Source organism: Sphingopyxis sp. 2PD (assembly GCF_005503695.1).
Lineage (GTDB): Bacteria > Pseudomonadota > Alphaproteobacteria > Sphingomonadales > Sphingomonadaceae > Sphingopyxis.
Window position 1 is genome coordinate 1 of record NZ_SCMU01000021.1, and the last position, 52162, is coordinate 52162.

The 52162-nt window shown below is 66.3% G+C and carries 47 protein-coding genes; 23 read left to right on the plus strand and 24 right to left on the minus strand.

Annotation, left to right across the window (positions count from 1 at the left end):
- Window positions 1-222: 222 nt before the first annotated feature.
- The 4 genes from FFS18_RS13025 to FFS18_RS13040 form a co-directional block, all read right to left on the minus strand.
- The gene (locus FFS18_RS13025; protein ID WP_120218338.1) at window positions 223-1656 is read right to left on the minus strand and encodes an aldehyde dehydrogenase family protein; all 1434 of its coding nucleotides are present in this window, start codon (window positions 1654-1656) and stop codon (window positions 223-225) included.
- Window positions 1657-1751: 95 nt separating this feature from the next.
- A complete protein-coding gene (locus tag FFS18_RS13030) occupies window positions 1752-3062 on the minus strand; it encodes a M20/M25/M40 family metallo-hydrolase (protein WP_137871154.1) in 1311 nt (436 codons plus the stop codon).
- A 143-nt stretch (window positions 3063-3205) separates the two neighbouring features.
- A complete protein-coding gene (locus FFS18_RS13035; RefSeq protein WP_171005313.1) occupies window positions 3206-4672 on the minus strand; it encodes a PQQ-dependent sugar dehydrogenase in 1467 nt (488 codons plus the stop codon).
- Between the two features lie 106 nt (window positions 4673-4778).
- Window positions 4779-5267, minus strand: coding sequence for an SRPBCC family protein (locus tag FFS18_RS13040; protein WP_137871156.1), 489 nt, complete (start codon window positions 5265-5267; stop codon window positions 4779-4781).
- Between the two features lie 171 nt (window positions 5268-5438).
- On the opposite strand from FFS18_RS13040, the gene FFS18_RS13045 reads away from it, so the two are divergent.
- A complete protein-coding gene (locus tag FFS18_RS13045; protein WP_120217531.1) occupies window positions 5439-5645 on the plus strand; it encodes a helix-turn-helix transcriptional regulator in 207 nt (68 codons plus the stop codon).
- Window positions 5646-5649: 4 nt separating this feature from the next.
- Window positions 5650-6309, plus strand: a complete 660-nt coding sequence (locus FFS18_RS13050) for a hypothetical protein (RefSeq protein ID WP_137871157.1) — start codon at window positions 5650-5652, stop codon at window positions 6307-6309.
- Between the two features lie 70 nt (window positions 6310-6379).
- Here FFS18_RS13050 and glnA read toward each other — a convergent pair whose 3' ends face one another.
- The 10 genes from glnA to FFS18_RS13100 all read right to left on the minus strand — a co-directional run bounded on the left by glnA (window position 6380) and on the right by FFS18_RS13100 (window position 22304).
- Window positions 6380-7792, minus strand: coding sequence for a type I glutamate--ammonia ligase (gene glnA / locus FFS18_RS13055; protein WP_137871158.1), 1413 nt, complete (start codon window positions 7790-7792; stop codon window positions 6380-6382).
- A 71-nt stretch (window positions 7793-7863) separates the two neighbouring features.
- Window positions 7864-8202, minus strand: coding sequence for a P-II family nitrogen regulator (locus tag FFS18_RS13060; RefSeq protein ID WP_037518110.1), 339 nt, complete (start codon window positions 8200-8202; stop codon window positions 7864-7866).
- Window positions 8203-8428: 226 nt separating this feature from the next.
- Window positions 8429-10615 carry a PQQ-dependent dehydrogenase, methanol/ethanol family gene (locus FFS18_RS13065; protein WP_137871159.1) on the minus strand — a complete coding sequence of 729 codons (2187 nt, stop codon included), beginning with the start codon at window positions 10613-10615 and terminating at the stop codon, window positions 8429-8431.
- A 147-nt stretch (window positions 10616-10762) separates the two neighbouring features.
- Window positions 10763-11083, minus strand: coding sequence for a thioredoxin TrxA (gene trxA / locus FFS18_RS13070; RefSeq protein ID WP_120217527.1), 321 nt, complete (start codon window positions 11081-11083; stop codon window positions 10763-10765).
- 64 nt (window positions 11084-11147) lie between these two features.
- Entirely contained in the window at window positions 11148-14621 is a 3474-nt protein-coding gene (gene addA / locus FFS18_RS13075) for a double-strand break repair helicase AddA (RefSeq protein ID WP_137871160.1), read from the minus strand.
- On the minus strand, window positions 14618-17632 hold the full coding sequence (gene addB / locus FFS18_RS13080) for a double-strand break repair protein AddB (protein ID WP_137871161.1): 3015 nt from the start codon (window positions 17630-17632) through the stop codon (window positions 14618-14620). The genes addA and addB overlap by 4 nt, the downstream gene beginning before the upstream one ends.
- A 184-nt stretch (window positions 17633-17816) precedes the next feature.
- The gene (locus FFS18_RS13085; RefSeq protein ID WP_137871162.1) at window positions 17817-18536 is read right to left on the minus strand and encodes a nucleotidyltransferase family protein; all 720 of its coding nucleotides are present in this window, start codon (window positions 18534-18536) and stop codon (window positions 17817-17819) included.
- The gene (locus tag FFS18_RS13090) at window positions 18536-19516 is read right to left on the minus strand and encodes an aminoglycoside phosphotransferase family protein (RefSeq protein WP_502704176.1); all 981 of its coding nucleotides are present in this window, start codon (window positions 19514-19516) and stop codon (window positions 18536-18538) included. Before FFS18_RS13090 ends, FFS18_RS13085 begins: the two co-directional genes overlap by 1 nt.
- On the minus strand, window positions 19501-19950 hold the full coding sequence (gene tsaE, locus FFS18_RS13095) for a tRNA (adenosine(37)-N6)-threonylcarbamoyltransferase complex ATPase subunit type 1 TsaE (protein ID WP_137871164.1): 450 nt from the start codon (window positions 19948-19950) through the stop codon (window positions 19501-19503). The genes FFS18_RS13090 and tsaE overlap by 16 nt, the downstream gene beginning before the upstream one ends.
- The gene (locus FFS18_RS13100) at window positions 19947-22304 is read right to left on the minus strand and encodes a PAS domain-containing sensor histidine kinase (RefSeq protein ID WP_137871165.1); all 2358 of its coding nucleotides are present in this window, start codon (window positions 22302-22304) and stop codon (window positions 19947-19949) included. Before FFS18_RS13100 ends, tsaE begins: the two co-directional genes overlap by 4 nt.
- A 395-nt stretch (window positions 22305-22699) precedes the next feature.
- Here FFS18_RS13100 and FFS18_RS13105 point away from each other — a divergent pair, with 395 nt between their 5' ends.
- The 3 genes from FFS18_RS13105 (at window position 22700) to FFS18_RS13115 (ending at window position 28192) form a co-directional block, all read left to right on the plus strand.
- Window positions 22700-25738, plus strand: a complete 3039-nt coding sequence (locus FFS18_RS13105; protein ID WP_212743052.1) for a TonB-dependent receptor plug domain-containing protein — start codon at window positions 22700-22702, stop codon at window positions 25736-25738.
- 85 nt (window positions 25739-25823) lie between these two features.
- Window positions 25824-26612, plus strand: a complete 789-nt coding sequence (locus tag FFS18_RS13110) for a hypothetical protein (protein ID WP_120217520.1) — start codon at window positions 25824-25826, stop codon at window positions 26610-26612.
- Complete coding sequence (locus FFS18_RS13115; RefSeq protein ID WP_137871167.1) at window positions 26609-28192, plus strand: tetratricopeptide repeat-containing sulfotransferase family protein; 1584 nt, start codon at window positions 26609-26611, stop codon at window positions 28190-28192. Before FFS18_RS13110 ends, FFS18_RS13115 begins: the two co-directional genes overlap by 4 nt.
- Window positions 28193-28256: 64 nt before the next feature.
- On the opposite strand, the gene ahcY is transcribed toward FFS18_RS13115, so the two are convergent.
- Window positions 28257-29672, minus strand: a complete 1416-nt coding sequence (gene ahcY / locus FFS18_RS13120) for an adenosylhomocysteinase (RefSeq protein ID WP_137871168.1) — start codon at window positions 29670-29672, stop codon at window positions 28257-28259.
- Between ahcY and FFS18_RS13125 the strand changes: the two genes are divergently transcribed.
- Window positions 29665-29889, plus strand: coding sequence for a hypothetical protein (locus FFS18_RS13125; RefSeq protein ID WP_137871169.1), 225 nt, complete (start codon window positions 29665-29667; stop codon window positions 29887-29889). The genes ahcY and FFS18_RS13125 overlap by 8 nt on opposite strands.
- A gap of 185 nt (window positions 29890-30074) precedes the next feature.
- Window positions 30075-30473: a hypothetical protein gene (locus FFS18_RS13130; protein WP_120217517.1), complete on the plus strand. Its 399-nt coding sequence runs from the start codon at window positions 30075-30077 to the stop codon at window positions 30471-30473.
- A 54-nt stretch (window positions 30474-30527) separates the two neighbouring features.
- Here FFS18_RS13130 and FFS18_RS13135 read toward each other — a convergent pair whose 3' ends face one another.
- Both FFS18_RS13135 and FFS18_RS13140 read right to left on the minus strand, forming a co-directional pair.
- Window positions 30528-30950 carry a YbaY family lipoprotein gene (locus FFS18_RS13135; RefSeq protein ID WP_137871170.1) on the minus strand — a complete coding sequence of 141 codons (423 nt, stop codon included), beginning with the start codon at window positions 30948-30950 and terminating at the stop codon, window positions 30528-30530.
- A 77-nt stretch (window positions 30951-31027) separates the two neighbouring features.
- A complete protein-coding gene (locus FFS18_RS13140) occupies window positions 31028-31594 on the minus strand; it encodes an HNH endonuclease (protein WP_120217515.1) in 567 nt (188 codons plus the stop codon).
- A gap of 170 nt (window positions 31595-31764) precedes the next feature.
- Between FFS18_RS13140 and gluQRS the strand changes: the two genes are divergently transcribed.
- From gluQRS to FFS18_RS13180, 8 genes are all read left to right on the plus strand, one after another.
- A complete protein-coding gene (gene gluQRS / locus FFS18_RS13145; RefSeq protein ID WP_137871171.1) occupies window positions 31765-32616 on the plus strand; it encodes a tRNA glutamyl-Q(34) synthetase GluQRS in 852 nt (283 codons plus the stop codon).
- Window positions 32617-32625: 9 nt separating this feature from the next.
- On the plus strand, window positions 32626-32850 hold the full coding sequence (locus FFS18_RS13150) for an HIG1 domain-containing protein (protein WP_120217513.1): 225 nt from the start codon (window positions 32626-32628) through the stop codon (window positions 32848-32850).
- A gap of 26 nt (window positions 32851-32876) precedes the next feature.
- Entirely contained in the window at window positions 32877-33458 is a 582-nt protein-coding gene (locus FFS18_RS13155) for a cob(I)yrinic acid a,c-diamide adenosyltransferase (RefSeq protein WP_137871172.1), read from the plus strand.
- Between the two features lie 372 nt (window positions 33459-33830).
- Window positions 33831-35105 carry an ergothioneine biosynthesis protein EgtB gene (gene egtB, locus FFS18_RS13160; RefSeq protein WP_137871173.1) on the plus strand — a complete coding sequence of 425 codons (1275 nt, stop codon included), beginning with the start codon at window positions 33831-33833 and terminating at the stop codon, window positions 35103-35105.
- Between the two features lie 4 nt (window positions 35106-35109).
- On the plus strand, window positions 35110-36096 hold the full coding sequence (gene egtD / locus FFS18_RS13165) for an L-histidine N(alpha)-methyltransferase (RefSeq protein ID WP_137871174.1): 987 nt from the start codon (window positions 35110-35112) through the stop codon (window positions 36094-36096).
- A gap of 166 nt (window positions 36097-36262) precedes the next feature.
- A complete protein-coding gene (locus FFS18_RS13170) occupies window positions 36263-37129 on the plus strand; it encodes a 3-hydroxyacyl-CoA dehydrogenase NAD-binding domain-containing protein (protein ID WP_137871175.1) in 867 nt (288 codons plus the stop codon).
- A 37-nt stretch (window positions 37130-37166) separates the two neighbouring features.
- The gene (locus FFS18_RS13175) at window positions 37167-37655 is read left to right on the plus strand and encodes a hypothetical protein (protein WP_137871176.1); all 489 of its coding nucleotides are present in this window, start codon (window positions 37167-37169) and stop codon (window positions 37653-37655) included.
- A 31-nt stretch (window positions 37656-37686) separates the two neighbouring features.
- Window positions 37687-38829, plus strand: coding sequence for an epoxide hydrolase family protein (locus FFS18_RS13180; RefSeq protein ID WP_137871177.1), 1143 nt, complete (start codon window positions 37687-37689; stop codon window positions 38827-38829).
- Between the two features lie 140 nt (window positions 38830-38969).
- Here FFS18_RS13180 and FFS18_RS13185 read toward each other — a convergent pair whose 3' ends face one another.
- From FFS18_RS13185 to FFS18_RS13195, 3 genes are all read right to left on the minus strand, one after another.
- On the minus strand, window positions 38970-39293 hold the full coding sequence (locus FFS18_RS13185) for an MliC family protein (protein WP_137871178.1): 324 nt from the start codon (window positions 39291-39293) through the stop codon (window positions 38970-38972).
- Between the two features lie 11 nt (window positions 39294-39304).
- Window positions 39305-39916 (minus strand): beta/gamma crystallin-related protein, encoded by a 612-nt coding sequence (locus FFS18_RS13190; RefSeq protein WP_137871179.1) that lies wholly within the window; start codon window positions 39914-39916, stop codon window positions 39305-39307.
- Window positions 39917-40021: 105 nt separating this feature from the next.
- Complete coding sequence (locus FFS18_RS13195) at window positions 40022-41365, minus strand: NupC/NupG family nucleoside CNT transporter (protein WP_249340399.1); 1344 nt, start codon at window positions 41363-41365, stop codon at window positions 40022-40024.
- 115 nt (window positions 41366-41480) lie between these two features.
- Here FFS18_RS13195 and FFS18_RS13200 point away from each other — a divergent pair, with 115 nt between their 5' ends.
- Genes FFS18_RS13200 through FFS18_RS13225 form a run of 6 tightly spaced genes read left to right on the plus strand, consistent with a single transcriptional unit; the run spans window position 41481 to window position 45609 of the window.
- Complete coding sequence (locus FFS18_RS13200) at window positions 41481-42158, plus strand: queuosine precursor transporter (protein ID WP_120217503.1); 678 nt, start codon at window positions 41481-41483, stop codon at window positions 42156-42158.
- Entirely contained in the window at window positions 42155-43063 is a 909-nt protein-coding gene (argB, locus tag FFS18_RS13205; protein WP_443029449.1) for an acetylglutamate kinase, read from the plus strand. Before FFS18_RS13200 ends, argB begins: the two co-directional genes overlap by 4 nt.
- Before the next feature lie 44 nt (window positions 43064-43107).
- Complete coding sequence (locus FFS18_RS13210; RefSeq protein ID WP_137871188.1) at window positions 43108-43407, plus strand: YggT family protein; 300 nt, start codon at window positions 43108-43110, stop codon at window positions 43405-43407.
- A gap of 2 nt (window positions 43408-43409) precedes the next feature.
- On the plus strand, window positions 43410-44312 hold the full coding sequence (folD, locus tag FFS18_RS13215) for a bifunctional methylenetetrahydrofolate dehydrogenase/methenyltetrahydrofolate cyclohydrolase FolD (protein WP_137871180.1): 903 nt from the start codon (window positions 43410-43412) through the stop codon (window positions 44310-44312).
- Window positions 44312-44986 (plus strand): hypothetical protein, encoded by a 675-nt coding sequence (locus FFS18_RS13220; RefSeq protein WP_137871181.1) that lies wholly within the window; start codon window positions 44312-44314, stop codon window positions 44984-44986. The genes folD and FFS18_RS13220 overlap by 1 nt, the downstream gene beginning before the upstream one ends.
- The gene (locus FFS18_RS13225) at window positions 44983-45609 is read left to right on the plus strand and encodes a MarC family protein (protein WP_137871182.1); all 627 of its coding nucleotides are present in this window, start codon (window positions 44983-44985) and stop codon (window positions 45607-45609) included. The genes FFS18_RS13220 and FFS18_RS13225 overlap by 4 nt, the downstream gene beginning before the upstream one ends.
- 55 nt (window positions 45610-45664) lie before the next feature.
- Here FFS18_RS13225 and FFS18_RS13230 read toward each other — a convergent pair whose 3' ends face one another.
- Window positions 45665-46354, minus strand: a complete 690-nt coding sequence (locus FFS18_RS13230; protein WP_120217499.1) for a YiaD family glycine zipper/OmpA-like lipoprotein — start codon at window positions 46352-46354, stop codon at window positions 45665-45667.
- Window positions 46355-46569: 215 nt separating this feature from the next.
- On the opposite strand from FFS18_RS13230, the gene FFS18_RS13235 reads away from it, so the two are divergent.
- Entirely contained in the window at window positions 46570-47892 is a 1323-nt protein-coding gene (locus tag FFS18_RS13235) for a hemolysin family protein (RefSeq protein ID WP_137871183.1), read from the plus strand.
- Window positions 47893-47946: 54 nt separating this feature from the next.
- Here the strand turns inward: FFS18_RS13235 and FFS18_RS13240 are convergent, their stop codons facing one another.
- The 3 genes from FFS18_RS13240 to purD all read right to left on the minus strand — a co-directional run bounded on the left by FFS18_RS13240 (window position 47947) and on the right by purD (window position 50822).
- Entirely contained in the window at window positions 47947-48375 is a 429-nt protein-coding gene (locus FFS18_RS13240; protein WP_137871184.1) for a hypothetical protein, read from the minus strand.
- A 312-nt stretch (window positions 48376-48687) separates the two neighbouring features.
- Complete coding sequence (locus FFS18_RS13245; protein WP_137871185.1) at window positions 48688-49389, minus strand: helix-hairpin-helix domain-containing protein; 702 nt, start codon at window positions 49387-49389, stop codon at window positions 48688-48690.
- A 155-nt stretch (window positions 49390-49544) separates the two neighbouring features.
- Window positions 49545-50822 (minus strand): phosphoribosylamine--glycine ligase, encoded by a 1278-nt coding sequence (purD, locus tag FFS18_RS13250; protein ID WP_137871186.1) that lies wholly within the window; start codon window positions 50820-50822, stop codon window positions 49545-49547.
- Here purD and xseA point away from each other — a divergent pair.
- Complete coding sequence (xseA, locus tag FFS18_RS13255) at window positions 50821-52146, plus strand: exodeoxyribonuclease VII large subunit (RefSeq protein ID WP_137871187.1); 1326 nt, start codon at window positions 50821-50823, stop codon at window positions 52144-52146. The genes purD and xseA overlap by 2 nt on opposite strands.
- Window positions 52147-52162 lie beyond the last annotated feature (16 nt).

A 52162-nucleotide genomic window follows, 5' to 3' on the forward strand; every position in this document is an offset into this window, starting at 1 on the left:
AGGGGGGAGCGCGTGGTCATGCAGGGGCGCATAGCTTTCCAGCGCCCAAAGAAAAACCCCTCCCTGCAAGGGAGGGGGCGTTCCTCCCTGTCGCGAAGCGATGGGGAGGTGACAGCGCGAAGCGCTGACGGAGGGGCGATGGCGCCACCCGCGCTTGCCCCTCCACCACCGCTTCGCGGCGGTCCCCCTCCCCACGGCTTCGCCGCAGGGAGGATCTTGGTGTCAGGCCGGAATGCCGCTGATCGACTTCACTTCCATGAAATCCTTGAGCCCGAACACGCCGCCTTCGCGGCCGTTACCCGACGCCTTGTAGCCGCCGAACGCCGCGCCCGGCCCGGGCCCCCAGGCGTTGACCGCGACCATGCCGGCGCGCAGCTTCGGCGCGATTTCGGCGGCCTTGGCGGGGTCGCCCGAAACCACCGCCGACAGGCCATATTCGGTGTCATTGGCAATATCGACCGCCTGTTCCAGCGTGTCATAGGCCATGACCGTGGCGACGGGGCCGAACACCTCTTCCTTAGCAATGCGCATGTCGGGGGTGACGCCCGAAAAGACCGTCGGCTTGATGTAATAGCCGCGGTTGACGTTCGACGGCAGGCCGGTGCCGCCGGTTTCCAGCGTCGCGCCTTCGTCGATCGCCGACTGGATCAATCCCTGGATCTTGTCGAACTGTGCCTTGTTGACGACGGGGCCGATGTGGCCGCCCTCGCTCATCGGGTCGCCGACCTGCGTCCCGTCGAACATCGCCTTGATGACGCCGACCGCCTCGGCCTCGCGCTCCTTCTGGACCAGGATGCGCGTCGGCGCGATGCAGCTCTGGCCGGTGTTGACCAGCACGCCCTGCACCGTCGGGGGCAGGACGGCGGCGAAATCGGCGTCGGGCAGGACGATGTTCGGCGACTTGCCGCCAAGTTCCTGATGGACGCGCTTGACGGTATCGGCTGCGGCCTTGGCGACGAGGATGCCCGCGCGGGTCGAGCCCGTGAAGCTCACCATGTCGATGCCCGGATGCGCGCTGATCGCGTTGCCGACGGTCGGGCCGTCGCCCTGGACGAGGTTGAACACGCCGGCGGGGACGCCCGCGGCGTCGAGGATTTCGGCGAAGATCACCGCGTTGCCGGGGCATTCTTCGGACGGTTTCAGCACCATCGTGTTGCCCGCCGCGAGCGCGGGGGCGACCTTCAGCGCGATCTGATTGAGCGGCCAGTTCCACGGCGTGATCATGCCGACGACGCCGATCGGTTCATAGGCGATCATGCCCGCGGCATATTTTTCGGTGAAGCTGAAATCTTTGAGCGCAGCGATCGTGCCAAGGAAGCCGCCGATGCCGGCACCGACTTGCGCGGTGCCCGCGAAGCTGACCGGCGCGCCCATTTCGGATGCCATCGACTTGGCAAGGTCGGCGCCGCGCTTCTTATATTCCTCGACGATGCGGTTCAGCAGGTCGAGCCGTTCCTCGCGCGTGGTCTGCGAGAAGCTTTTGAACGCTTCCTTCGCCGCCGCCACTGCGTCGTCGACGTCGGCGGCGGTGCCGAGCACGACGGTCGAGGCGGCTTCTTCGGTCGCGGGATTGATGACGTCGTGGAGCTTGCCGCCCTTGCTGTCGACCCAACGGCCGCCGATGTAATTCTGCTTGAGGTGCGTTTCGGTGCTCATCATTCTTCTCCCATCGGCGGTCAATTCCGTCTCGGATTGCTACCTAATCACTGTGGCGAATGAATCAAGTTGAGCCAACTGCCAAAGACGGCAGTTTAGCGCTTTTCAGCAGAAAGGCGTGACATCAATATGGCGGCGCGCGTCGCCTGCCGCGCGATGCTCGGGATGTCGACCGCTTCGCCTGCGGCATGGTCGCCGGTGCTATACGGTCCGAGTCCCGCGAGCCCATCGACGTCTGCGGCGACAAAGCTGATATCGCCCGCGCCGCGCTTGAGCGGGTCGAGCGGCGCCATTTCGGCAAGGCCGAGGTCGCGGTTCACGCCGTTGAGCTTCGCCAGCAACGCGCGATTGCCGTCGGTCGGCGCCATCGACGGATAGCCGCCGGGGTCGAAGGCGATCCTTGCGTCGGTCCCCGGCGCATGGTCGGCGACGATCGCCGTCATTTTCGCCTTCACCCGCACGATCTGCTCGGGCGACAGCGCGCGAAGGTCGCCGCGCGCGACCGCGATCGGGGCGATGATGTTGGTCTTGCCGTTCACCGTCGCGCGGATCCCGCCCGCGTCGAGATCGGCCTGCTGCCCGCCCGCGATCAGCCCGACGTTGAAGGTGAGGTTCGGTTCGGGAAGTTCGGTGCGGAAGCGGTGGATGATGCGCGTCAGCTCATAGATTGCGCCGTCGCCCGCCGCGGCGCTAAAAATGCCCGAGCTGTGCGCGCTCTTGCCCGTCGCGGTGACGGTCCAGCTGTCCGACGAGCGCCGCGCGACCGACCCCATGTCGGCGCCGCCATCGCGGACCAGCCCCTCGAAATCGAGCGCGACGTCGCTGCGCTTGCCCGCGGCGATCAGGTCGGCGCGCGCCTTCTCGATCGGGTGGCCCGCATCCTCCTCGTCGCCGGTCATGTGGATCTCGATATTGGCGCCCTTCAGCGTTCCCGCCGCCTGCATCGCGCGCAGCGCTGCGACGATGACGACCATGCCGCCCTTGTCGTCGCCCGCGCCCGGGCCTTCGCCCAAATCGCCCTTGCGGGTGAATGTCTGGAACGGCGAGTCGGGCTCGAACACCGTGTCGAGGTGGGCGATGAGGAGCAGGCGCTTGGTATCGGGTCTGCCGACATGCGTCGCGATCAGATGGCCCGCGCGCCCGGTGTCGCGCATCGGCTTCCATTCGACCTTGAAGCCCAGGGGTTCGAGCTCGGCGCGCATCATCGCGCCGACCTTTTCAACGCCCTCGAGATTGAGCGAGCCGCTGTTCTGGTTGACGAGCCTTTCGAGCAGCGCAAGCGACCGCTCCTGTTCGGCCGCCACCGTCTTCGCCATCCCGCTTTCGGCTTTGCTGAGTTTCGCCGCCGCGGCGGGCGCGAGCGCGAGTTGAAGCGCGACGAGGGCAGTGAGCGGCAAGGATTTCATTGGGGGGACTCTCCGGTTACATCTCATCGTCGCCCCCGCGCAGGCGGGGGCCGCTATCGGCGCGGCGCGTAGCTGCCAGCGGCCCCCGCCTGCGCGGGGGCGACGGCATGTGTGTGCCTTCATTGATCGGCAGGGGCAAGCGGTCAGCCGGGGCGCACCATGAAAATATCGCCGCCGATGCTGACAAGGAAAAGATTGCCCGCGCTGTCCTCGCCAAACGAGGCGATATTGCTGAGCGCCCCTGCGTCGGGCGCGAAATCCTCGTTGCGCCGCGCAAAACGCGACGCGGGGAGGGTCTGCCCGGCGACGAGGCTGGCCAAGGGAACCGACCAGATATTGCCGGTGACGAAATCGGCAAAGACATAGTGGCCGACCAGCGAGGTCACCGGGCCGCGATAGACATAGCCGCCAATCACCGATCGTCCCTGCCGCGGGCCGCTGCCATGGCCATATTCGGCGACGGGCGGCGTCAGGCCAGCGGGAGCGGTGCCTGAATAGGGCTGGGTGCCTTCGAGAAAGCGCCAGCCGAAATTCAGCCCCGGCTGGGCCGTCGTGACCGCATCGATTTCTTCGATCGCACCCTGACCGACGTCGCCGATCAGCAGCGTCGATCCCGAAAAGGAAGCGCGAAACGGATTGCGCAGGCCCAAGGCGAAAATATAGGGATCGCCGCCCCCCGATATAAAAGGATTGCCGGGCGCGGGGGCGTAGCTGCTGCCGCCCGCGCCGACGGCAAAGCGCAGGATCTTGCCGAGCTGCACATTGCGGTTCTGGGCATTGTTGTTCGGATCGCCGCCCCCGCCGCCATCGCCGACCCCGACATAGACAAGACCATCCGGACCAAAGCCGATCCACCCGCCGTTGTGATTGTCGAACCCCGGGTGCGGGATGTCGAGCACGGTGTCATAGCTGGCCGAGCTGTTCGGCTGGCCCAGCGTGTAGCGGCGCACCTGGACATTGCCATTGGTCGCCGTCGCGACCGCGAACAGCCGCTGCGACGTCGCATGGTCGGGGTAGGGGGCAAGGCCGAGCAGGCCGCGCTCGCCGCTCGTCGAAATGTCGGTGATGTCGAGCACCTGCGTGCGGCTGCCGTTCGTGGGGTCGAAGCGATAGACGTTGCCGCCCTTTTCGACGACATAGACGCGGCTGTCGCCGGGGATTGCGGCGACGTAGAGCGGCTGGTTGAAGCCGGTGCCGACGCGGGCCACCGATATGCCTTCGCGGCTGTTGGTGACGGTGATGTTGACCGCCTGCGTGACGCTCGCCTGCCCGTCGCTGACGCGCAGCACCACTGCATAGACATTGTCACCGTCGGCATCCCCGGGCAGGTCAAAATCGGGCGCGGCGCTGAAACTGAGCGCGCCCGCGCCGGTGATCGCAAAACGGCCTGCATCGGCGCCGCCGTCGATGGAAAAGGTCAGCGCATTGCCATCGGGGTCGGTCGCGGTCGCCTGGTAGGCGGCGGTGCCGTTCTCGGTCACGCTGGCGGTTTGCAGCGAGGTGAAGCTGGGCGGCGCATTGGCCGCGGGCGGGGTGCCGCCGCCACTACTACCGCCGCCACATGACGCAAGCAGCAGCGGTGTGAGGAGGAGGGGGACGCGCTTCCGCATGGCCTGAATGCCTTTCGCGATCGTGCCACCCCGCGCGCAACCTGCCACTGGTCGATGGCCACCGCAACCCTGGCGGTTTACCATGTTGCGATCGCGCGCAGCGCCGTCAGGCGGGCTCTTTCGCTTCTTCGAAATCGTCGAGTTTGCCGAGCGCCTCTTGCGCGATCTTGCGCAAAACCAATCGGTTGACCGTCAAGCCCTTCGCGCCGTCGCCGGCCAGATCGTCGATCGCAAAATCGACGCGGGTGCGGTCGGGCGCCAGTTCTTCGAAGGTGAATTTCAGCCCCGTCGTCAGCGCGCCGTCGTCAACATTATAGATCAGATGGGCCTCGCGGGGGATTTCCATCGCGACGGCGATCTTGATCTTGTACGCGTCGGGCCGTTCGTCGGGGACCATTTTTTCGAAACCCGGATCGCCCTTTTCGGCGACAAGTTCATACAGGCGCGTCGAGCCGCCATTGGTGACCAGCGGCATGCCGGTAAAGGCGCTGCCGTCGCCGAACATCTTCGCAAACACTTCTTCGCGCGGCGCCGCGACCGTGCGGGTCTTGTTGGCGAGTTCGGCCATCTTGCCGCACCCTGCGGTCAGCAGCATCGCGGCGACCAATAATGTCGAACGTAGCATCGCAATTCCCCCTGAAATGCAGCGCCCTGATAGCGACAACAGCTTACAAAAGGGTCAACGGCCGAACGCGTGAGATGTAAAGAGTGTTTGACAGGTCGCCATTGTCTATGTAAAGAGCTCTTGACAGGCAAGGAAGCGGATGTGGAAAATCGGGTGCGCGAATATCGCGAGGCCGCGGGGTGGAGCCAGGGCGAACTCGCACGCCGTCTGGGCGTGTCGCGCCAGACGATCAACGCGGTCGAAACCGACAAATATGATCCCAGCCTGCCGCTCGCGCTGCGCATGGCGGGCCTGTTTGCGCTCGAAGTGCGCGAGCTGTTCATCGACCATTGGTCGCCGAAGGAGTGATGAAATGACGACGCAGGCAGGCAAGACGGCGGGATGGCGCAAGACGGCGATGCAGGCGACCGTCGGCGCAATCGCGGGCGCGGGCGGCATGTCGGTGGGGCTCACGCTCGCCGAGGGGCAGGGCGGGGTCGATTGGGCACCCTCGTCGATCATCCTGTTCGGGGTCGGGTTTATCTTTGCCTTGATGGGGCTGTTCGTCGGACTCGGCACCGCGGCGCCGAACCTCCTCGGTCGGCGACTGCTCAACGTCGCCGATGCCGAAGAAATCGTCGAGGAACGATCGAGCATGGGCGCCAGCTCGGCCTGTTGCCTGATCCTCGGCGCGGCGCTGATGCTGCTGGCATATTCGGTGGCGGCGGGCGCCGCGGCGTTGGTGAGCCCCGCGGCGGCGTACTGGATCCTGCTCGTCGTGCTCGGCGGCTTCACCGCGGTGTCGCTGTGGATGTGGCAAAGTTTCGACGAGCTTTGGCGGCAGCTGACCGTCGAGATTTCCGCGATCACGGGAAATGTGATGATGCTCGTCGCGATCGTCTGGGGCGGCGCGGCGGCGGCAGAATTGACCGCCGGACCGCAGCCGCTCGACCTGGTGTCGCTGGCGTTCGGATCGATGCTGCTCGCCTGCTTCGTCGCGGCGGGCCGCCGCGGGATGATGGCGCCGCGCTGAACGCCCACCAAAAAGGGCGCCCGGTTCCCCCGAACCGGGCGCCCCCCTTGGCGTCGCTGACCCTTGCGGATCAGGCGCTGTAGTACATGTCGAACTCGACCGGGCTCGGCGTCTGTTCGAAGCGATAGACCTCGTCCCACTTCAGATCGATATAGGCTTCGATCTGGTCCTTCGAGAACACGTCGCCCTTGAGCAAGAAGTCGTGGTCGGCGGCGAGGCTGTCGAGCGCTTCGCGAAGCGAACCGCAGACGGTCGGGACTTCGCTCAATTCTTCGGGCGGCAGGTCGTACAGATTCTTGTCCATCGGGTCGCCCGGGTGGATCTTGTTCGCGATGCCGTCGAGCCCCGCCATCAGCAGCGCCGAATAGCAGAGATAGGGGTTCGCCATCGCGTCGGGGAAGCGGAACTCGACGCGCTTCGCCTTGGCGCCCGCGCCATAGGGGATGCGGCACGAGGCCGAGCGGTTGCGGCTCGAATAAGCGAGCAGCACCGGCGCTTCGAAGCCCGGGACGAGGCGCTTGTAGCTGTTCGTCGTCGGGTTGGTGAAGGCGTTCAATGCCTTGGCGTGCTTGACCACACCACCGATGAAATAGAGGCACATGTCGCTGAGCCCCGCATAACCGTTGCCGGCGAACAGCGGCTTGCCCTTTTCCCAGATCGAGATGTGGGTGTGCATGCCGCTGCCGTTGTCGTCCTTGATCGGCTTCGGCATGAAGGTCGCGGTCTTGCCATAGGCGTGCGCGACCTGGTGCACGACATATTTGTAGATCTGCATGCGGTCGGCGGTTTCGGTCAGCGTACCGAAGGTCAGACCGAGTTCGTGCTGCGCCGCGGCGACTTCATGGTGATGCTTGTCGCACGGCAGGCCCATTTCGAGCATCGTCGAGACCATCTCGGCACGGATGTCGACGGCGCTGTCGACCGGCGCGACGGGGAAATAGCCACCCTTGGCGCGCGGGCGGTGCGCCAGGTTGCCGCCTTCATAGCTGCGGCCGGTGTTGGTCGGCAGTTCGATGTCGTCGATCTCGAAACCCGACTTGTTGTAGCCGGTCTCGAAACGGACGTCGTCGAACATGAAGAATTCGGCTTCGGGGCCGACATAGACGGTGTCGCCGATCCCGGTCGAGGCGACATAGGCTTCGGCGCGCTTTGCCGTCGTGCGCGGGTCGCGGGCATAGCCTTCGCCGGTCGACGGCTCGACGATGTCGCAGAAGATCACCAGCATCGGGGTGGCCGAGAAAGGATCGTCATAGACGGCGTCGAGATCGGGCTTCAGGATCATGTCCGACTCGTTGATCGCCTTCCAGCCCTCGATCGACGATCCGTCGAACATCAGCCCGTCTTCCAGTTCGTCTTCGCCCAGGACCGAGGCAACCATCGTCAGATGCTGCCACTTGCCCTTGGGGTCGGTGAAGCGCAGGTCGACCCACTCGATGTCGTTTTCCTTGATCCGCGCGATGATGTCCTTGGGCTTCGTAGCCATGATCTATGCTTCCTTCTTGCGAAATGGTCCGGCGTGCCGGTGACTGTCGGGTTTTCGAAAAATGCGAAAAGTTAAAGCGCGTCCTCGTTGCGTTCGCCGGTGCGAATGCGAAGCGCGGTTTCGACCGGGATGACGAAGATCTTGCCATCGCCGATCCGGCCGGTCTGCGCGGCGGCGGCGATCGCCTCCACGACGCGTTCGGCCATCGAATCCTCGACGATGACTTCCAGCTTCACCTTGGGCAGAAAGTCGACGACATATTCGGCGCCGCGATATAATTCGGTATGACCCTTCTGCCGTCCGAAACCCTTGGCCTCGGTGACGGTGATCCCGCTGACACCCACTTCGTGCAGCGCTTCCTTCACTTCGTCGAGCTTGAACGGCTTGATGATCGCCTCAATCTTCTTCACGCTTTTCGTCCCCCTTTGGGCTGGCCGCCGCGCCTTGCGCGTCAAGCCGGATCAGCTGCGCTGCCCGGTCTGTCGTCGAGTCGGTGCGATGTCCCGCCATCTTGCACCAATCAAAAGCCGTGCCAATTGGCGAATCGTGGGGTTTCGGTAAGAATTTTGAAACGAAAAGACGCCGCTGCCCAAGGGCTGGGCAACGGCATTATCTCGATGCCTAATATTTGGGCAATCAGCGCCCGACCGGCGCCGACGCCTCGGGCAAATTGGCCTTGGTCCAGTTCGAGCGTTCGATGACATAGGCGCGGATCGCTTCGGCGTCTTGCGGGGTGAGCACCTTGGCGAAGCTCACCATGCCGCGCTCCTTCAGTGCGCCGTCGACGACCACGGCCTTCCACGCGTCGGCATTGGCCAGCGTTCCCGATACGCGAAGGTCGGGGGTGAAGCCGTTGCCGATCGCGCTATCGCCGTGACAGACCATGCAATAGCGCCCGAACTGCGCCTTGCCCGCCGCTACCTGCGCCGCGCTCGCGGTCATCGGCGGCGGGTTCCACGCCAGCGTCGTCGTCGCGGGCGGGGCGGGCAGTTTGGCGGTGCCGCCGATCTTGAGCACGACCAGCCGCGGGATGTTCGGAATCTTGCGCGTCGCGCCGCCCGCCACCCCGGCGACGAGCGGGAAGGCGCCGCCCTTGCTGGTCATGAACGCGACATATTGGACGCCGTTCACGCGGAAGGTCGAGGGGGCGCTGACGATCCCCGACTGCATGTCGAGATCGAGGAGTTGCTTGCCGGTGTCGGCGGTATAAGCGCGGAAACGGCCGAGGCTGGTCCCCTGGAACACCAGATTGCCCGCGGTCGTCATTGTGCCGCCGTTCCACGCCGCGGGATGATCGACCGCCCACGCGACCTTGCCGGTGCGCGGGTCAAAGGCGACGAGGCGCCCGGTCGTCGCGGCGACCGCGGCGCGGAACGCCGCCTTGTCGTCAGGGAGCAGCGTGCCGGTCAGCGAGGTACCGACGTTGAACCCCAGCACCTTGCGCTTGTCGAGCTCGTTCATGTCCTGAAGATAGCCCTGCGGGATTTGCTGCGCCGGAATGTAAACGAGCCCGGTCGCGGGATTGTAGCTCATCGGGTGCCAATTGTGCGCGCCCAGCGCACCGGGGATCGCGATGAAGGGCTTGCCGGTCTTGTAGAAGCGCGCTTCGGGATTTTCGATCGGGCGGCCGGTCGCAAGGTCGTAACCGGTGGCCCAGTTGATCCTGTCGACGAACGGCTTGGCATCGATCAGCTTGCCGTTCGACCGGTCGATGGTGAAGAAGAAACCGTTCTTCGGCGCATGGTACAGCACCTTAGTCGGTGTGCCGTTCACCGTCTGCTCGGCGAGGATGATCGGCTGGGTCGCGGTATAGTCCCACGTTTCGCCCGGGGTTTCCTGATAGTGCCATTTATATTGGCCGGTCGCGGCATCGAGCGCGACGATCGACGAGAGGAACCAATTGTCGCCCTCGCCATTCGAGCGCGTGCCGTGGTTCCACGGATTGCCGTTGCCGACGCCAAGATAGATCTGGTCGAGATCCTTGTCGTAAACGATCGCGTCCCACACGGTGCCGCCGCCGCCCGACGTCTGCCACTCGCCCTTGTCGGACCAGGTGGCATTGGCCTTGGTCGCGAAAATCTCGTCGCTTGCGGCGCCGTCCTTGGCCTTAGTCGGGTTGGGCGCGGTGTAGAAGCGCCAGCGTTCCTTGCCGGTATCGGCGTCATAAGCGGTGACATAGCCGCGCACCCCGAATTCGGCGCCGCCGTTGCCGATCAGCACCATGTCCTTCACGACGCGTGGCGCGCCGGTGATCGTGTAGGGTTTGTCGGCGTCCACCGTCTGCGTCGACCACAGCTCGTTGCCGCTCTTGCGGTCGAGCGCGATCAGTCGCCCGTCGATCGTGCCGACGAAAACCTTGTCGCCCCACAGCGCGACGCCGCGGTTGACGACGTCGCAGCAGGCGTGAACCGCGCGTTCGCCCGGAACCTTGGGATCGAATTTCCAGAGCGGCTTGCCGGTCGCGGCGTCCCAGGCGCTGACCTTCGACCAGGCGTGGCTGACATACATCACCCCATCGACGACCACCGGGGTCGCTTCCTGGCCGCGGGCGTCCTCCAGATCGGCCGTCCAGGCGATGCCGAGTTCGCCGACATTCTTGTCGCTGATGTCGGTCAGCGGGCTGAAGCGTTGCTCGTCATAGCTGAAGCCGATCGCGCCCCAATCGTCGCCGCTGCCGCCGGTCTTAAGCAGGGTCTCGCTGGCTTTCTCGGCTTCGTCGAGCGCCGCGGTGCCCGAGAGGCTGTCGTTCTTCGACGCGTTGCATGAAGCCAATGCCAAAGTCGCGCCGCCGAGCAGCGCGGCCGTCCAGACCCGTTTCGCCATCCCAAACTCTCCCGTTCGCCGTCTATCGTTGACGTTAACGTCAAGTCTGCGCGCGAAGGGACGCGGGTGCAAGGGGGAATATGCGGTGCGCGCGAAAGGCGCGCTTGGTCGCCGCCCCGGCTCAGGCGCGGGGCGACGAACGACCGATCAAAGCGCGCTTTCGAGCCAGCCCTTGAGCGCGCTTTTGGGCGCCGCGCCAACCTTGGTGTCGGCGACTTCGCCATTTTTGAACAGGATCATCGTCGGGATGCCGCGCACGCCATATTTGGCGGGGGCGTTCGGGTGATCGTCGATGTTGAGCTTCGCGATCACGACCTTTTCGCCCAGCTCGTCGGCGATTTCCTCGAGCGACGGGCCGATCATCTTGCACGGGCCGCACCATTCGGCCCAGAAATCGACCAGCACGGGGGTGTCGCTGTCGAGGACATCGGCCTGGAAGCTGTCGTCGCTGATTGCCTTGGTACCCATGATCAAAACTCCTGAATTTCGCTTGGCCTTCAAGCTAAGGGCTTGCAGCCTCCGGCTCAAGGGCTCAACCGCCCAAATTCGCCTTGGTTGCCAGCAAGCCCGGCTTGTGCGCGTCGAGCAGCGCGTCGTCCAGGTCGATCAGCCGCGGCGCGGCGGTGTACAGCAAGGCGGCCGCGATCCGCCGCGACGGGAAAATTGCTGCCAGCGCATCGCGATACGCCGCCATCTGGCGCAGATAGGCGGGCTGGACGTCCGACGCGCGGGCAGGGACATGGCGCCCGGTCTTGTAATCGATCACCGTCACGGCATCGTCGGTGACCAGCAGCCGGTCGACGATCCCGGCGACCACCGCGCCGTCGACCACCGCCGACAGCGGCACTTCGGCGAGCGACCCCGGCCCGAACAGCGCGGCGTGTGCGGGGTCGTCCAGCACGGCCAGGACCTCGTCGACCATCATCGCGCGGTCTGCTTCCTCGAGATCGGCGGCTTGAACGCCTAGCCAGCGCCACGCAGCCGAGCGCCGCTGCTCGGGCGCCACCGGCGGCAGCCGCTCGAACAGCGCGTGGAGCAGCAGCCCGCGGTTCACCGCCGCGGCGCGCGCCGCGCCCTGCGGCACCGCTGCCACATCGTCTTCACCGAGCGCCGACGGCGCGAGCGGGCGCGGCGGGCGTGCTTCCTCGGGCGCCGCTTGCCGCGCCCAGTCGGGAACGACGACCGGCGGCGCCGCGGAGCGCGCTTTTGCCTTTGCAGCGCGCGTCTTGCCCTGCACCGCATGCACACGCTTCCGCCCCCAGCGCGGCCCGGCGTCCTGCCACTCGGCGCCCATATCGGCGAGCACCGCATCGACCGCGCTGTGCCAATTGTTCTGGGGAAGCTCGTCGCCTTTGCGCGTGCCGGCGACGACGAGCAATTCCTCGGCGCGCGTCATCGCCACATACAGCAATCGCCAATGCTCTTCGCGTTCGGCGGCTTCCTTGTCCTCATGCGCCTTGGCAATCGCGCCGTGCCGCTCCTCCTTGCCGAGCGCAAACACCGGCAATTTGTCCCAACCCGCCGCCGACAGGTCAAAATTCACCCGCCGCGGCTTCGGGTCGTCGGTCGCGTCGGCCAAGATGACGATCGGCGCCTGCAAGCCTTTCGACCCGTGCACCGTCATCACGCGCACGACGTCGCCGCGCGCCTCGCTCTGGCGCTTGATCTCGGCGGTGCTCGCGGCGATGTGCGACAGGAAGCCGAGCAGCGACGGCGCTTCCTGCCGCTCGAACGCCAGCGCCTGCGCGAGCAGTTCGTCGATCGGGTCGCGCGCCTCGCGCCCCAGCCGCTGATACAGCTTGCGCCGTCCATCGAGCGACCCCGACAATATGCGTTCCAGAAAGCGGAACGGCGTCGTGAAATCGCCCATGCCGAGCAGGCTGCGCAGCGCCGCCATCGTTGCGGGCGGTGCCTCCTCTTCGCGCGCGCGTAACTGTTCCCACAACGCCCGTTTCTGGCGGCCGTGGGCAAAGACAAACAGCTCGTCCTGGCTCCACCCGAACAGCGGCGAGACCAGCAGGCTGGCAAGGTTGAGGTCGTCGAGCGGTTGCACCGCAAAGCGCATCGCCGCGAGCAGGTCCTGCACCGCCAGCGACTGCGTCAGCGAAAAACGATCGACCCCCGCGACTGGCACATGCAGCGACTGCAGCCGCGCGACGATCCGCGCCGCAACATCCTTGCGGCGGCGGACGAGGATCAATATGTCGCCCGGCGCCACCGGACGCCCGTCCTTGCCGTGCGCGATCCACTCGCGCACCTCGTCGGCGATAGCGCGAGAGAGCCGCAGGCTGGCGGCGTCGCTTGCGGCGGCCGACGTGTCGCGGGAAGCGCCGTCATCATCATCGCCATCAACGTCGCCGACGCCCTCATCCTCGGTATCGGCATCAAGCGCCTTGCCCACCGGCAGCGGCGCCCACAGCTCGACGCGTCCGGCGCGGTCGCGGTTGAAATCGGCGGGAATGTGCGGCGGCTCGTCGCTGCCCAAGCCCATCAATTCGGTCGCCCCCGCCGCGATCCACGCATCGACGACGTCGAGCACCGCGGGGCTGGAGCGATAATTGGTGTCGAGATCGACATCCTCGAACGGTTTGCCGCCCTCGGCCGCGCGCCTGGCAAAGCTCAGCCGCGCTGCCTCGAATGCCGCGGGCTCGGTGCCCTGAAAGCCGAAGATTGCCTGCTTGCGATCGCCGACGGTGAACATCGTGCGGACCCGTTCGTCCTTGGCGCCCGCCCCGGCAAAAAACTCGCCGGCCAGCGAGGCGACGATCGCCCATTGCCGCGCGTTGGTGTCCTGCGCCTCGTCGACCAGGATATGGTCGGTGCGCTGATCGAGCTTGAAGCGCACCCAGTCGCCGAAGTCGCCCTGCGCCAGCAGATGCCCCGCGATGCTGATCAGGTCATCGAAATCGGCGAGCCCGCGCTCGCGCTTCGCCAGCGCATAGGCCTCCGCAAAGCGGCTGCCCAGATCCCACGCCGCCGCCAGATCGTCGGCGACCGCCATCGCGGTGGCGGTCGCGAGCAGGTCATCGGCCGCGGCGACGATGCGTTCGGCGGCGGCAAGGCAGCTGCGCATGCCGCCTTTGTCTTTGGTGTAATCGGCGCGCATGTCGCCGGTGCTGGTCAGGAAACAGCCGCGTACCGCGACCATCATCGCGGCGCGGCCGTGCGCATCGGCGCGGAACCAGTCGTCCATGATGTCGGCGCGGCCATCGCCGGTCTTGGTCCCCCAGCCGCGCCCGCTCGCAGCCACCGCCGCGATGTCGGCATCGGCAACCGCGCCGCCCGCCAGCGCCGCCGCCTGCCAGGTCAGCGGATCGCCCTGCGGTAGCCCCAGCTGCGCGCGCAGGTCCGCCGCGCGCGGCGCGAAGCGCGGGGCGTCCGCTGCAGTAAAGCTGCTCGCACAGCGCGCGAGGAAAGCAATCGCTGCATCCTGCCCCAATCGCTGCGACAGCATCGCGGCGATCGTCCGCATCGCATCGCCGTCGGCATCGGGACGCGCGAGCAATTGTCCGAGCACCTCGCGCTGCAACGCGCTCGCCTCGCTGTCCTCCAGCGCGCGAAAGCCCGGCAAGATTTTCGCCTCGAGCGGGAAGCTCGCGAGCAGGGTCTGGCAGAAGGCGTGGATCGTCTGCACCCGCACCGCGCCGCCGGGGCTGTCGATCACGGTGGCGAACAGCGACCGCGCGCGGTCGAGGATGCCCGGCTCGGCCCAGTCGGCGCCGAGCGCGGCGAGGTCGAGCCGCAGGTCGCCGTCGGCCATCCGCACCCACATCGCCAGCCGTTCGTGGATGCGGTGCGCCATTTCGGCGGCGCCCGCCTTGGTAAAGGTGATGCACAGGATCGCCTCGGGCGACACCCCCGCCAGCATCAGGCGCAGCACGCGCGCCGACAGCACCTGCGTCTTGCCCGTCCCCGCCGACGCGCCCAGCCAGACATGGTCGTGAGGCTGGGCCGCGGCGCGCTGCCCGCCGTCGAGCGTCTTGAGCAGCTTGTCGGGATCGATCATGCCGCCCCCCCGTCGGTCACGCCCGGATCGGGATCACCGCGCCCGAACCATTCGTCGCGGCGCATCAGCTGGTCGAAATCGGGATAGCGTTTGGCGCTGTCGCCCGGAACGAACGGCTCCTGCCCCAGCAGGAAGCGCGCGCTGAGGTCAGCGAGGGCTTCGCGCGCCCGCTCGATCACCGCTGCGGCGGTCGATGGCTTCGGCTTTTGACCCTTGATCACCTTGACCGCGCCATCGAGGCCCTTTTTGCGGTCGCGCTTCAACTCCCAATATTCGAACGCCCCGACCGGCTCGGGCGCCAGATCGCCGAGCCCGGCTTCCTCGGCGATCAGCCCGAGCAGGCCGAGCTGGCTGTTCAACCCTTCGCCCGCCGACTTGGCCGACGGCGCGGCGCCGGTCTTGTAATCGACGATCGCCAGCGTACCGTCGGCGGCCTGATCGACGCGGTCGGCGGTGCCGCGCAGCATGATGCCGTCCACCAGAAGCTTGCCGCTGACCTCATTGGCAACCGGCCAGCGCTCGTCGCGCGCCGCCCACACCCGCTCGGCGGCCCAGCGCAGCGACGGCTCGATGCGCGGCAGCCAGAAGGCGCGGCCCAGCGAATCGAGCGCCGGATCGGCGCGCAGCGCCGCGATCTCGGCATCGAACGCCGCCTCGCTCAGCCCCGCCGCCTGCCAGTCCTGCAGGAATTTATGCACCCGCGTGCCGAACCATTTGGCGTCGGGGCCGCTGCTCAGCGGCTCGAGTTCGCTCAACCGCAATATCTTCGCCGCGTAAAAGGCAAAGGGATCGCGCGCCAGCTGGTCGACCCCGGTGACGCTGATCCGGTCGGGGCGCGCCGAAAGGGGTGGCGACGGGCGCGGCCTGTCGGCGGGCTCGCTCTGCCCCGGCGGGACATCGAGCATCGCGGCGAGCGCGGTCACCGGCTGCCCGCCGAGCATCGCTTCGGGCAAGTCGCCCGCCAAGGCGGCGAGCCGCAGCCAGAAGCGCGACGCCACCGCCGGGTCGCCGCCGCTGCGCATCGCGCGCGTCACCACCACCGCGTGCGCCGCAAAGGCACCGGCGAAATCATGCGCCGCCATCCCCTGCTGCCGCTCGGGCGCGGCAAGACCCAGCATCCGCCGGATGCCGGGGGCGAGCCAGGGGTCGGGGCTTTGTTGCGGCGGCCAGCGCCCCTCGTCGAGCCCGCCCAAAATCATCAAATCGGCGCGCTGCAACCGCGCCTCCAGCAGACCCCATATGAACAGCCGCGGATGCCCGCCATAGGGCGGGCGGATGCTCTCGCCCGACATCAGATCGGCGAGCATCGCAGGAAAATCGGCGGGCGCGACCAGCGCCGGGCCATCGCCCTTCGCTAGCGCCCAGCGGTCGAACAGGTCGGACAAGGCGCGGCCCGCATGCCCCGTCCACGCCCCTTCGCCCGTGAGCCAGCCGAGCGCGTCCTGTAACGCGCCGAGCAGCACTGACGGCGGCGCGGGAACGCCCGCCGCGAAAGGCGCAAGCATCGCGCTGAGCCCCATCGCCACCTCGTCCCACCAATCGGCGATCGCCAGCGCGGCGCCATGCCCGCGCCGGTCGCCATCGGCCGCAATCTCGCCGATCCGCGCCGTGACCCCCGTCCAGCCCGGCACCAACCCCGGCCCGCGCAGCACCAAATCGAGCCGCCGCACCTGATCGAGCCAGCCCAGCCGTCCTTCGCCCGCGCGCACCAGCGGATGCCCAAGCAGCGCGACCAGCCGCACCGGATCGAACGCCGCGGCAAATTCGGCGAGCAACAGCAGCAGCGCCCCCGGCGGCGTCTGCCCCAGCGGCTGCCCGGCGCTGTCGTCGACCGCGATGTCCCAGCGCGCGAGCGCCGCCGCGACGCGCTCGGCAAGCAGGCGGTCGGGGGTCACCAGCGCCGCGGTGCGCCCCGGCTCCTCCAACGCGCGCCGCATTATCAGTGCGATCCCCTGCGCTTCCTGCCCATCGTCGGCAAAGGTCGCGGCGCTGACCCCGGTCAGGCTGGGCGCGACATCGTCCGCCGCCTGCCAGCGCGCGGTATAGGCCGCGGGGGCAAAGAGTAGCGACAGAAAGGGCGCGCGTGCGTCGGAGCCGTCGAACGGCGACGTCGCGGCCCACGCGCCGACCTCGTCGCGTGCGATTCCCATGCGGGCAAGCAACAGCTTCAGATGATATTGCGGATGCGTTTCGAGCGGGCGCTCCCCCGGCTGATCGGGATCGGGCTTGACCGGCCCCAGCGCCTCCCATTCCTCCGCCGCCATGCCGAGGTCGAGCCCCGGCAGGACCACCATTCCATTGGGCAAATCGGCAACGGTGCGCAGCAACCGCGCGATCGCGGGCGCTGCGGTCGTCACCCCTGCGGCAACGACGAAGCGCCCCGGCGGCGTCGCGCGCCATCCGTCGCTGACCCGTGCAAGCAGCCGGTTGCGACGGTCGGCGCGGTCGATATGCCCGGTCGCGGCGAGCATCGCGGGCCAATGGTCGATCAACAGGCGCAGCCGCTGCCACGACGCCTGCCAGTGCCCCGCGAGATCGCCCAGCGCGGCTTCGATGTCGCCGAGCCGCGCCGGGGCGACCTCTTCATAATGCAGCTGGTCGATCACCCGCCCCAGCCCTTCCGCAAGCTGGAACGCCGCCGCGCCGGTGATCGCCTCCTCACCCGCCGGATTGTGCCGCTCGATCAGCGCCGCCAGCATCAGCCGCCGCCGCAGCGGATCGATCGCGGGGGGGATCGGTTCGACCTCATCGATCGCATCGAGCGCCAGCGCGACGCTTTCATCAAGGTCGGCATCGCCGATCACCGCCAGCCGCGGCATCAGCAGCCCCGCCCCGCTGGCACGCACGAACGCGGCCTGCACTGCGCTCCGCGCGCGATTGCTCGGCAGCAGGATCAATCCTTCGGCGAGCCCCAAGGCGCCGTCGGCAAAGCGGTCGATCAGCCCGGCGACGAGCGCGTCGGCAAAGGCCCGCTGGACGGGGATGGAAAAGACGGTGGGGGATGTCGTCATATGACCCGGTTATTCAAGGCTTGCCCGTGATGCGCAAGCCGCTCCTCCCTGTGGCGAAGCCATGGGGAGGTGGCAGCGCGAAGCGCTGACGGAGGGGCAGTGGCGCTAACGTCGCGGCCCCTCCACCACTTGCTTCGCAAGCGGTGTCCCTCCCCATCGCTGCGCGACAGAGAGGAGCAAGTGGTCAAACCTCACTCAACGCGGCTTCGGTCGGCGCAATGCGCGCCGGGGTACCGACGTCGAACCATTGCCCCATATGCGACAATCCGTAGAGCCGCCCCGCCGCGATCGCACGGTCCCAAAGGATGTTCGTCGAAAACGCGCCCTCGGGCGCGCCGTCGAGCAGGCGCGGCGAGATCAGCTGGATGCCCGTGTAAACAAAGGGCGCGATGCGGCCGGGCTTGCGCCGCGACAGCTGGCCATTGGGGTCCATATGGAAATCGCCCTTGCCGCCGTGCCCGGTCGCACTTGCCTGCCGAATGACCAGCAGCAGCGCGTCCATCCGATCGCCGTCCCAATGCCGCGCCAGATGCTGGATGCTGTCGACCGGCCCGTCGGTCCAGATATTGTCGCTGTTGACGATCAGGATCGGATCGCCGCTGAGCTGGGGCAGCGCCTTGACCATCCCGCCGCCCGTTTCGAGCAGCAGGTCGCGCTCGTCCGAAATGGCGATCGTGAACGCGCGTTTCTGCGCCGCCAGATGCGCTTCCAGCGCGTCGGCGAGATAATGGACGTTGACCACGACATGACCGACCCCCGCCGCCTCGATGCGGTCGAGGCTATGGTCGATCAACGCCTTGCCCGCGACGCGCACCAGCGGTTTGGGGCGAGTGGCGGTCAGCGGGCGCATGCGCTTGCCGAGCCCCGCCGCCATCACCATCGCGCTTTCGATCCTGGTGGTCATCACCACGCCGCCGCGCGCTTGTCGGCGGGGATATTTTCGTCGAACCACGCGCGCACCGGCGCCAGCCCCGGATGCGCCAGATCGCGCTCGAGCAGCCCCCACATTCGCGGTTGGAACTGGCGATAGCCGGGCTTTCCGTCGCGCTTCCACAGCCGCACGAACACCCCCAGGATGCGCGTGTTGCGCTGCGCCGCGAGCGCCCAATAAGCGCTTTCGATGTCCTGTCCGGTCGCGCCTTGGTAACGCGCGAGCATTGCCGTCTCGACCGCGGGGGTCACGTCGCGCCGCGCATCTTCCAGCACCGACGCCAGATCATAGGCCGGGTGGCCGATCAGCGCGTCCTGAAAATCGAGCAGGCCATAATGGGCCACCCCCGTCTTGCCCGGCACCAGCATGATATTTTCGGCATGATAATCGCGCAGCACCGTGACGCGCGGCAGGCCGTCATGCTCGACCGGGGTCAGCACGGCGTCCCATGCGGCGCGAAAGGCGTCGCGGTCGACCTCGATCCCCAGCGTCGGGCAATACCAGTCGCTGAACAGCATCACCTCGTCGAGCCACTGCTCGAGCCCCAGCACCGGCAGCCCCGGCATCGGCGGTCGCGCGTGAAGGTGGACGAGCAGGTCGGTCACCCCGCTATACAATTCGACCTCGCGGTCGAGCGCCGCATCGGCGGTCTCGCGCAGCCGCACATCGCCAAAATCCTCGATCAGCAGCAATCCCTGCGCCAGGTTGCGCGCAAAGATCGTCGGCGCGGTCAGCCCCTCGCCGCACAGATATTCGGCGACCGCGATAAACGGCCGCGGATCCTCGTGCGGGGGCGGGGCGTCCATCAGCACCGCCTGCCGATCGCCGTCGACGACGCGGAAATAGCGCCGGAACGACGCATCGCCGGCGAGCGGCAAAATCTGGGCATCGCCCCAGCCATGCGCGGCGAGGAAAGCGGGCGCATGGGGGGGCGGAATCATCGGAGCGGCCATCGGCTCCCCCAAGACGTCGGCACGTCGGCTGTCAAGACGCGCGCGTCGCCGCTCCCCGAAATCGTGATCGACAGTGCGCCGGGCCAACCCTGCGCCCCGAGCCGCTCAGGCCATTCGATCAGCAGCGCGCCGTCGTACAGATACTCGTCGAGCCCCAGCTCGATCAGCTCGCTTTCGTCCTCGATCCGATACAGATCGACATGCGCGATGGGCAGATCGACCTCGGGCGGCGCGTAGGGCTGGACGATCGCAAAGGTCGGGCTCGGCGCCTCGCCCGCCAGCCCGCGCGCCTTCAGCATCGCGCGCGCCAGCGTCGTCTTGCCCGCGCCGAGGTCGCCCGACAGCAGCACGACATCGCCGGGTAGCAGCGCCGCGCCAATCGCGGCACCGATGCGGTCGGCCTCGGCCAGCGTATAGTCGTATCGTTGGCTCATACCCGCCGCGGCAAGCTGACCCGCACCAACGTACCCTGTCCCGCCTCGCTCACCACTTCCATCGTCCCGCCATGCGCAGCGACGAGCTGGCGTGCGAGCGCGAGGCCGATGCCCCCCGACGCGGTTCCCGCCTGCTGGCCCTTGGTTACCGCCGCGACCGCCTCGGGCATCCCGGGGCCGTTGTCCGACACGATGATCTCGACCGCCCGCCCATCGCCCGTCGCGTGCAGCAGGACGCGGCCGTCGGTCTTGCGCGCCGGGGCGGTGTAGCGCACCGCATTGTCGAGCAGCCCCGCGACCAGCCGCGACAGGCGCGGCGCATCGCCGTCGATGCGGCCCAGATCGGGCGAAATATTGCCAACCAGCTCGACCTTTTCGGCGGCAGCCAGCGCCTGCGCGTCGGCGAGCGCCCGATCGAGCAGTTGGCGCACATCGACAGGCGCGCGCTCGACGACCAGCGACCCTGCCTCGCCCTGCGCCAGGTCGAGCACATTGTCGATCTGGCGCCCCAGCACCCCGACCGAATCCATGATCGCATTGACATAGCCTTGCTGCTGGTCACTCAGCTTGCCGGCATAGCCCGCCTGCAACATCTCGCCGAACCCGCCGATCGAGGTGAGCGGCGTGCGCAGTTCGTAACTCATCCGCGACAGGAATGCGGTCTTGACCTTGTCGGCCGCCTCCAGCGCCTCGTTGCGTTCGCGCAGCGCGCCCTCCATCTTCCGGCTCGGGGTGATGTCGAGCATGATCAGCAGCGCGTTGCCGTCGGGCAGCGGGATCGACGCGAAGTCGAAATAACGCCCGTCGGCAAATCCGATCTCGCCGCCGCGCTGTTGCCGCTCCAGCGTCGCGGCGCGGATCACTTCCTGAACGATGCTGATCTGGTTCGGCTTCACCAACCGGTCGGCGAGCCCGCCCATCAGCGCATCGACGCGCGGATGCGCCGCCAGCGTCGCCTCGTCGATCCCCCACAGGCGGCGGAAGCGCTGGTTCCACAGATGCAGGCGCCCGTCGGGCGCGAACACCGCGATCGCCTCGAACAAATTGTCGAACGTCGCGGTGCGCACGCGCAGCAGCGTGTCGCGCGCACCCGCCAGCTGGACCTGCTCGGTCTTGTCCTCGGCGATCAGCAGCATCCCGCCGTCGGGGGTCGGCTGCGCGACGACGTGCAGGTGGGTGCCGTCGCGCAGCAGCCAGTCCTCCTCGCTCGCCCCCGGCTGCGCGAACCAGTCGACATGCGCCTGCCGCCATTCGGGATAGTTGCGCACTTCCGGGGTTCGCCCGCGTTCGCGCCACGCGTCGAGCAGGCGCGCAAAGGGCGCCGCCTCGGCGACCTCCTCGGCTTCGAGCCCAAACAGGCGGCGAAAGGGCAGGTTGGCAAAGCTCAGCCCCTGGTCGGGGCCGAATTGCGCCACCGCCGCCGACAAACGGTCGAGCAATTCGCGCTGGGTGTCGACGAACCGCCGGTGCGCGCCGCGTTCGCTCTCCAGTTCCTGAATGTCGATCGCATAGCCGGCGATCCCGATCACCCGTCCGCCGGTCGGCGCCAGTGGCACGTCGACCACGCGCATGATCCGCCGCTCGCCCTCGATCGTCACCGGGATCGTGCGGACCTGCGCCGCGCCCGCGATGCGCGCCTCGTCGGCAGCCTCGGCGGCGCTGACCCCGGCGACGGTCTCGCACAATTCGATGCCGCCATCGATCACCGCCACCGCGCTTTTCGCCTCGACCGCCCGAACATAGGCGCCGTTGACGAGCGCGAGGTTGAGGTCGGTGCCGCGGAACCACATCGGGAAGGGGGCGGCCTCGATCAGTCCCGACAAGGCCTCGAACGCCGCCATCGCCTCGTCGCGCTCGCTGCGCGCCTGCGCCAGCGCATGCTGGCCGTCGGTCGCATCGCTCAGCCACAACAGCACGCTGCCCGGACCGCCAACGGCCTGCGGTGCCGGCGCGCCGTGCAGGATGATCGTGCGCTCGCTGCCCAGCGGTTTCAGGCTCAGCGTAAAGGGTTTGGCGCCGCGCTGCGCGCCCAGGATCGCCTGGCGCAGCGCGTCATGGCCATCGGGGTCCAGCCCGCTGCCCAGTCCGCGCAGTTCGTCGAAATTGCGCGGTCCCTGGGCCAGACCCAGCCAGCGTCCCAATTTCTCGCTCGCCTCGATCCGCCAGTCGGCGCGGACGATGACCGGCAGCTGCGGCGACGCCTCGACCAGGCTCGCGAGCCGTTCGCCCTGTCCGGCGACAAATGCCGCGCGCCGCTGCATCGCAATCCCGCGCCCGACCGCCCACAATCCGGCAAGCAGCCAGAGCGCGACAAAAAGGCCCAGCGCAAAGAGCGCCCCCGACGAAAGCGTCATGAAGCGCGCGCCGCGAGGCGGGTGGACAGGAAAGAGCGGCGTCGGCCCATCTGCCCGCCCTATCGACTGTCCCCGACCGTTTCAATCGCTAGGCGCTGGACTGCCTGATCACGCTGTCAATTCCCCGCAGAATGCGCTGCGACAATTGGGCCACAGGCGACTGACAATGCGGTGAATTGCATAGCGCTACCCTTGACTTCGCGGCGCGGGCTTGAATAGCTTGTGTCATCGGCAAGTCACAAATCCGCCAAGAGATTGAAAAGACGCGCCTTTCACTTTTCGGCCAACCCGATCGGGTTGGTCGGGGCATTAAAAACCGGGGATTATCTATGAATGATTTGAGCAGGGCGTCGCTGCATGCGCGTCGGATTCTGGGTTTCGCGAGCCTTTCCGCCATGGCGGTTGTCATCGCGGCGCCAGCGATGGCGCAGGATACCACACCGGCTGAAACCAGCGCCGAAACCGCCGCACCCGAAGACGCGATCGTCGTCACCGGTTCGCGCCTGCGCGGGGTGACGCCGTTCAACAGCCCCGATCCGATCGCGGTGATCGATCCCGATATCGCATCGAAGGAAGGCAAGTTCGATCTGGCATCGACGCTGCAAAGCTCGCCGATCGCGGCCGGCTCGACCCAGATTACCGCCGCCATTTCGTCGAACTTCGTCACCGACGGTGGTCCGGGTGCGCAGACGATCAACCTGCGCGGGCTCGGCCCCAACCGCACCCTCGTGCTGCTCAATGGTCGCCGTGCCGGTCCCGCGGGTACCCGCGGCGGCGTGTCGGCGTTCGACCTCAACGTCCTGCCGCAGTCGATTGCCGAAAGCGTCGAAATCCTGAAAACCGGCGCCTCGTCGGTCTATGGGTCGGACGCGGTCGCGGGCGTGGTCAACATCAAGACCAAGACCAGCACCAACGGCCTCGAACTCAACGGCACCGTTTCGGCACCCTTCGGCGGCGGCGGCGAGGAATATCGCATCAACGCGATCTGGGGTAAAACCTTCAGCCGCGGCCACATTCTGATCGCGGGCGACTATACCAAGGTCAAGGAACTCAAGCGCGGCGATCGCGCCTATCTCGCCTGTCCGGAAGCCTATACCTTCCGCGAAGATGGCAGCCGCGCCGACATCGTCGATCCGCGCACCGGTCAGTTCAAATGCGAGGATCTGCGCTGGGGCCACGCCTGGACCTACAATCTGATCGACAATCTTCAGCTCGACGGTCCGGGTGGTCCGAACACCGGGCTCAACACTTCGCCGACCGGCGCGACGGTGCTGATGCAGTTCCAGTATCCCGGCGAAGTGCTCGGCGTGCCGACCTATGGCGCGCCCGCCTATCCGGGTGACTTTGGCATGCCTGCCGGCTGGTTCCCGACCGGCTATGACACCGCATCGCTGGCGATCCAGAACGCCTATCACCCGTTCCAGGCCGATCAGACGCTGATCCCCGAAACCGACCTTTATACGGCGTTCGTCGATGGCGCGTTCGAAATCAGCGATTCGGTCGAACTGTTCGGCGAATTCCTGTTCAATCGCCGCGAAACCTACCAGAACGGCTGGCGCCAGTTCTGGAACTTTGGCTACACCGGCGACCTGTACGGCACCGGCACCCCGGCGACCAGCTGGGCGGCGGGGTGGCAGGGGCTGAACCTGATCAGCCCGACCGCAATCACCGATCAGTCGGACAGCAGCCAGAAGGTCGATTATTATCGCGGCGTCGCGGGCGCCCGCGGCGATTTCGGTGGCACCGGAAACTGGCGCTGGGAAGTCTATGGCCAGTACAGCAAGAGCATCGGCAAGTACCGCCAGCAGCAGGCGCTGCAGGACGCCTATGACACCGGCTATTTCCAGACCGCATCGTGCGTTGGCACCGTCACCCCGGTTTCGGGCAAGCAGTGCGTCGACATGCGCTGGCTCGATCCCAACTTCCTCGCCGGTGACCTGACGCAGGCCGAGAAGGATTTCTACTTCTCGTGGGAAGAGGGCAAGACCGTCTATACCCAGAAGTCGGGTGAAGCGACGCTGACCGGCGATCTGTTCAAACTGCCGGCGGGCGCGGTGCAGGTGGCGCTCGGCGCGACCATCCGCCAGGACCGCATCAACGACGTTCCGGGCGAAATCACCCGCGCGGGCAACGCCTGGGGCGCCTCGACGTCGGGGATCACCGCGGGCAAGAGCATGACGAAGGAAGCGTTCGGGGAAATCAACGTCCCCGTGCTGGCCGACAAGCCCTTCTTCCAGAATCTGACGCTCTCGGCGGCGGCGCGCATCACCAGCGTCAAATCGACGCGCGCGTCGGACGGTTTCTCGGACAGCGACAATGGCAACTGGACGTACAAGCTGGGTGCCAACTGGGCGCTCAACGACACCGTCCGCCTGCGCGCCAGCTATGGTACCTCGTTCCGCGCCCCGGCGCTGTTCGAACAGTTCCTCGCCGACGAAACCAGCTTCCCGCGTCAGACCGACATCGATCCCTGCGTCAACTGGGCGGCGAACCTGGCGTCCGGTCGCATCACGCAGCGTATCGCTGACAATTGCGCGGCTGACGGGATTCCGAACAACCATCCGGGCGGCGGCGCCACCGCAACCGCAACGTCGCGCGGCGGCATCGGCCTGCTCGACGCCGAAACGTCCAAGGCGCTGGTGGTCGGCGGCGTGCTCACGCCCAAGCTCGGCTTCCTGCCCGATACCACGATCAACATCGCGGTCGATTATTTCGACATCAAGGTGAAGGGCCAGATCACCCAGCTGGGTGGCCGCAACATCATCTTCGGTTGCTATGATTCGGACAATTTCCCGGCCGATCCGCTGTGTGACCTGTTCACTCGCGGCCAGACCGGGGCGCCGAACAATATCAACGAAGTGCGCGACCAATATGTGAATATCGCCAGCCAGCGGAACAGCGGTGTCGATCTGAACGTCAATATCCGCCACGATCTTGGCCGGTTGGGACGCCTGTCCTTCACCGCCGACATGACCTGGCAGACCAAGGATATTTTCCAGCTGCTGCCGACCTCGCCGGTCGAGGACGATTTGGGTGAAGTCGGGTCGCCGCAGTGGGTCGGCGATTTCCGCATGACCTGGGCCGCCAATGGCGGGACGACGCTGTTTTACGGCATGAACGTCATCGGCGGTACGTCGAACGTGCAGGAATATGTCGATCGCAACGGCGACGTCTGCGTGAACAGCGCGCTGCGCGGTCGCTATTGCCCCGTGCTGACGACGAAAGCGGTCTTCTACCACAATGCTTCGATCACGCAGGAAGTGGGCGACCGGTTCGAAATCACCCTGGGGGTCAGCAACCTGTTCAACACGCGCCCGCCGCGCGTGTCGACGCTGAACGGCGGCACGATCTCGATGATCGGGCCGGTGGTCGCCGCGTCGCAATATGGGTTCAGCGGACGCCGCGGCTTCATCAACGTCAAGTCGAAGTTCTGATCGATTTGACAACGCAAACATTGGGGCGGCATGGCAACATGCCGCCCCAACTGTTTTTATAATCCCAAAGGAACGCCCGCGCCCGATGCCTGAAGTCACGGTGAAAGCCGACACGCTCGACGCCGAAAACCGCCGCTTTGTCCAGGCGCCGCTGCGCCAGCCGGTGTTCCTCAACAGCGTTCCGAAAAGCGGCAGCCACCTGCTGCGCAACATCATCCGCATGTTCGTGCCGGTCGCACAGCAATATGCGCGCGATTTCATCCAGTGGCCCAACCTGCAACAGCATCGCGGCGCTTTTGATCCCGCGCGGCCGCAGCTCAGCTGGGGCCATCTGTTCTTCGCTGATGCCTCGGCGATCGAAACCGCGCCGGCGCGGCGCATCCTGCTCTATCGCGATCCCTATGACTGGGTGATCGCGCGCGCGCGCTTTTTCGCGTCGGAGCAGTTTTCGGGCAATATGGATTTCTTCAAGACCGGCGCGCTGACGGTCGATGAACTGCTGACGATGATGATCTTTGGCCTGCCCGGCAAGGCGCCGTCACTCAACGACATCTATGAAATGAACGCCGCGGCGTGGCTCGGGGCGCGCGTCCATGTCGTGACCTATGAAGAATTGATCCGGCATCTGGCCGACCTCGATACGCCTTCCGCGGAGGCCTTTTTCACGGGCTTGCTCACCGCCTGCGGCATCGATCGCCCCGACGATTGGCGGCTGCGCGTCCGCATCGGCGCCGACCCGGCGCAAAGCGGTACCGCGCGCGGCAACCTCACCGGCGTGGCGCTCGACTTTCCCGCGACGCTCGGCGCGCGTCACCGCGCGCTGGTCGACTATCAGGCGCCGGGCCTGCGCGCCGTGCTGGGTTACAGCGAATGACCGTCGGCGGCACCGTCAGCGCCTTTCCGCTGCTGATCAGCGCCACCTCGCTCGCCAACGCCGGACGCCTCGAAGAGGCGGCGCAGCAGGTCATCGCCCATCTGCGGACGTGTCCCAACGAGCCGCAGGGACTCGCGAAGCTGGGCGAGATCGCGATGCTGCTCGGCGCGCTTGGCCAGTCCGAACATTTCCTGCGCCGTGCGCTCGCCGCCGGGTCGCGCGATGTCCAGGTCCGCCGCCACCTCGCGTCGGTGCTCAACCAGCAGGAACGGCTCGACGAAGCGGCGGCGTTGTTCGCGGCGCTGGAAACCGAGATCGACGATCCCGTCATCCCGGCGATGCACGCTCTGATCCTCGACAAATTGGGCCACAATGCCGACGCGCAGGCGATCCAGCAGCGGCTGGCCGAGCAGCATGGCGACAAGCCGCACCACTGGATCGCCTATGGCCACAGCCTGCGCGCCGCGGGCGAGGTCGATGCCGCGATCGCCGCCTATCGCAACGCGATCGCCGCCGACGACGAATGCGGTGAGGCCTGGTGGGCGCTCGCCAATATCAAGAGCCGCGTGCTGACCGACGCCGATGTCGACCATATGCAGCGGATGATCGGCATCGCGATCGACGTCCGCAACAGCGCCCCGCTCCACTTTGCGCTTGCCCGCGCGCTCCACGATCGCGGCCGCTATCGCGAGGCGTTCGACCATTATGAGCAGGGCAACCAGCAGCGCGCCGACGACATCGGCTATGACGCGCGCGAACTGACCGCCGAAGTCGCCGAGGTCGAGGCGGCCGTCGACCCCGCCTTTGTCGCGCGGCTTGGCGCCGAGCCGGTCGGCGACGCGGTGCCGGTCTTCATCGTCAGCCTGCCGCGCTCGGGCTCGACGCTGCTCGAACAGATGCTCGGCAGCCACCCCGCAATCGAACCCGTCGGCGAGCTACCCTATGCCCCCGCGATCCTGCGCGGCGCGATGGAGATGGCGACGCGGCGCGGCAAGGTGACGGTGCCGCAGCTGATCGCGCAGATCCCCGACGCTGCCGCCGCCGCGATGGGGCAGGATTATCTTCGCCGCGCCGCGCTGCATCGCAAGACCGACCGCGGCTATTTTATCGACAAGCTGCCGCACAATTGGAGCAACATCCTCTTCATCCGCCGCATCCTGCCGCAGGCGAAGTTCCTCGATATCCGCCGCGATGCGATGGACTGCTGCTTCTCGAATTTCTCGCAAAGCTTTTCGCGCGCCCACGCCTCATCGTTCCGGCTCGCCGACATCGGCCAATGCTACACCGATTATGTGCGGATGATGGCGCATCTGGATCGCGTCGCGCCGACGCTGGTTCATCATATCGACTATGAAGCGATGGTCGCCGACCCCGAAGCGCAGCTGCGCCCGGCGCTTGGCTATCTCGGCCTCGACTGGGACCCGGCGCTGCTCGAATTTCACAAGCTCGACCGCGTCGTGCGCACCCCGTCGAGCGAGCAGGTGCGCCGCCCGCTCAACCGCGACGGGATGGACGTGTGGAAACCCTATGCCGAATGGCTGGGGCCGCTGCGCGACGCGCTCGGGCCGCTCGCGCGCTGAACGTAAAACGGCCCGCTCCCGGCGAAGGGAGCGGGCCGCTCTGATCCACGTTGGTGGAACTTAATCAGTAACGATAATGGTCGGGCTTGAACGGCCCTTCGACCGGCACGCCGATATAATCGGCCTGCTTCTGGCTCAGCTTCGAAAGCTGCACGCCCAGCTTTTCGAGGTGCAGCGCCGCGACCTTTTCGTCGAGATGCTTGGGCAGGACGTAAACGTCGTTCTTGTACTGCTCGCTGCGCGTCCAGAGCTCGATCTGCGCCAGCGTCTGGTTGGTGAAGCTCGCCGACATCACGAACGACGGGTGGCCGGTCGCGTTGCCGAGGTTCACGAGGCGACCCTTCGACAGGATGATGATCTGCTTGCCGTCGGGGAATTCCACCAAATCCACCTGCGGCTTCACTTCGGTCCATTTGTAGTTAGCGAGCGCCGCAATCTGGATCTCGCTGTCGAAGTGGCCGATGTTGCAGACGATCGCCATATTCTTCATCGCCGCCATATGTTCGGCGGTGATCACGTCGGCGTTGCCCGTCGCGGTGACGAAGATGTCCGAGCGCTTCACCGCTTCGTCCATCGTCACGACCTCGAAGCCTTCCATTGCCGCCTGCAGCGCGCAAATCGGGTCGATTTCGGTGACGAGGACGCGCGCGCCGCCGTTGCGGAGGCTCTGGGCACTGCCCTTGCCGACGTCGCCGAAGCCCGCGACGGTCGCGACCTTGCCCGCCAGCATCACGTCGGTGCCGCGGCGGATCGCGTCGACCAGCGACTCTTTACAGCCATAGAGGTTGTCGAACTTCGACTTGGTGACGCTGTCGTTGACGTTGATCGCGGGGAAGGGCAGCTCGCCCTTCTTGGCGATGTGATACAGGCGGTGGACGCCGGTCGTCGTTTCTTCCGAGACGCCCTTGATCGCTTTGACCGTCTTCGTGAGGTAACCGGGGTTCGCCGCGACAAACGCCTTCAGCGCGCGCTGCATCTCGATTTCTTCCTCATTCTCGGGCGCCGGCATCGTCTCGCCGGCCTCGAGCTTCGCGCCCCACAGCGCGAACATCGTGGCGTCGCCGCCATCGTCGAGGATCAGGTTGCAGGTGGTGCCGTCTTCCACGCCCCAGTCGAAGATGCGGCCGACATAGTCCCAATAATCGGCGAGGCTTTCGCCCTTCACCGCGAACACCGGCACGCCCGTCGCGGCGATCGCGGCGGCGGCATGGTCCTGCGTCGAGAAGATGTTGCAGGTCGCCCAGCGCACTTCGGCGCCGAGCGCGGTCAGCGTCTCGATCAGCACTGCGGTCTGGATCGTCATGTGCAGCGATCCGGTGATGCGCGCGCCCTTCAGCGGCTGCGCCGCGCCATATTCGGCGCGCAGCGCCATCAGGCCCGGCATTTCGGTTTCGGCGATGTTGATTTCCTTGCGCCCGAAATCGGCGAGGCTGATGTCGGCAACGACATAATCACGGGTGTCGGCGGCGAGAGTGGCCACGGGGATTCTCCATATCGGCAAGTACGACCGCAGGCGAGCGGCCACGAAGTCATGGGTAATTATGTTGCGCGCCCTAGCCGAAAGCGCGCCGCCGATCAAATATAAACTTTTCTTTATATCGCAATCCGGGCTCGATCCGCCGAACGGCGCGGACACGCGAATCGGCGGCGCAAAATGCACCGGCGCCAAAATTAATTTTCAGCAGGCGCAATTGTGACAATCGACGTCACCAAATTGTGACAACGAGTCGGGCAAGCCAAGATTCTGAAAATCCTGACTTATAATACGCCTTGCGACTAGCATAATTCGTGATTGTGACACGAGTGTTACAAAGTGCCGAAAACATTGACTTTTCCGCCGATGAGCGAGAAAATCGCCCAAAGTTTTCGAGGGGATAGAGAGATGAAAAAAATATTGCTGCCGCTGATCGCATTGGCTTTCGCGACCCCGGCTGCCGCGCAATCGATCATCGTCGTCACCGGACCGCAGGCCGATTCGGCCGCGCTGCCGGTGGCCTATGCCGAACTGCGCGCCGGCGAAAATCACGCCGCGATCGCCAAGCTGACCGGCGACACCAATCTCGACGCCCGCGATCCGTCGCGGCTGATCAACCTCGGCACCGCTTATGCTCGTCTGGGTCGCACCAGCGAAGCCGCCGCCGCCTATGATGCGGCCCTCGCCAGCCCGATCCGGTACGATCTCGAATTGGCGAATGGCGATTATGTCGATTCGCGCTGGGCTGCCCGCACCGCGCGCGCGAACCTCGCCGCCGGTCGTCCACTGCTGGCTTTGGCGCGGTAATCTGATCGTCGCTCCCGCCCCGCGGCAGGGGCGACGATCAGACGATCAGGGGGATCAGCGCGTCTTCACCAGCATGAGCGTCCCCATGTCGATCCGGCTGCGGCCATCGAACGCGACGCTGTTGCGCGTGTCGGTGATGAACATCAGCCGCCCCGATGCGTCGGTGATGCGCGCCGACACCGCATAGCTGTGGCGCGGATCGAGCTTGTTCTGATCGACGGTGAACGAAAAGGCGAAGGGAACCTGGCGCCCGTCGGCAGTAAAGCTCTGCTCGGCGATCGTGTGCGACGGCGCGTCCATCAGGCTGACGTCGCTCAGCTGGATCTGCACCTGCGCGGTCGGCGGCAAAGCCATGCGCTCGCGATAACTGATCTGGCCGGTGACCGACACCGGCTGTTCGGACGGTCCCAGCGTCGCGCACGCGGCGAGCGGCAGGGTGGCGAGGCTGAGCGCGAGCGCGCGGGCGAGACGGACCATGGCTGTTCTCCTGTTATGGCGCGCGGCGATTAGCCTCGCCGCGATGAACCCTGTCTGTCCGACCTGTTGCCCGGCGGTCAGCCTTCCAGCTCGACGTCCCAATAGAGCCAGTCGATCCAGCTTTCGTGCAGATAATTGGGCGGGAAACAGCGGCCATTGTCTTGCAACTGCCAGCTCGTCGGTCGCCACGGCTGGCGGTGGATCGGCATATGCGCCTGCTGCGGGGTGCGCCCGCCTTTCTTCAGGTTGCACGGCGCGCAGGCGGTGGTGACATTTTCCCACGTCGTCCGCCCGCCCAGCCGCCGAGGGACGACATGGTCAAAGGTCAAATCCTTGCCCGACCCGCAATATTGGCAGGCGAAACGGTCGCGCAGGAACAGGTTGAAGCGCGTGAACGCCGGGTGCTGCGACGGTTTCACGTATTGGCGCAGCGCGATCACGCTGGGGATCGGCATCGTCCGCGTCGGCGAATGAATTTCGCGTTCGTAATTTTCGACGATGGTGACGCGGTCGAGGAAAACCGCCTTGACCGCGGTCTGCCACGGCCACAGGCTGAGCGGATAATAGCTGAGCGGCGTATAATCGGCGTTCAGGACGAGCGCGGGACAACTATCGGGATGCCGGGCAAGATCGGGATGAAACATGGCTTGGTAACGCAGCCCCCTTCGCTTCTCGGGATGGCGCGCCACTGCCTTCCCTGCGTGACACGATCATTACATGCCGCATCAGATTCTGACGTCAAGGGGGCATCTGCCGCAAGATATGGAAGGATTTCGATGAGCGCGGCACAGTATATGGAATCTTTACCAGCGCGATGCTGACCCGTTTCGCGCCCAGCCCGACCGGCGACCTTCATCTCGGCCATGCCTATAGCGCGGTACTGGCGCATGATGCGGCGCGCGCCGCGAACGGCCGGTTCGTCATCCGCATCGACGATATCGACGGCAGCCGTTCGCGCGAAGACTATGTCGCCGCCTCGCTCGCCGACCTCGCGTGGCTCGGGCTCGCCTGGGACGGCGAGCCGCTGCGCCAGTCGAACCGGCTCGACGACTATGCCGCCGCGCTCGATCGCCTGCGTGCCCGCGGCCTTGTCTATCCCTGTTTCTGCACCCGCGCCGACATAGCCGCCAGCCTGAGCGCTCCGCACGGACCTTCGGGGCCAGTCTATCCCGGCACCTGCCGCGACCTCCCCGCGGCCGAACGCGAACGGCGGATGGCGACCGAGCCGCATTGCTGGCGCCTCGACATGGCGCGCGCGGTTTTGACCACCGGCGCGCTGGCGTGGGAGGAACAGGGGCAGGGGGAGCGGATCGCCGACCCGCTCGCGCATGGCGACATCGTCCTCGCGCGCAAGGATGCGCCCGCCAGCTATCACCTTGCCAGCACGCTCGACGATGCGATGATGGGGGTCACGCATATCATCCGCGGCGCCGACCTGCTCGCGTCGACCGATGTCCACCGCCTGCTCCAGGCACTGCTCGCCCTGCCGACCCCGCTGTACCGGCATCATCCGCTCGTCTGCGGCCCCGACGGCAAAAGGCTGGCGAAGCGCGACGCCGCGGCCTCGCTCGCGTCGCTCCGCGCCGCGGGCGTGGACGGCCCCGCGCTCGCCGCCGATCTGCTCGCGGCGCGGCTTCCCACTGGTTATTCGCTGCAAATGCCCTAAATAGGGGGCATGAACATTCTGCTGATCATCGGCGTCGTCGTGGCGGCCGGCTTCGTCCTGTTCTCGCTCGCGCGGGGGCTCTTCTATTTTTCGCAAGGTCATCAGGCGGTGATCGACGGGAAAGTCGAGGAAAATCAGGTGATGCAAAACAAGATGATGATGGCGCGCGTCAAATGGCAGGCGATCACCATCATCCTGCTCGTCCTGATCGGCCTGCTCGCCGCGGGCGGCTGATCCTGCCGCCGCGCAGGCTTCGCTAAATGGTCAAGCTCAACAAAATCTACACGCGCACCGGCGACGACGGCACCACGGGCCTTGTCGACGGTTCGCGGATCGCCAAATCGGCGCCGCTGATGGCGGCGATCGGCGATGTCGACGAAGCGAACAGCTGGGTCGGTGTCGCGGTCGCCGCGCTCGATCCCGGCAGCGACGCCGCCGCGATGCTGGCGCGGATCCAGAACGAGCTGTTCGACCTTGGCGCCGACCTTGCCACCCCCGCCGACATCCAGTTCGGCTTCGGCCCGCACGACATGGCGCTGCGCATCGTCCCCGGCCAGATCGCGCGGCTGGAGGATGAAATCGACGCGATGAATGACGATCTCGAGGCGCTGCGCAGCTTCATCCTCCCCGGCGGCACCGAGGCCGCGGCGCGCCTGCACGTCGCCCGCGCGGTCGCGCGGCGCGCCGAACGCGCCGCGGTCGCCGCCGGTGCGGACCGCGACCTCAACCCGCTCGCGCTGACCTATCTCAACCGCCTGTCCGACCATCTGTTCGTGCTGACGCGCCACCTGAACGCTGCGGCCAGCGGCGACATTCTCTGGAAACCCGGCGCGACGCGCTGACGGCAACGAAGAATGGTGTGCGCAGAGATCGCTGAGAAAAGATGTCCACGCGGAGACGCGGTGCGACTTTCTCAACCCCGTTCGTGCTGAGCTTGTCGAAGCACCGTTCTTCTCTTGCGAGGTTTCAGGAAGAGCGGCCCTTCGACAAGCTCAGGGCATACGGCTCTTTTTTCCGCGTCTCCGCGCCTCCGCGTGAACCAAAAAATCTCTGCGTCCTCTGCGCCTTTGTGCGAATCCCTTCAACGCCGCTGGGTCAGCTCGCTTCGAACGACAAGGACGTCGTTCTCTAAATGTTCTGGACAAGCCCTCGCGCCGTAACCATATTCCTGCCCACCGCGAAACCGAATCGGACCTCGGGGGATTATCCTTTTTATGGCTAGCCAGACAGATGTTCCGCCCGTTGCCACCGGTGCCGATAATGCGCTGGCGCTGGCCAGCCGCTTCGCGGCAACGCGCCGCCTGTCGCTCGACCTCGTCGCAACGCTGTCCGACGCCGACGCCAGCGCGCAGTCGATGCCCGACGCTTCGCCCGCCAAATGGCATCTCGCGCACACGACCTGGTTCTTTGAAACCTTCATCCTGCGCGATCATCTTGCGGGATACCGTCTGTTCGACGATCGCTACGCCTATCTGTTCAACAGCTATTATGAGGCCGAGGGGCCGCGCCACGCGCGCCCGCAGCGCGGGTTGCTGACCCGCCCGTCGCTCGACGACATCCGCATCTGGCGCGCGCATGTCGACACCGCGGTGCAGGCCGCCTTGCCCGATCTGCCCGCCGCCGCCTTGTCGCTGGTCGAACTTGGCATCCATCATGAGCAGCAACATCAGGAATTGCTGCTCACCGACCTCAAGCATCTCTTTGCGCAGAACCCCCTCGGCCCGGCGGTCTGGGACAGCGAAATCGCGCGTAATGTTTCGCAGTTTTCCGCCATGAAATGGATCGAGGGCAAGGCGGGTATCGTCGGCGTCGGCCATGCTGGGGGCGGCTTCGCCTTCGATTGCGAAGGCCCGCGCCACGATACGCTCCTCGCGCGCCATGCGCTCGCCAGCCGCCCGGTCAGCAACGGCGAATGGCAACAGTTCATCGCCGACGGCGGTTATCACACCCCCTCGCTATGGCTCAGTGACGGCTGGGCATGGGTGCAGGCCGAGGGAGTCGACGCGCCCGCCTATTGGGATGGCGATCGCCAGTTCACGCTGGCGGGATGGCAGGACATCGACCCCGCTGCGCCCGTCACCCACATCAGTTTTTTCGAAGCCGACGCCTTCGCCAGCTGGGCGGGCGCGCGCCTGCCGACCGAGTTCGAATGGGAGGCCGCGGCGGCGGGGCTCGATCCGGCTGCGGGACAGCAGCTCGACGCCGCCGGGCCGGTTCAACCCGCGGCGACCGGCGATGACACCGATCTGCAACAGATGTTCGGCAGCGTCTGGGAATGGACCGGCAGCGCCTATCGCCCCTATCCCGGCTTTCGCGCCGCGCCCGGCGCGGTCGGCGAATATAATGGCAAGTTCATGAGCGGCCAGTTCGTGCTGCGCGGCGGCAGCTGCGCGACCCCGCGCGGCCATCTTCGCGCCAGTTACCGCAACTTCTTCTACCCCCACCAGCGTTGGCAGTTCACCGGCCTCCGCCTCGCAAAGGATATTTGAAACCATGGGCGTCGTGCGCAATCTTCGTCAGGTTTCGGCGGACGACGCGGGGGTCGACATCGCCTTTCGCGCCGACGTCCGCGCGGGACTGGCGCAACAACAAAAGGCGATTCCCGCGCGCTGGTTTTATGACGCGACCGGATCGGCGCTGTTCGAGGATATCACCGCGCTCCCCGAATATTATCCGACGCGCAGCGAAACCGACCTCCTGACGCGCCACGCCGCCGATATTGCCGCTGCAATCGGCCCGGGCCGGGCGGTGGTCGAACTGGGGTCGGGCAGTTCGACCAAGACCCCGCTGCTGCTCGGCGCGATCGCGCCCGCCGCCTATGTGCCGGTCGATATTTCGGGCGATTTCCTGCGCGACAGCGCCGCGGCGCTCGCCGCGCGTTTCCCCGGCCTTTCAGTCTATCCGGTCGAGGCCGATTTCACCCAGCGCGTTGCGCTGCCGCGCGAGATTTGCCCGTTGCCCAAGCTTGGCTTTTTCCCGGGATCGACGATCGGCAACATGGTCGCGCGCACCGCGATCGACCTGCTCCGCAACTGGCGCGAGGCACTCGGCGACGGGTCTTTGCTGCTCATCGGGATCGACCGGATCAAGGATATTGCGGTGCTGGAGCGCGCCTATGACGACCCGGCCGGGGTCACGGCGGCCTTCAATCTCAACCTTCTCGAACGGATCAACCGCGAGCTGGACGGCGACATTCCGGTGGAAAATTTCACCCATCGCGCGATCTGGAACGACGTACATGCGCGGATCGAAATGCACCTGGTGGCGGCGTGCGACATGGATTTCACCGTCGACGGCCGCGAATATCAGATGGCGAAGGGCGAGACGATCCACAGCGAGAACAGCCACAAATATGGCCCGCGCGACGCCAATCTGCTGCTGCGCGCCGGAGGGTGGACCCCGATCGCGACGTGGGACGATGCCGATCCCGCCTTCGCGCTGATCCTTGCCGAAGCAACCGAGTTCCGCTCCGCACCTTGACGGCCGGACATCAGAACCTAGAGCAACGGTCCATCCTATTCCGTTTGTCCTGAGCTTGTCGAAGGACCGTCCTTCTTTGTTGCGCCGGTCGAAAGGTAAAAACGGCCCTTCGACAAGCTCAGGGCGAACGGCGGTGGGGTGTTTTAAGAATGATAGGGGACAGCAAATGATCGTCGGCGTCATCGGGGCAGGGCAAATGGGCGCGGGCATCGCGCAGGTGTCGGCGGGGGCGGGGCATGACGTGCTGCTGTCGGACATCGACCTGGCGCGCGCCGAAGCAGGCAAGGCGGGCATTGCCAAGACGCTCGTTCGCCTGGTTTCCAAGGACAAGATGACGCAGGGTGACGCCGACGCGCTGCTCGCCCGCATCACCCCCGTCGCCGATCACAGCGCCTTCGCGCCCACCGATCTGGTCATCGAGGCGGCGACCGAACGTGAAGATATCAAGCGCGCAATCTTTGCCAGCGTTGGTCCGCATCTGTCGGCGACCGCCATCCTCGCCAGCAACACCAGCTCGATCCCGATCACCCGCCTTGCACAGGCGTCGCCCGATCCGGCGCGCTTTATCGGCGTCCATTTCTTCAACCCGGTGCCGGTTATGGGGCTGATCGAGCTGATCCGCGGCCTCGCCACCAGCGACGCGACGCTGCAAGCCGTCGAGGCGTTCGGTCGCGGGCTCGGCAAGGAAATCGTCCACGCCAACGACGCGCCGGGTTTCATCGTCAACCGGGTGCTGATGCCGCTGATCAACGAGGCGGTGTTCGCGCTGGGCGAAGGCGTTGCGACGATGCAGGACATCGACACCGGCTGCCGTCTTGGGCTCAACCATCCGATGGGACCCATCACGCTCGCCGACTTCATCGGGCTCGACACCTGTCTTGAAATCATCCGCGTCCTGCACAGCGGCACCGGCGATCCCAAGTTCCGCCCGGCGCCGCTGCTCGTCCAATATGTCGAGGCGGGCTGGGTTGGCAAAAAGGCGGGGCGCGGCTTTTACGACTGGACGGGAGCCGAACCGGTTCCGACGCGTTAGCGGATTGGCTGTCAGGGGGCAGCGAAGGAGGCGTGACATGCACAGGAAGATTTTCGCAGGATTATCGTTCGCCGCACTGGCCATCGCGGCGCCCGCTTTTGCCCAGCAGGGGGCGCCCGAAGATTCGACGCTCAAGGACACCGCCAATCAGGTCACCGAACCGTTCGACGGCAAGGAAGCGCCCGCCAAATTGGTCGCGGTCCAGGCCGATCCCTATTCGCTGGCGGGGCTCGGCAAATGTTCGGCGATCATCCGCGAAGTCACCGAGCTCAACGAGGTGCTCGGTCCCGATGTCAATGAAGTGGTCGACAAGGACCGCGAAAAGAAGCGCGAAGAAACCGCGGGCCGCGTCGCGGGCAGCCTCGCCGGATCGATCATTCCCTTTCGCGGCCTGATCGGCGAAGTCACCGGCGCCAATGCCGAACGGCGGCGCTATGCCGCCGCGGTCTATGCGGGGACGGTGCGGCGCGGGTTCCTGAAAGGTGTCGGCCTGCAACGCGGTTGCAAGGCGCCCGCGCGGCCCTGACACGCGGCGGGCAATGGGAGGGGGGAATGTGATGGACGTTGCCAATATCCGCAGCTTCACCATCGATGTGCCACAGGCGGCGCTCGACGATCTCAAAGACCGGTTGGCGCGGACGCGCTGGCCCGAGAAGGAGACGGTGGACGACTGGGATCAGGGCATCCCACTCGCCTATGCGAAGGAACTCGCGGCCTATTGGCGGGACAGCTACGATTGGCGGCGGATCGAGGCGCGACTGAACGCGCTCCCGAATTATCTCGCAACGATCGACGGGCTCGACATTCATTTCCTCCATATCCGCTCTGGCAATCCCGCCGCGCGGCCGCTGGTGCTGACCCACGGCTGGCCGGGGTCGGTGCTGGAATTTCTCGACGTCATCGAGCCTTTGTCGGTCGACTATCACCTCGTGATCCCGTCGCTGCCCGGCTATGGCTTTTCGGGCAAGCCGACCGAGGCGAAATGGAGCGTCGAGCATATCGGCGCCGCGTGGGATGCGCTGATGGTCGCGCTCGGCTACGATCGCTATTTTGCGCAGGGCGGCGATTGGGGCAGCGCGGTGACCTGTGCGATCGGCATGAATCACGCCGATCATTGCGCCGGGATCCACGTCAATATGGTGGTGGGCGCGCCGCCGCCCGACCTGATGACGGACCTCAGCGAGGCGGAAAAACTCTATCTAGCGCGCTTTGGCTGGTATCAGGCAAAGGACAGCGGTTATTCGACCCAGCACGCCACGCGGCCACAGACGATCGGCTATGCGCTGACCGATTCACCCGTCGGGCAGATGGCGTGGATTGCCGAAAAATTCCACGGGTGGACCGATTGCGGGCATCAGCCGGGCGGTCAGTCGATCGGCGGCCATCCGGAGAAGGCGCTGCCCAAGGATGCGATGCTCGACACGATCAGCCTCTATTGGCTGACCGCGAGCGCGGCGTCATCGGCGCGGCTCTATTGGCACAGTTTCCGCAATTTCGCCGCGGGCGAAATCTTGGTGCCAACGGGGTGCAGCTTGTTTCCGAACGAAATCATGCGGCTGTCGCGACGCTGGGCCGAACGGCGCTACAAGAATATCGTCCACTGGAACGAACTGCCCCGCGGCGGCCATTTCGCCGCGTGGGAGCAGCCCGAACTGTTCGTCAGCGAGGTCCGCGCCGCGCTGGCGAAGATGGCACTTTGATGCGGTCAGGGACCTCGATCCGTTCTGTTCAGATTATACCGTAGCCCTGAGCCTGTCGAAGGGCGCCTATCGCCGATAAGCGCCCTTCGACAGGCTCAGGGCTACGGGTAGCATATGATTGTGCTGCAACAAGACTGGCGCTAGCGCGGCACCACCACCTGGCGGCAGGTTTCGGGCGACGAGCGCAGCGCGGTGTTCCACATCGCCTCGTTCCCCTTGGTATGCAGCCGCCAGCCGGCGCGGTTCTCGTAAATCGCGCCGCTCGCCGCGGGGGTCGACCGCATCGCTTCGGGGCGGCCCCCGTTGACGCTGACCAGCGCGCGGTCGCCCCTGAAATCGACCTTCAGCCGGGTGCCGCGGTCGCATTCATAATAGGTGCTGACCCCCGGTCCGCCGACCGACATGCAGGCGGACAGCAACAACGCGGCGACCGCAGGGCCGGCGATTTTCATCGCGTGCATCATCGCATCCTCCCTCAATAGCCCGAACGGACGCAGAGCACGTCGGCCAGATATTCGCGGCCGCCGACGGTTTCCATATGCTCGCGCGCCGACCCGTTCCACCCGATCGTCCGGCACCAATTATCGGCTGCGCGCGCCGCACAGGCTGCCGTCGACGAGCCGCTGGTGCAGGCCAGAACGCGGGTGCCGCCGGTCGATGGCTGGGTGTGGAATTCGGCGAAATTGCCGCGCGCGACCTGATCATTGGCGGGCGGGTTGGGATTCCAGCCGCCACCGCTACCCGCCGGGCGGATCGACTGGATGGCCAGCCCGCGCAAAATGCTGTTCAGCATCGGCGTATCGCGCTCGACGGTACGGCAATTGCCCCGAAAGCGCGTCTTTTCGCAGAGTTCCCAACGGCCGCTGGCAACGCGGATCGAATTGACCGGCCAGGCGAGCCCGAGGTTCGGCTTGGCTTCGCCGACGAACACCGCGGGGCCGCGATAGCCGGCATCGCGGTAAATCGTTGCTTCGGGCGGGCGGTACATCTTGTCGTCGGGCGTCTGGGCGCTGGAGGTCGCAAGGACTCCCGTCCCGATCGATACGGCAGCGGCGGCGAGGATCGACAAACGATATGCGATTTTCATGGCAAACTCCCTGTTGGCGAGGGCGACCCGGGACTCGTTTCCGAACCGCAAGTTACGCCATTTGCCGGGGGCTTGCAAATTCTCCCAAGCGCGGATTTGGCCGGGTCAGGGCGCCTTGGTCGCTGTGGTCTCGGCTTCGGGTGCCGCCGCAGGCGCTTCGGTAGGGGCGGCGACGGCCGCGGGTGCCGCAGGCGGCGCTGCGACCGGCGGTGCAATGCCCAGCATCAACCCGGCGAGCGCTGCCGACATCAGGTTCGACAGGCTGCCTGCGAGCAGCGCCTTCAGCCCCAGCTTGGCGATCATCGGGCGCTGGTTGGGGGCGAGGCCGCCGGTTACCGCCATCTGGATCGCGATCGAGCTGAAATTGGCAAAACCGCACAGCGCAAAGGTGGCGATGGCGACCGCGGCGAGCGACATATCGCCCTGGACCTTGCCGAGGTCGATGAAGGCGACGAACTCGTTGAGCACAATCTTGCTGCCGAACAGCCCGCCGACGACGGCGCTTTCGTCCCACGGTACACCCATCAGCCACATGACCGGGCGGAACAGCGTGCCGATCACCGCCTGAAACGACAGGTCGGGATAGCCGAACCAGCCGCCGACCCCGGCGAGAATGCCGTTGGCGAGTGCGACGAGGGCGACAAAGGCGAGCACCATCGCGCCGACCGCGACCGCCAGCTTGACCCCGGTCTGCGCGCCCTGCGCCGCCGCCATGATGATGTTGGCGGGCTTCTCCTCGTCATGGCTCGCCTCGGGCATGATCACGGGTTCGATGCCCAGATCCTTGGGATCGTCGGGCATCATGATCTTGGCCATCAGGATGCCGCCGGGTGCCGACATGAAGCTGGCCGCGAGCAGATAAGGCAGCAATTGTTCGCCGATCATGCTGGCATAGGCGCCCAAAATGGTCCCGGCAACCCCCGCCATGCCGACGGTCATGATCGTGAACAGCTGCGGCGGGGTGAGGCCTGCGAGATAGGGGCGGATCACCAGCGGCGATTCGGACTGGCCGACAAAGATGTTCGCCGCCGCGCCGAGGCTTTCGACCTTGGTGATGCCGGTGATCTTCTGGATGGCGCCGCCGACCCATTTGATCACCAGCTGCATGATGCCGAGATAATAGAGGATCGAGATCAGCGAGGCGAAGAAGACGATGACGGGCAGCGCCGCGATGGCAAAGCTGTTCGCGCCGATTTCGGGCGAAGCGAGCGGGCCAAAGATGAAATCGGTCCCCGCCTTGGCATAGCCGAGCAGGTTCGACACGGCATTCGACATCGCCTGGATGATCGCGCGGCCCCACGGCGTGCCGATCACCAGCAGGGCAAAACCGGCCTGGAGCAGGAAGGCGGGAATGACGACGCGCAGGCGTATCCAGCGGCGGTTCGACGAAAACAGCACGGCAATCGCGAGCAGCGCGACGATGCCAACCAAACCAATCAGGCGTTCCATATTCTTGTGCGTCCCCCGCAATCTGTTGCGCCTTGTCTAGCGGGCTTTGGCGGTGGGGCAAGTGCCGGTGCCACGCGCATCTTTCCACGCTGAACAAAAGCGACTATCGGGCGGCATGACCGACACCACATCGACGGCGCTGCCGCGCACGCTTTCGCCCTCGCTCTTTCTTTTCACCATTATCTATGGCGGCATGGTCGTGCTCGCCGGGGTGCTGGGGAACAAGCAGGTCGCGCTGTTTGGCGGGCTGGCGGTGGAAGCCGGGATCTTCCCGTTCCTCATCCTCGTTGCTCTGTCGAGCGCAGTGTCGGAACTGCAAGGTCAATCCACCGCGAACAAGTTGGTGCTGTGGGGCTTTGTCCCGCTGGTCCTGTCGATCATGCTGACGTCGCTGGTCTATTGGCTACCCGCTGCGCCTGAGATGGAGCCTGCGCGGCTGGCCGCTTTCAACATGATTCTGGGTCAGACGCCGCGCCTGATGGCGGCGGGCATCGTCGCCTATGGCACCTCGCAATTTCTGAACGTCACGATCTTCAGCAAGCTGCGCGGGCGCGAAGGCGCCGGGACCGGCACGACCTGGCTGGCGATCCGCGGCGCGGTCGCGAGCGCGCTCAGCCAGATCGTCGATACCTTGCTGTTCGTGACCATCGCCTTTTACGGCGTGTTCCCGATCGCCAATCTGATGGGCGGCCAAATGCTGGCCAAGGTCGTGTTGTCGATCGCGGTCATTCCCTTCGTCATCACCGGGCTGGTCGCGCTGGGCCGCAGCCTCGATGCGAAGAACGGCGGATGATGGCGATGACCGATCCGTCGAAAATGCCCGATCTGCTCGCCAAGGCCGAAACGCTCGTCGAGGCGCTGCCCTATCTGCAGCGTTATGCGGGCCAGACCTTCGTGATCAAATATGGTGGTCACGCGATGGGCGACCCCGAAGCGCAGCGCGATTTCGCCGAAGATGTCGTGCTGCTGAAGGCCGTCGGCATCAATCCGGTCGTCGTCCATGGCGGCGGGCCGCAGATCGGCGCGATGCTGAAGCAGCTCGGGATCGAATCGACCTTTGTCGGCGGGCTGCGCGTCACTGATGCCGCCACGGCGGAGGTCGCCGAAATGGTGCTGGCGGGCAAGATCAACAAGGAAATCGTGAGCTGGATCGCGGCGCTCGGCGGGCGGGCGGTCGGCATTTCGGGTAAGGACGCCAATCTGGTGCTCGCCGAAAAGGTTAGCCGGACCGAGCCCGACCCCAATTCGGGGATAGAGCGCCACGTTGATCTGGGATTTGTCGGCGAACCTGTCGCGGTCGATCCGACGATCCTGGTCAATCTGACCAATGACAATTTCATCCCGATCGTCGCGCCGGTGGCGCTCGGCGCCGATGGGGCGACCTATAACATCAATGCCGACACGATGGCGGGCGCGATCGCGGGGGCGCTGGGCGCCAAGCGGTTTTTCCTGCTCACCGACGTTGCCGGGGTGCTCGACAAGGAAAAGAACCTCCTGACCGACCTCGACCGCGCGGCGATCGACGCGCTCAAGGCCGATGAAACGATCACCGGCGGGATGATCCCCAAGGTCGAAACCTGCGTCGCCGCGGTCGATGCCGGGGTCGAGGCAGCAGTCATCCTCGACGGGCGCATCCCGCATGCGATGCTGCTCGAAATTTTCACCGCAAGGGGTGCGGGGACGCTCATTCACCGCTAAGAGACGCGGCAAGATCCTTTTTCGGAGAAATCGCCTTGGTTCTCATGCTCCTCCAGATCGTCCACATCATCCTGACGGTCCTGTGGTGGTTCATCATCGCACAGGCGGTGATGTCGTGGCTGATCGCGTTCAATGTGATCAACACGCACAATGATTTCGTCAATCAGCTGTGGACGGTGCTAGACCGGATTACCGAGCCGCTGTACCGCCCGTTCCGCCGCATCATGCCCGATTTTGGCGGGCTCGACCTGACCCCGATGCTGGTGCTGATCATCATCATCATTCTCGATGGGCCGGTGCTCAGCTATCTCGCGCGCCTCGCCTATGCGAATGGCATGGCGTGACGATGGCTGATACCGCGGCGCATGTGATCGACGGCAGGGCGTTCGCCGCCGGGCTGCGCGCGCGGATTGCCGGTGCGGTCCCGGCCTTTGTCGCCGCCACGGGGCGCGCGCCGGGGCTGGCGGTGGTGCTGGTCGGCGACGATCCGGCGAGCGCGGTCTATGTGGGTTCAAAGGGCAAGGCGACGGTCGCCGCCGGAATGGAAAGTTTCGAGCATCGCCTGCCCGCGACCGCGACGCAGGACGAGGTCGAGGCGCTGCTCGCAGCGCTTAATACCGACGACGCGGTCGATGGCATATTGCTGCAACTGCCGCTCCCCGGCCACCTTGATGAACAGGCGGCGGTCGCAACGATCGACCCCGACAAGGATGTCGACGGGCTGACCCCGGTCAGCGCCGGGCGTCTCGCGCTTGGCATCCCGGGCATGGTGCCGTGCACCCCATATGGCTGCCTGTTGCTGCTGCAGGATCGGCTCGGCGATCTCAGCGGCAAGGACGCGATCGTCGTCGGGCGCTCGATCCTGGTCGGCAAGCCGATGGGGCAATTGCTGCTCGGCGCGAACGCAACGGTGACGATGGCGCACAGCCGCACTAAAGACCTGCCCGCGCTGGTCCGCCGCGCCGACATCGTCGTTGCCGCGGTCGGGCGCGCCGAAATGGTCAAGGGCAGTTGGATCAAGCCGGGCGCGGTGGTGATCGACGTCGGCATCAATCGCCTGCCCCCCGCCGATGGCGCGGCCAAGGGTCGGCTGGTCGGCGATGTCGACTATGCCGAAGTACAGACGCTGGCGTCGGCAATCACCCCCGTTCCCGGCGGGGTCGGTCCGATGACGATCGCCTGCCTGCTCCGCAACACGCTCGTCGCCGCGCACCGCCGCGCGGCGCTCGCCGATCCGGAAGGTTTCTGATGCGCCCGCTGCTGCTTCCCGTCCTTGCGCTGTCGCTGCTTGCCGGCTGCGGCGGCAATCGTGACGACATCCGCAATCGCCCGCTGGCGGCGAACCCCAGTGCCTTTGTGGCCGCGGAAATCGGTTTTGCACGGCTAGCGCAGGAAAAGGGGCAGTGGACCGCATTTCGCGAAACATCGCACCCGGACGCGGTGATGTTTGTGCCGCAGCGGGTGAAGGCCCGCGACTGGCTGAAAACCCAAGCTGACCCGGCCGAGGCGGTAAGGTGGCAACCGCACGCGGTGTATGTCAGCTGTGACGGCAACAGCGGGGCGACGACGGGCGCGTGGCAAAAGGGACCGGCGCACGGATTTTTCAGCACCGTCTGGATGCGTGATCCCCGAAGCGGCAAGATCAGCTGGATCCTCGACCATGGCGATGCGTTGAGCACTGCCCGCGAAGCACCCGAATTCATCGAATCCAAACAGGCCGCGTGCGGGTCGCGTCCCGCGGTGCCGATCGAAGCCGGGGCAGAGGGTGATGACATGGCGGTCGGCCTGTCGCCCGACCAGACATTGAGCTGGACCTCGACCGTTCGCCCCGACCAATCGCGCCGGGTGACGATCCGGCTGTGGGACGGCAAGACGATGGCGACGGTAATCGACGATCAGGTCGCGGCGCCCAAACAGCCATGATCGACCTGTTCATCTCGGCCTTTGTCACGCTGTTCGTGGTCATCGACCCGCCGGGTTGTGCGCCAATTTATGCCAGCCTGACCACCGGTGCCAGCGCGCAGCAGCGCCGGTCGATGGCGATCCGGGCGACGGTGATCGCAGGATGCATCCTCGTCTTTTTCGCCATGTTCGGCGAGGCGCTGCTCAGCTTCCTGCACATCGACCTCGACAGTTTCCGCATCGCGGGTGGCATCATGCTGTTCATGATCGCGATCGACATGGTGTTCGAGAAGCGCACCGAGCGGCGTGAGCAGCGGGCGGAAAAGGTTGCGGCATCGCATGTCGAGGATGTGTCGGTGTTCCCGATGGCGATGCCGATGCTCGCCGGACCGGGATCGATCGCATCGGTGATGCTGCTCGTCGCCCAAAACAACGGGCTGGACCGCGCGTTCGTCATTTTCGGGGCGCTGCTGCTCGTCCTGCTGATGACGCTCGCGGCGTTGCTCGCGGCGGGGCCGCTGATGCGCTTTATCGGCAACAAGGGCGAGGCGGTGATCACCCGCCTGCTCGGGGTGCTGCTGGCCGCGCTAGCCGCGCAGTTCGTCATCGATGGGCTTAAGGCCAGCTTCCCCAGCCTCGGATAAAAAGGGGCGCCGCCTTTCGGCGACGCCCTTTCTTTTCCACGGGAATGGAACCCTGTTAGCGCGCGGCGTTGACGTCGGCCTGCGTCACCGGCGCGATGCGGATTTCGACGCGGCGGTTGCACTGATAATCGGCCTCGCTGCGCTCCGGAGTGCACTTCAGCTGCGATTCGCCGTAACCCATCGTCGCCATGCGCGCGCGCTGGATGCCGCGACCGGCCAGATAGTCGGCCACCGACGAGGCGCGGCGTTCGGACAGACCCTGGTTATAGCTGTCGCTGCCGGTCGAATCGGTGTGACCATAGACGTCGATATAGGTGCTGGGATATTCGGCCAGCGTCGAGGCGACATTGTCGAGCGCGCCGCGGAACTGGCTTTTCACCATCGCGCTGTTGAGGTCGAAGGTGACGTCGCCCGGCATGTTCAGCACCAGCTGGTCGCCCTGACGCTCGACATCGATGCCTGTGCCGGCGGTGCGCTCGCGCAGCTTCTTTTCCTGCTGGTCCATGTAATAGCCGACCCCGGCTCCGGCGACCGCGCCGATGCCCGCGCCGACGATTTCTTCGGTGCGGCTGTTTTTGCCGCCGATCAGGTCGCCGAGCAGATAACCGCCGAGTGCGCCGCCAACGCCGCCGATCGCGGCTTTCGAAATCTTGCGCTCGCCAGTCACCGGGTCGGTAACGCAGCCCGCCAGCGCCACGGCGCTCATGGTGGCCATTGCCGCAAGTTTGATCGTCTTGATATTCATAGGTCGCTCCCTTTTTTTGGCGGCTGCATCTGGTCCCGAGCAAACCGCCGCTCCTGCCGATAACATATGGCTGGCGATCTGGTTCCCGATTTCGCCTGAACCGCCGCTGATGCGCCAATTCAGCTGGCGTTTTGCATTGCGGTGGCTTTGCCCTATAGGATCGCCATGATCGACGATGACAGGGGCCAGGCGCTGAAGCGCCGCACGACCGCCCGATGAGCCCTTTTCCTTGGTCCGACGTGGCGATCATCGCCGTCCTGATCCTCTTGAATGGCGTTTTCGCGATGTCGGAACTCGCGATCGTCTCGGCGCGCGCGCCGCGCCTTCAGGCCGCCGAAAAGCGCGGCAGCCGCGGTGCCGCGGTCGCACGCCAACTCGCCGCCGATCCCGGGCGCTTTCTGTCGACGGTGCAGGTCGGCATCACGCTGATCGGCATTCTGGCGGGTGCCTATTCGGGCGCCAGCCTGGGCGGACCGGTCGGCGACCGATTGCAGGCGCTGCTCGGCCTCGACGACGAAACCGCGCTGACCGCGGGGTTTGCCGTGGTGATTGCCGTCACCACCTATTTCTCGCTGATCGCAGGCGAACTGGTGCCCAAGCAATTTGCGCTGCGTGCGCCGGAGCCGATCGCGATCTTCATGGCGCTGCCGATGCTGTGGTTGTCGAAAATCGGCGCACCGCTCGTGTGGCTGCTCGACCGCAGCTCGGCGTTGGTTTTTCGCGTGCTCGGACTGAACCGCGAGTCCGAGGACAGGGTGACCGCCGAGGAGCTCCACCTGATCGTCGCCGAGGCGTCGAAATCGGGGGTGATCGAGGAAAGCGAGCGCGCGATCATCTCGGGCGTCGTGCGGCTCGCCGATCGCCCGGTCCGCGAAGTGATGACGCCGCGCAAGGACGTCGACTGGATCGACATTTCGCTCGACGCGCGCGGGGTCCGTGACAAGCTGGTCGAAACGCCGCACAGCCGCCTGCCGGTCGCGCGCGGATCGGTCGACGACATCGTCGGCGTCGTGCAGGCGCGCGACATTGCGGCGGCGCTGTTTCGCGGCGAAGCGCTCGACCTTGAACAGCTGATGCGCCCGGCGAAGGTCATCCACGACCAGATCGACGCGATGGACGCGCTCGAGGCGCTGCGCGCCGCGGACGTGCCGATGCTGTTTGTCCACGACGAATATGGGCATTTCGAAGGGCTGGTGACCCCCGCCGACCTGCTGGCGGCGATTGCGGGTGAGTTTGCGTCGGACCAGGACATCGGCAGCGAGCCGTTCGTCGTCGAACGCGATGATGGCAGCCTGCTGATTGCCGGATCGATGCCAGCCGACCAGATGGCCGAACGGTTGGGGATCGAGCTTGACGATGATCGCGATTATGCGACCGCCGCGGGTCATGTGCTGGCGATTCTCAAGCATCTGCCAAAGCTGGGCGAGAAATTCACCGACAAGGGCTGGCGGTTCGAGATTGTCGACATGGATGGGCGCAAGATCGACAAGCTGCTGGTGACCGAGCTGTCGCGGCCCAAGGACGCCGACGAAGCCTAGGCCGAACAGGGTCCGCTGGCGGCTTAAAGCCACAAAAGCCTCGCCCGCGCCCATTCAAAATGTGTCCTTTGTGGCTTTAAGCGGCGCCGCGTCCTCGCGCAGCGCAGCGCGGACAATATCCATGTCGGGGCCACCGGTGACGTCGATCGCGCCGCCGCGCAGGATGCGGACGGTGGTCACGCCGTTGAGCGCGCGGTCCATCGCATAGTCGAATTGGCGCATCCGGCCCATCGACAGGGCACGGTCCCAGGCCGCTGCGAAGTCTTCGGCACCGGGTCGTTCGCGCAGGCGATAGGCCGAGCGGCGCCCCATGCCCACGGCCTTCGCCGCGCGCCCGACCGACCCCATCGCTTCGAGGGCGCGGATGAAGCATAGCTGGATTTCGGGCGTCCACCCGCCGGCGCGGCGGCGCTGCGCGGACACGGGGGTGAAGGCGAGGCAGGTGCCGGCGAGCAGTGGGGCGGACGAGTCGGGATGTTCCATGGACCAGTTTGGAACATAGTGAAATAATGTAGGAAAGGACTTTTTCGGCGGAGGTGAACGGTCGGGTCTGGGTTGGGGCGCGGACGCAGCGATCCTCCCCGGAACGGGGAGGGGGACCAGCGAAGCTGGTGGAGGGGCACCATCGGTTTGCCTTGCCGCCGAAGTCGTGCTCCATTGCTACGTTCCCGGAACGCTTGGCTCTTCCAGCCCGGCGCTGCGGTAACCTCCTGTGCCCCTCCACCACCCTTCGGGTGGTCCCCCTCCCCCGGTGGGGGAGGATCGGCTACGTCCGCAACCGGTCGGAACCTGTCGTTACAACTCGCCCCCCAGCGCGCCATATTTCGCTTCGAACCCCGCCTTGTCGCCGCGCGCCAGATACCCCGCCTGATCGACGAAATTGTCGCGCGCGATGCGGCCCTGGAAGGCGCCGAGCTGGGGATCGATCGCGGCGATATCGGCGTCGGTCCAGTCAGCGATCTGTTGGAAGCTGGTGACGCCAAGGCCGTTCAGCAGGCCCGCGAGCTTGGGCCCGAGCCCCTTGATCAACTGCAGATTGTCTGCCTTGGCGGCAGCCGGAGCCGGAGCCGGTTCGGAAGCAGGAGCCGGAGCAGGTTCGGGCGCGGGCGACGGAGCAGGTGCCGGTTCGGGATCCGCCGCGGGGGCAGACGGCGGGGGTGCCGGTTCGGCGGGTGGCGGCGGCGCTGCGGGTTCGGGTGCCACCTCGACGACCGGTTCGGGTGCCGGGGGTGCCGGGGGCGCCGGCGGCGTGGCCGCGACCGGGGGCGTGACCGGTGGCGCGGGCGCTGGCGCGGGTTCCCTGGGCTTGAAGCGGGCGGGTTCGGCCGCGACGATCTCGGGCTTTGCCGCTTCGAGCGGCTTTTTCGGTTCTGCGGGCGGAGTGACGGTCGGCGCGGCATCCTCGGCCTTTTTGCGGCCGAACAGGAACCAGAGCAGGACGACCGCGACGACGAGCCCGACGACCGCGATGACATAATTTTCCTGAAGCCACGCCATGATATTCTCCCTGTCTTGCCGTCAGCCTATGCGCGTGCGTCCGCGCCGTCCAGCAACGCTTTGCCTGGCCGCGCGCGCAAGCCCGTCAGCGCGCCTCGCGCGCGACTTCGCGCCAGCCCCTCAGCGCGCCTCGCGCGCGACTTCGCGCCAGCCCCTCAGCGCGCTTCGCGCGCGACTTCGCGCCAGCCAATGTCGCGGCGGCAGAAGCCGCTGGCGAAATCGAGCTTGTCGACCGCGGCATAGGCACGCGCCTGCGCCTCGGTAACGGTGCGCCCCGTCGCGGTGACATTGAGCACACGCCCGCCTGCGGCAATGATGGTATCGCCGTCGCGCGCGGTTCCCGCGTGAAATACGCGCACGCCGCCGCTTTCGGCATCGGCGATGCCATGGATCGCGCCGCCCTTTTCGGGGGTCGCCGGATAGCCATTCGCGGCCATCACCACCGTCAGCGCATAGTCGCTGGCGAAAGCGGGGGGCGGCGCATCCGCCAGCGCGCCGGTCGATGCGGCGTAAAGCAGGGCGGCGAGGTCGCCCGCGTAGCGCATCATCAGCACCTGGCATTCGGGATCCCCGAAACGCGCATTATATTCGATCAGCTTCGGCCCCATGTCGGTGAGCATCAGCCCGGCGAACAGCACGCCGACATAGGGCGTCCCCTCGGCGGCGAGGGTCGCGACCGTCGGGCGGATGATGCGGTCCATCACTTGCGCTTCGAGATCGGCGGTGAGCACCGGGGCGGGGCTATAGGCGCCCATGCCGCCGGTGTTGGGGCCGACGTCACCGTCGCCGACGCGCTTGTGATCCTGCGCGCTGCCGAACGCCATCACATTGGTGCCGTCGGACAGGGCAAAGAAGCTCGCTTCCTCGCCGGTCATATATTCCTCGATCACCACCTCGGCACCCGCGCCGCCGAAGGCGCCATCGAACATGTCGTCGATCGCCGCGGCGGCCTGTTCGGCACTTTCGGCGATGATGACGCCCTTGCCAGCGGCGAGGCCGTCGGCCTTGATGACGACGGGGATGTCGAACCCTTCGAGCACGGCATGCGCTTCCTCGGCGCTCGCGCAGCGGGCATAGGCGGCGGTCGGGATCGACGCGCGGGCGCACAGATCCTTGGTGAAGCCCTTGCTGCCTTCAAGCTGCGCCGCCGCGGCGCCGGGGCCGAAGGTCGCGATGCCGAGCGCGCGCAGCCGGTCGGCGAGCCCCGCGACGAGCGGCGCTTCGGGGCCGACGACGACGAAGTCGATCGCGTGTGCGGTGCAAAAGGCGACAAGCCCGTCGAGGTCGTCGGCGGCGATGCTGACGCATTCGGCATGGGCTTCGATGCCGGGGTTGCCGGGTGCGGCATAGAGCTTGGCGCAGCTTGGCGATTGTGCCAACTGCCAGCTGAGCGCATGTTCGCGGCCACCCGATCCGACCAGCAGGATGTTCATGTCTGTCCCTTTTCCCGATACGGCGTCCGAAACCGACCCCGCGGCGCGGCTGTTAGCTGAGCATTCGCCCGGCGACAATCTTGGTCAGTCGCCGTCGGGCGACGGGGCGCCCGCCATGACGGTCAGCCAATTGTCGGCGGCGATCAAGCGCACCGTCGAGGACGGCTTTTCACGCGTGCGCGTGCGCGGCGAACTCTCGGGCGCGAAACGCGCGGCGTCGGGCCATTTCTATGCGGCGCTGAAGGATGACAATGCGCTGATCGACATGGTGATGTGGAAGGGGCAGGCGGCGCGCCTCGCCTTCCGGCCCGAGGACGGGATCGAGGTGATCGCGACGGGCAAGCTTACCACTTATCCGGGGCGTTCCAAATATCAGCTCGTCGTCGATAGCCTCGAGGTCGCGGGCGAGGGCGCGTTGATGCTCCTGTTCGAAAAGCTGAAGGCGCGGCTGGGCGCCGAGGGGCTGTTCGATCAGGCGCGGAAGCAGGATTTGCCGCGGCTGCCCCGAATCATCGGGGTCGTGACTTCGCCGACGGGCGCGGTGATCCGCGACATCCTCCACCGCCTTGCCGACCGTTTTCCGACGCATGTCATCGTCTGGCCGGTGCTGGTGCAGGGCGACGGTGCGGCGGCGCAGGTCGCGGGCGCCATTCGCGGCTTTGACGCCATCGCGCCCGGCGGGCCGGTGCCGCGCCCCGACCTGGTCATCGTCGCGCGCGGCGGCGGCTCGATCGAGGATTTGTGGGCGTTCAACGAAGAAGTCGTGGTGCGGGCGATCGCCGATTGCCGCATCCCGACGATCAGCGCGGTCGGGCACGAAACCGACACGACGCTCGCCGATTATGCCGCCGACCGCCGCGCGCCGACCCCGACCGCCGCCGCCGAAATGGCGGTGCCGGTGCGCGCCGAACTGCGCGAATTGCTGCTCCAGCGGGCGGGACGGATGGTCGGTGCGGCGAACCGGCATCAGGCGCTGGCGCGCGAACGGCTCGCCGCGCTGGCGCGCCACCTGCCGAAGCGCGAGGGGCTCTATGCGCCGCAGCGCCAGCGGCTCGACGATAGTGCCGACCGATTGGATCGCAGCCAGCGGCAGCGGCTGGCGGTGGTCGGCGAGCGGTTGGCGACCCGCGGCGCGGCGCTGCGCCCCGCATTGCTCGCGCGACGCTGGGACCGTGATCGCGCGCGGCTGGGCGGGTTGGGGCGGCTGCTCGACAGCCTTGACCCGCGGGCGCTGCTATCGCGGGGCTATGCGATGGTGCGCGATGCCGGGGGAGAGATCGTTACCAGCGCCGCGCGGGCGCAGGCGGCAGCGCGGCGCTGGTAACGATCTCTCCCCCGGC

Bases quoted from the DNA above. Each gene is read 5' to 3' on its own strand.
- FFS18_RS13025 (WP_120218338.1), bottom strand. From the start codon at position 1,656: ATGAGCACCGAAACGCACCTCAAGCAGAATTACATCGGCGGCCGTTGG.
- FFS18_RS13030 (WP_137871154.1), bottom strand. From the start codon at position 3,062: ATGAAATCCTTGCCGCTCACTGCCCTCGTCGCGCTTCAACTCGCGCTC.
- FFS18_RS13035 (WP_171005313.1), bottom strand. From the start codon at position 4,672: ATGCGGAAGCGCGTCCCCCTCCTCCTCACACCGCTGCTGCTTGCGTCA.
- FFS18_RS13040 (WP_137871156.1), bottom strand. From the start codon at position 5,267: ATGCTGCTGACCGCAGGGTGCGGCAAGATGGCCGAACTCGCCAACAAG.
- FFS18_RS13050 (WP_137871157.1), top strand. From the start codon at position 5,650: ATGACGACGCAGGCAGGCAAGACGGCGGGATGGCGCAAGACGGCGATG.
- glnA (WP_137871158.1), bottom strand. From the start codon at position 7,792: ATGGCTACGAAGCCCAAGGACATCATCGCGCGGATCAAGGAAAACGAC.
- FFS18_RS13065 (WP_137871159.1), bottom strand. From the start codon at position 10,615: ATGGCGAAACGGGTCTGGACGGCCGCGCTGCTCGGCGGCGCGACTTTG.
- trxA (WP_120217527.1), bottom strand. From the start codon at position 11,083: ATGGGTACCAAGGCAATCAGCGACGACAGCTTCCAGGCCGATGTCCTC.
- addA (WP_137871160.1), bottom strand. From the start codon at position 14,621: ATGATCGATCCCGACAAGCTGCTCAAGACGCTCGACGGCGGGCAGCGC.
- addB (WP_137871161.1), bottom strand. From the start codon at position 17,632: ATGACGACATCCCCCACCGTCTTTTCCATCCCCGTCCAGCGGGCCTTT.
- FFS18_RS13085 (WP_137871162.1), bottom strand. From the start codon at position 18,536: ATGACCACCAGGATCGAAAGCGCGATGGTGATGGCGGCGGGGCTCGGC.
- FFS18_RS13090 (WP_502704176.1), bottom strand. From the start codon at position 19,516: ATGGCCGCTCCGATGATTCCGCCCCCCCATGCGCCCGCTTTCCTCGCC.
- tsaE (WP_137871164.1), bottom strand. From the start codon at position 19,950: ATGAGCCAACGATACGACTATACGCTGGCCGAGGCCGACCGCATCGGT.
- FFS18_RS13100 (WP_137871165.1), bottom strand. From the start codon at position 22,304: ATGACGCTTTCGTCGGGGGCGCTCTTTGCGCTGGGCCTTTTTGTCGCG.
- FFS18_RS13105 (WP_212743052.1), top strand. From the start codon at position 22,700: ATGGCGGTTGTCATCGCGGCGCCAGCGATGGCGCAGGATACCACACCG.
- FFS18_RS13110 (WP_120217520.1), top strand. From the start codon at position 25,824: ATGCCTGAAGTCACGGTGAAAGCCGACACGCTCGACGCCGAAAACCGC.
- FFS18_RS13115 (WP_137871167.1), top strand. From the start codon at position 26,609: ATGACCGTCGGCGGCACCGTCAGCGCCTTTCCGCTGCTGATCAGCGCC.
- FFS18_RS13130 (WP_120217517.1), top strand. From the start codon at position 30,075: ATGAAAAAAATATTGCTGCCGCTGATCGCATTGGCTTTCGCGACCCCG.
- FFS18_RS13135 (WP_137871170.1), bottom strand. From the start codon at position 30,950: ATGGTCCGTCTCGCCCGCGCGCTCGCGCTCAGCCTCGCCACCCTGCCG.
- FFS18_RS13140 (WP_120217515.1), bottom strand. From the start codon at position 31,594: ATGTTTCATCCCGATCTTGCCCGGCATCCCGATAGTTGTCCCGCGCTC.
- gluQRS (WP_137871171.1), top strand. From the start codon at position 31,765: ATGCTGACCCGTTTCGCGCCCAGCCCGACCGGCGACCTTCATCTCGGC.
- FFS18_RS13150 (WP_120217513.1), top strand. From the start codon at position 32,626: ATGAACATTCTGCTGATCATCGGCGTCGTCGTGGCGGCCGGCTTCGTC.
- FFS18_RS13155 (WP_137871172.1), top strand. From the start codon at position 32,877: ATGGTCAAGCTCAACAAAATCTACACGCGCACCGGCGACGACGGCACC.
- egtB (WP_137871173.1), top strand. From the start codon at position 33,831: ATGGCTAGCCAGACAGATGTTCCGCCCGTTGCCACCGGTGCCGATAAT.
- egtD (WP_137871174.1), top strand. From the start codon at position 35,110: ATGGGCGTCGTGCGCAATCTTCGTCAGGTTTCGGCGGACGACGCGGGG.
- FFS18_RS13170 (WP_137871175.1), top strand. From the start codon at position 36,263: ATGATCGTCGGCGTCATCGGGGCAGGGCAAATGGGCGCGGGCATCGCG.
- FFS18_RS13175 (WP_137871176.1), top strand. From the start codon at position 37,167: ATGCACAGGAAGATTTTCGCAGGATTATCGTTCGCCGCACTGGCCATC.
- FFS18_RS13180 (WP_137871177.1), top strand. From the start codon at position 37,687: ATGGACGTTGCCAATATCCGCAGCTTCACCATCGATGTGCCACAGGCG.
- FFS18_RS13185 (WP_137871178.1), bottom strand. From the start codon at position 39,293: ATGATGCACGCGATGAAAATCGCCGGCCCTGCGGTCGCCGCGTTGTTG.
- FFS18_RS13190 (WP_137871179.1), bottom strand. From the start codon at position 39,916: ATGAAAATCGCATATCGTTTGTCGATCCTCGCCGCCGCTGCCGTATCG.
- FFS18_RS13195 (WP_249340399.1), bottom strand. From the start codon at position 41,365: ATGGAACGCCTGATTGGTTTGGTTGGCATCGTCGCGCTGCTCGCGATT.
- FFS18_RS13200 (WP_120217503.1), top strand. From the start codon at position 41,481: ATGACCGACACCACATCGACGGCGCTGCCGCGCACGCTTTCGCCCTCG.
- argB (WP_443029449.1), top strand. From the start codon at position 42,155: ATGATGGCGATGACCGATCCGTCGAAAATGCCCGATCTGCTCGCCAAG.
- FFS18_RS13210 (WP_137871188.1), top strand. From the start codon at position 43,108: ATGCTCCTCCAGATCGTCCACATCATCCTGACGGTCCTGTGGTGGTTC.
- folD (WP_137871180.1), top strand. From the start codon at position 43,410: ATGGCTGATACCGCGGCGCATGTGATCGACGGCAGGGCGTTCGCCGCC.
- FFS18_RS13220 (WP_137871181.1), top strand. From the start codon at position 44,312: ATGCGCCCGCTGCTGCTTCCCGTCCTTGCGCTGTCGCTGCTTGCCGGC.
- FFS18_RS13225 (WP_137871182.1), top strand. From the start codon at position 44,983: ATGATCGACCTGTTCATCTCGGCCTTTGTCACGCTGTTCGTGGTCATC.
- FFS18_RS13230 (WP_120217499.1), bottom strand. From the start codon at position 46,354: ATGAATATCAAGACGATCAAACTTGCGGCAATGGCCACCATGAGCGCC.
- FFS18_RS13235 (WP_137871183.1), top strand. From the start codon at position 46,570: ATGAGCCCTTTTCCTTGGTCCGACGTGGCGATCATCGCCGTCCTGATC.
- FFS18_RS13240 (WP_137871184.1), bottom strand. From the start codon at position 48,375: ATGGAACATCCCGACTCGTCCGCCCCACTGCTCGCCGGCACCTGCCTC.
- FFS18_RS13245 (WP_137871185.1), bottom strand. From the start codon at position 49,389: ATGGCGTGGCTTCAGGAAAATTATGTCATCGCGGTCGTCGGGCTCGTC.
- xseA (WP_137871187.1), top strand. From the start codon at position 50,821: ATGTCTGTCCCTTTTCCCGATACGGCGTCCGAAACCGACCCCGCGGCG.
- purD (WP_137871186.1), bottom strand. From the start codon at position 50,822: ATGAACATCCTGCTGGTCGGATCGGGTGGCCGCGAACATGCGCTCAGC.